This is a genomic window from Ruegeria sp. SCP11 (assembly GCF_040329455.1).
Classification (GTDB): Bacteria; Pseudomonadota; Alphaproteobacteria; order Rhodobacterales; family Rhodobacteraceae; genus Ruegeria; species Ruegeria atlantica_E.
Genome location: NZ_JBDZYG010000017.1, coordinates 1 through 53,736, shown reverse-complemented (window position 1 = coordinate 53,736; position 53,736 = coordinate 1). Strand labels below are relative to the sequence as shown.

The following is a 53,736-nucleotide window of genomic DNA, read 5'->3' as shown; positions in this document are numbered from 1 at the left end:
CTGTTCTGGCGATCATCGAGCTGATCTCGTACTTCGTGCGCCCGGTCAGCCACTCCATTCGTCTTGCCGGTAACGTCATGGCTGGCCACGCCGTGATCAAGGTGTTCGCAGGCTTTGCCGCGATTGCCGTGATCTCACCCGTGTCCGTGCTGGCGATCACCGCAATGTACGGCCTCGAGGTCCTCGTGTCCTTCATCCAGGCGTACGTATTCACCATTCTGACCTGTGTTTACCTGAAAGATGCGCTGCATCCTTCGCACTAAGGTCCGATACCCCAACATCGAAACTTCCAATTCGTAAGGAGATACATCATGGAAGGCGATCTCGCACACATCGGCGCAGGCCTGGCAGCAATCGGTTCCGGCGCAGCCGCAATCGGGGTGGGCAACGTTGCAGGCAACTTCCTGGCCGGCGCTCTGCGCAACCCATCGGCGGCTGCTTCGCAGACCGCAACCCTCTTCATCGGTATCGCATTCGCAGAAGCGCTGGGCATCTTCGCATTCCTTGTCTCGCTGCTGCTGATGTTCGCCGTCTAATCTGCGGAACCTGATCCTTACGCGCAGGTGGGCCCAAGCCATAGCGGCCCACCTGTTGTAAAGACAACGTTCCGACGGAGGACATCATGGCGACTGAACCCATTAGCGAAGAAGTAGTAGGCTCGTGCGTCGATGCCGGTGGTTCGGCCATCGGGATGCCGCAGCTCTGCTTCGATTGGTTCCCCAACCAGATTTTCTGGCTGGTCATTACGCTGGTCGTCATCTTTCTGGTCCTGTCCCGCGTGGCTCTGCCCCGTATCGCGGCAATCCTGGCTGAACGTCAGGGGACCATTACAAATGACCTGGCTGCGGCCGAAGATCTGAAGGCCAAGGCGGTCGAGGCCGAAGAGGCCTATAACAAGGCGCTGGCCGATGCCCGTGCCGAAGCGCAGCGTATCGCTGCCGAAGCCCGTGCGGAAATCCAGGCGGACCTGGATGACGCGATTGCCAAGGCGGACGCGGAAATCGCTGCAAAGGCGGCTGAATCGGAGAAGGCAATTGCCGAAATCCGTGCCGGTGCGCTGGAAAGCATTCAAGTGGTTGCCAAGGATACGGCGGCTGAACTGGTCACTGCGCTGGGCGGCGAGGCGGATGCCAAAGCCATCGACGGTGCCGTTGACGCGCAGATGAAAGGATAAGTGACATGCGGAACACTCTTGCCCTTATCCTGACCTTCGGCGCAGCCAGCCCGGCATTGGCAGCTAAAGGCCCGTTCTTCTCGCTGGCCAATACGGACTTTGTGGTCTTCTTGGGCTTCATCGTCTTCATCGCGGTCTTGTTCTACTTCAAAGTCCCCGGCATGATCGGCGGCGCGCTGGACAACCGTGCCGAAGGCATCAAGGCTGAGCTGGACGAAGCTCGTGCCCTGCATGAAGAAGCGCGCACTCTGCTGGCCTCTTACGAGCGCAAGCAGCGTGAGGTGCAGACTCAGGCAGATGCTATCGTAGCCGCCGCGAAGGACGATGCCGTTCTGGCAGCTGAGCAAGCCAAAGCCGATCTGGAAAAATCCATCGCGCGCCGTCTGGCCGCTGCGCAGGATCAGATTGCATCGGCGGAAGCTTCGGCTGTGAAGGAAGTCCGTGATCAGGCCATCACTGTAGCCGTTTCGGCGGCTAATGCGGTCTTGGCCAAGCAGATGACGGCCACTCAGGCGAACAAGCTGATCGACGCGGCAATTGCCGATGTCGGAGAAAAGCTTCACTGATCGCCAGATACATGGTTTGAAAAACCCGAGGGCCCAAGGCTCTCGGGTTTTTTGTTTGTGACGTCAGGCGGTTTTTGTCGATTTACGCCAACTAACAAACCAGACGATCAGAGCGATCGACACAATTGCGATCTCAACCTTGAAGGTCCAATGGTTGAGAAAGGACAGGATCCAGTGGGAATGGGTCGCCTGCACAGTGACCAAAGGGTAAGTGGCATCCGTGAGGGGCCAAAGCCATGCAACTTGGCCCGTGATTGAATCCAGCATCATGTGGACCAACCCACCGGCACCAAAGAAGGTGACAACAGTGCCAGCTCGCGGCATCCAGAGTCGCAGTAGCGTGCCGCACAACAAAAATCCTGCCCATATGATCGGGCGGTGGGTCAGGTACGTGTGATGGTGGTACCCGCGATTATCGACAACATAGAACCAGAGGATGTCCACGTCCGGAGCGACCGCGCCCACCATTGCAGCCGCAAAGGCGAGTTTGCCCATATTTGGAGCCGCCGCCCGAAAGATCAGATAGGCGCCCGGCAGATGACCTATGAACATCAGGCCTCGCCGGTCTCGTGCTGCAACCGCTGCTGCGCGATTTCCTCGTTGCGAGTGGCTTTCTGCTGATCGGCCATGCAGCGTTCAACAAAGCTGAGGTGTTGTTCAACGGCCTGTCGCGCGCCTTTCGGGTCGCGGTCTTGCAACGCGGCGTTGATGGCGCGGTGCTGGTCCAATATGGCTCCGCGCGTTGTGCGCTGTTGGAACATCATCTGGCGATTGTAGAACACACCTTGTTGCAGCAGATCGTACATGGACCGCATCATGTGCAGCATTATTACGTTATGGCTGGCTTCAATAATTGCCATGTGGAACTGCGCGTCCAGATTGGCCTCGTCTTCCGAAGCATTTCGGGTATGGGCCGCTTCCATCTTATCAAAAATTGCCTGTACGACTTTCAGATCACTGTCTGAGCCCAGACGAGCGGCGCGTTCGGCGGCCAGTCCTTCCATGTCCCTGCGAAAGGACAGAAAGTCGAACACCGCTTCTTCTTGGCTGCTGAACAGCTGTACCAACGCTGGGGAAAAGGCCGACCCCAGAACCTCAGCGACATAGATGCCGGACCCGGCCTTTGCGGTCAGCAGGCCCTGATCCTGAAGGTTTGATATCGCCTCGCGCAGGGAAGGGCGGGATACGCCCAGCCTTTCGGCCAGTTCTCGTTCTGCCGGAAGCCGCTCGCCCGGTCGCAGGATGCCCCTCAGAATAAGCAGTTCGATCTGCTTCACCACAGCAATGGAGAGCTTCTCGGTCTGAATTTTTTGAAAAGGCATGCGAGTTAATCCGAAATTGGTCAAATCATATGACCACGTATTTCGGGCTTGTTCAAGAACACGGGTCTTTCATCTCTCACTTGATAGGTCAGAATTATTGACATTAATGGGGCAATGCCTAGGCTCCGGTGTATGAATGCGGAGGAGACTCATGTCGACGAAAGACCTGTTTGCTACGCGGACATCGCGGATGAAGGCGTCCGAGATACGCGAGTTGCTCAAGCTGCTAGACCAGCCGGGGATTATTTCCTTCGCTGGTGGCATTCCTGATCCGGCCCTGTTTCCGGCAGAAGGCTTCGCCACGGCGTTTCAGAATGCGTTGGGGGCGGACAGCCAGGCGCAGGCGCTGCAGTATTCGGTCAGCGAGGGTTACGTCCCCCTGCGTGAATGGCTGGTCGACCACATGCGCCAGATCGGCATCGAATGCGATCTCGACAACATCCTGATCACCTCGGGTTCGCAGCAGGCGCTAGACTATCTGGGCAAGCTCTACCTGTCGCCGGGCGATACCGCTCTGGTTGGTTGGCCAACCTATTTGGGTGCGCTGGCAGCGTTCAACGCTTATGAGCCGCGTTTTGATCGGCTTAGCATCTACGGCAACCGCAGGGCTGCAGAATACACTGCGGCCGCAGGCGAGGGGGCGGTTAAGTTTGCCTATCTCTCACCTGATTTCGCCAACCCCACCGGAGAGACCGTGGACCTGCGCGGTCGGGAGGCTCTGTTGGACCTGGCCGAAGAGTTGAACTGCGCAGTGATCGAGGACGGGGCTTATCAGGCCCTGCGCTATGACGGAGAGGCGATCCCCCCGGTTCTGGCGCTGGAACTGGCACGCAAGGGCTCGATCGAGTCCTGTCGGACGATCTATTGCGGTAGTTTTTCAAAGACACTGTCTCCGGGTTTGCGCGTCGGCTGGGTTGTGGCAGCCAAGCCGGTGATCTCGCAACTGGTGCTGATGAAGCAGGCGGCTGACCTGCATTCGGCGACAATCAATCAGATGGCCATCAATGAAGTGGCGCGGGCCTGTTTCGACACGCATATCCCCATGCTGCGCCGCGTCTACGGTGCGCGTCGCGATGCCATGCTAGAGGCACTGCAGGAACAAATGCTAGATGGTGTGGAATGGACTAAACCTGAGGGCGGCATGTTCGTCTGGGTGACACTGCCCAAAGGCATGGACGGGGCTGACTTGCTGGCCCGTGCGCTGGAGACGGTCAAAGTCGCATTCGTTCCCGGCGGGGCGTTCTTTCCAGACGAAACCGGGGCCAATACGATCCGGTTGAGCTTTTCCAACTCGGATGAAGCGACCATTCGCGAGGGTATTCGCCGGTTGGGAGAGGTTCTGCGCGCCTGATCGCAGGAAAGGATCTGTTAACCATATTGCGGCAAAGCTGGCCGCATGATCCGGTATCTGTTTTTCCTATCGGTGCTGGCTGCCTGTTCGGCCGGCACCACCTATTTTCGTGACTTACCAGCCACCCGTGTGGCGGTGAATGGCAGCGTCTTTGACGTGCGTGTGCGCGGGGAATTGGCGGAGGCCGTGCGGGTCAACACGCAATACGCGCCACGTCTTGGCCCAATCCGGGACCGGGCTGGGTTGGCGATGGCACAGGTTTCGGGTTGCCCCATTCTGGACGTGCTGGGCGATGCTGCAGTAACGGTCGGTGTCCTGGGCTGTGACCGGGCAGCAGGGGAGCGTTTGTTGCTGACCTCTATCTCGACCCGAAACTATGAATGCATCGACTATGGCGTTTATGAGGACCTTGGCTCTGACTATGGCTATCAGGTTTTTGAGTGTACGCCGTACTGAAGTGCGCGTTTTCCTGCGTATTTCGGCAAGATATTGTGGATAAGTAGGGGTGATATCCCATATCCTGCGTAACTCCGTTGACTCAACCCCAATCCCTTGCGCAGACTTCAAAGACACAGGAATCACAGGACTTGTCGCCTTTGCGCTTCAGCAAACTCAAACTCACCGGCTTTAAAAGCTTTGTTGATCCGACCGATCTGATTATCGCGGATGGGTTGACCGGCGTGGTGGGGCCGAATGGTTGCGGCAAGTCGAACCTTCTGGAAGCTTTGCGCTGGGTGATGGGCGAGAACCGCCCAAAATCCATGCGTGGCGGCGCGATGGAGGATGTGATATTTGCTGGCGCGGCCACGCGTCCGGCCCGCAACTTCGCCGAAGTTGTCCTGACCATGGACAACTCGGAACGGCTGGCTCCCTCGGGCTTTAACGACAGCGACCAATTGGAGATCGTGAGGCGCATCACTCGCGATGTTGGTAGCGCCTACAAGACCAACGGCAAGGATGTGCGTGCGCGCGATGTGCAGATGCTGTTCGCGGATGCCTCGACAGGGGCACATTCGCCCGCGTTGGTGGGACAGAACCGGATTGCCGAGCTTATCAACGCCAAACCGCGCGCCCGGCGTCGTATTTTGGAAGAGGCCGCAGGGATTTCGGGGCTCTATCAGCGTCGGCACGAGGCCGAGCTGAAACTCAAAGGCACCGAGGCCAACCTGACCCGCGTCGACGATGTGTTGGAGCAGTTGGGCACACAGCTGGCACAACTTGCCCGTCAGGCCCGTCAGGCCGCGCGCTATCGCGAGATTGGTGAACAACTGCGGCAGGCTGAGGGAATGTTGCTCTATCGCCGCTGGAAAGAGGCCGACATGGCCCGCCAACAGGCGGAAGAGAAGCTGCGTGAGCGGATCACCGAAGCGTCCCGCGCCGAGGCCGAGGCCCGCGCGGCCGCTGCCAAACGCGCTGAGATCGAAGAGACGCTCCCGCCTCTGCGCGAAGAAGAGGCCATCGCCGCCGCGGTCCTGCAACGCCAGCAAGTGCAGCGTGACCAATTGGCGGATCAGGAGACTCGCGCCCGCCAGACCATCGAAACCCTGACCAACCGTATTCAGCAGTTGGGCAACGACATCGAGCGCGAGGCGGGCCTGAACCGCGATGCGGGCCAGATGATCGAACGACTGGAGTGGGAAGCGCGCGAGCTGACCAAAGCTGCCGAGGGGCACGACGATAAGGTGGCCGAAGCCGCGGAGGTTGCTCGAGAAGCTGCAGCTGTACTGCAGGATCGCGAAGATCACCTTTCGCAGGAAACCGAGGATATGGCTCGTCTGGTGGCTCGACACCAGTCGGCGCAACGCTTGGTCGAAGACAGCCGCAAGACGCTGGCCCGGTCTGAAGGCGAAGAAGAAAAGGCGCGTGCGGCCGTAGCAGAAGCCAAAACAGCCCTGACCCACGCCAGCGAGGCATTCGAGACCGCGCAAGAGAATGAGGAAGAAGCCCGCGAAGCCGCTGAGGCGGCTGAAGAGGCGCTGGCCGCTGCCGACGAGTTGCGCAATGATACGCAAGCGCGCGAGGCCGAGGCCCGGGCGCAACGATCTGAAGCCGAGGGTGAATTGGGCGCGATCCGCGCGGAAACCTCCGCTCTGGCCAAGTTGGTTGAACGCGATACCGCAGAAGGCGGGCAAGTGCTCGATATGCTGCGTGTTGCGCCGGGTTATGAGAAGGCGTTGGGTGCAGCTTTGGCCGATGACCTGCGCGCACCGCTAGTCGAAGGGGACGGTCCCTCGGGCTGGGTTCCGGTGGACGGCTATGACAGCGATCAACCATTGCCTGATGGGGCAGAGCCTTTGGCGCTGCATGTCTCGGGGCCGGATCGCCTGAGCCGCCGCATAGCGCAAATTGGATTGGTAGGCGCAGATCAGGGCGCGCGGCTACAGGCCTCGTTGAAACCGGGCCAGAGATTGGTATCGCGATCCGGTGACTTGTGGCGCTGGGACGGGTTCCGCGCCTGGGCCGAGGATGCACCGAGCGCTGCCGCCCTGCGGTTGGAACAGCTCAACAAGCTTGAAGCACTGAAACAGGAACTCACACGTGCCGAGGCGCAAGCTGGCGGTGCCCGTGCGGCGCATGAGGCGTTGTCTCAGCAATTGGCTGATGTCACCGAAGCTGACCGCCGTGCGCGCGAGGCCCGCCGGGCTGCTGATCAGCGCATGGCCGAGACAGCACGCCAGCTTAGCCGGGCTGAGGCCGATCGCAATCTGGCGCAGGGCAAGCTTGAAACCCTGACCCTCGCCGTAGATCGCCATAAAGAAGACGCCATGTCCGCTCGTGCCCAGTTGCGCGAAGCCGAAGGCGCGCTGGCAGACCTAGGCAATCTCGACAGTGCCCGCGCGCAGGTTGAGGATATCAAGCAGACCGTCGAGGCCGCGCGGATCACCATGCTGACTCACCGTTCGACCCATGACGAATTGCGGCGAGAGGGCGAGGCGCGGACACGTCGCTCGCAAGAAGTGACAAAGGATCTTAGCGGGTGGCGGCACCGTTTGGACAGTGCAGAAAATCGGATTTCTGAACTGGCTGAGCGCAAGGAAAGCTCGGAAGAAGAACTGACCGAGGCCATGGCGGCCCCCGGCGAAATCGCTGAAGCTCGCGAAGAACTGAACGAGCTGATCGAAGCCGCTGAGACCCGCCGCGCCGAGGCCGCCGACAAGCTTGCCGAGGCTGAAACCCAGCAGCGCGAGGTCGTGTTAGCAGAACGCGACGCCGAGCGGCTTGCCTCGGAAGCGCGTGAATCACGTGCGGCGGCTGAGGCGCGCTGTGATGCGGCGAAGGAAAGTGTGACCGCGGCTGCCGAACGCATTGCCGAGGACCAGCAGCTGACCCCGAACCAGCTGCTGAATCAACTGGATGTGAACCCCGACCAGATGCCTGCTGCCGATGCGCTTGAAGCCGAGGTCAACCGCCACAAGCGTCAGCGTGACGCGATGGGTGCGGTGAACCTGCGTGCCGAGGAAGATGCCAAGGAAGTTCAAGAAGAATTCGACACGCTGAACAGCGAAAAGGCCGATCTTGAAGAGGCGATCAAGGCCTTGCGCAGTGGTATCGCCAGTCTCAACCGTGAAGGGCGTGAGCGGCTTTTGACCGCGTTCGAACAGGTGAATTCAAACTTCGCGATGCTGTTCAAACATCTCTTTGGCGGCGGTGAGGCCAATCTGGTGATGGTCGAAAGCGACGACCCGCTGGACGCAGGGCTTGAGATCATGTGCCAACCTCCAGGCAAGAAGCTGTCCACCCTCAGCCTGTTGTCGGGTGGTGAACAGACCTTGACGGCGACGGCGTTGATCTTTGGTGTCTTCCTCGCCAATCCGGCGCCGATCTGTGTGCTGGATGAGGTAGACGCGCCACTGGATGACGCCAACGTTACCCGTTTCTGCGACTTGCTGGACGAAATGTGCCGCCAGACTGATACGCGCTTCCTGATCATCACCCACCATGCTGTGACAATGGCACGGATGGATCGTTTGTTTGGTGTGACCATGCAGGAGCAGGGTGTCAGTCAGCTGGTATCGGTCGACCTGAAAAAGGCTGAGCAGATGGTCGCTTGACCCATCACCGCAACGTTATGCCTGTTTCAGCGCCATTCGAGTTAGGGTGGCTGTATGAAGCGACTATTGATCCTGGCCTTTCTGACCGCGAGTTCGGCTTGGGCCGCAGAATGGCCAACCAAACCCGGTGACGTGCCGCTGACGCCTGCGGAACTGGACGCGCTGGCCGGGCGCACGCTGACGTTCTACGATGATGGTCAGTCGAAATTCTCGGCAGGCGGAGCATATTCTTATACCTATGCCAGCGGAGAGTCCGCGTTTGGCACCTATTCGATTGCCGAGGATGGCAGCGTCTGCATTCAGTATAGAAACGGGTTTAGTCGTTGCGATCTATACGTACGCAGTGGCGAACGTTTGATCCTGATTGACAAGAAGGGGCACCGTTACCCGGTGCGGCCCGACTGAAGTCACGCTTTCTTAGCGGTATGTCTCTGCAGGTCTTTTCCCGGCGGATTACAGCGCAATGTTTCAGATTTGATTGCAGCACATTAAAATCACGGAAGACTACACCCTAAACCAACAGCAACGATCCATCAGTGGAGAAGTCAAGTGAGCGACGAAACCGAAAAAAATCTGGCCCTAGGTAAACAGCGCAGCTCACACGGTCGTCAGCAGGAAGAGGGCGTTCTCGTGATCCGCACCGTAGCGATGCCTGCGGATACGAATCCGTCCGGTGATATTTTCGGAGGTTGGCTGATGTCGCAAATGGACCTTGCTGCGGGGAATATGGCGGGCCGGGTCTCGCAAGGGCGCGGGGCTACGGTTGCGGTTGAAGCGATGCAGTTCTTGCGTCCGGTCAAGGTGGGAGACGAGGTGACCCTTTATGCAACCTTGCGCAAGGTCGGGCACACGTCCATACGCATCCATGTCGATGTGTGGGCGCGCCCGAGATATTCCGAAAAGGCCCAAAAGGTCACGGATGCGGATTTCGTGTTTGTCGCTCTGGATGACGAGGGCGCGCCACGGCCTGTCTTCGCAGACATGTAACGCCTAGTCCGGCGATCATTGGGCGCGGCATTAGACATTCGAAACGGAGTTTAAACTTCACAGTTGGGACATTTGTGAGCGCAGCAGCGAAGGACTGAACCAGATTGTTGATTACACGCCGATTGGAAGGGTTTTTGCACCGCTCAGATGCATGAAATGGGTCGCGAAGCCCATGTTAAAGTCGGCGCTTGCAGTCCAATTCAAGTATTCATCCAGGGCTTTGGCGTTGTTTTGCATTCAGGAAGCGCTTGTGCTTCCAAAACTTCGGCAGGTTGGGCTTCGTGTTCAAGATTGGCGCCGCCAATTTGGCGTTGTCGGGGAGCACTGAAGTCTGGTCAAGTCGTGCTCGAAGTGCATCAGTTCGATGCCAATGCCAATGCCAATGCCAATCATGGCCAGAGTGGCCACGAAGCCAACCAGAACAAAGATAGTGAATGATTTGTCTTCTCAAGCCGCTAAGAACTTGTTTTTCTGCCTGTTCTAAATGAGTTGAATTTAGCTGCTAACAGAAAGTGGCATAGGGTTGATCTACAGCTTATTCAGAAGTTCAGCCGTCGGCCATGCATCTGCAGGTAGTCCAAGGCGAGCCTGCTCGGCCTGAACCGCGGCCCGTGTTCCTGCCCCTAAAATACCGTCGATTTTGCCAACGTCATAGCCACGCGCCTGCAATTTGCTTTGCAGTTGTTTCATTTGCGCTCCTGACAGTCCGGGCGCTGGGTTGCCTGCGTTGTAAATCTGGGCGCCCTCAAGCCTTGTCCCGAAATAAGCGGCGGTCAGAACATAGACAAAACTCTGGTTCCATTCGAAATAGACGTCAAAATTTGGATAAGCCAAAAAAGCTGGACCATTGTGGCCCTGCGGCAAGATCAGCGAAGCGGGCAGGTCTGCTAGATCTCCGTTTCGGGCCTGAACACCCATCCCCTGCCAATCTGATATCGGGCGCGGTTTGCCGGGGCCGGACAAAGACCAATCCATTTGCGCGGGCACCGCCACCTCTTGCAGCCACGGCTGGCCCGCTTGCCAGCCCAGATGCGACAACATTTTGGCCCCCGACAGCAGAGCATCGGGTGCCGAGGTTTTCAATGAGACTTTGCCATCGCCATCTCCGTCGACCCCGTTTTCAAGAATGTCACGAGGCAGCATTTGGACCATGCCGATCTCTCCGGCCCAAGCACCTGTAGTGCGTGAGGGATCGAAATTGCCTTGGCTGTAAAGCTCAATGGCCGCGAAGATTTGCGGCCGGAACAACTCGGGTCGACGGCAGTCATGGGCCAACGTCACCAGCGCGTTGCGGGTGTTGAAATCGCCCTGAAAGGCGCCGTAGTCGGTCTCGAACGCCCAGAAGGCCAAAAGTACCCCGCGCGAGACGCCATATTCGGCCTCGACCCGATCGAACACCGCGTCGTATTTGCGCGACATGGCTTGGCCGCGTTCGATCCGATTTTGTGAGATCAGGTGGCGAGAAAAGTCGATGAAAGGTTTCTGGAAGACACCTTGCGCGCGGTCGGCTTTCAGTACAGCGCCGTCTTGTTGCACGCCTTTGAAGAATGCGTTGACGGTGGCTTTGTCGAAACCCTGTTGCACAGCCTCTGCCTTCAACCCTTTGACGAAGGAGTTGAACCCGCCGCCACATTGGGCCAAGGCGGGAGAGGCGAATAGGGCGGCGACGACAAAACCGGGAAGAAAGCGCATGAACGGGTCCATCAGATTATAAAGCTGACCCCAACCCACACTGACAGAAGGCCAAGTGCAAGCCCCCACACAGTCCATAGCATGTCACATGCGCGGAAAACCTCCGGCGCACCGATTTCGCGCGGAGCATTGCCGTTCACCCAAGCAAGATCACGGATCTGTCCGTCATAGCTGCGCGGACCCGCAAGCGCCACGTTCAGAGCGCGCGCCATGGCGGCCTCGGGCCATCCAGCGTTGGGGGAGACATGGCGGCGCGCATCCGCTACCATCTCGGACCAGCGCGCCCACTGCCCGGATAGCGCAACGATCATTACGCAGGTCAGGCGTGCGGGGATCAGGTTTAGAAAATCGTCCAGACGTGCGGCGGCCCAGCCGAAGTCACGATATTTTTCGGTGCGGTAGCCGATCATACTGTCAGCCGTATTAATGGCTTTGTACACGAGCAATCCAGGCACACCCGCGATCAGAAACCAAAAAGCGGGTGCGATGACCCCATCGCTGAGGTTCTCAGCGGCGCTTTCGATTGCCGATCTGGCGACCTGAGCCTCGGTCATGTCGCGCGTGTCGCGAGAGACAATCATCGCCACTTTGGTCCGCCCCTCGGTCAATGAGGTGCGCAACCCGTCGCCCACGTCGCGCACATGCGCCACCAGCGATTTCTGTGCCAGCAATATGGCGCAGATAATAATCTCGATCACCGGCCCCAATAGCGACAGCACACGCCCGAGGGTCAATGAACCAATCACCAGCACCAACACTACGGCAAGACCTTTCAACCGTCGCTGCGCCCCGTGGTTCAGGCGCTTGTCCAGCCACCCGATCACGTTGCCTATCATCACGGCGGGATGTCGGACCCGCGACCACAGCCAGTCAGGCTCGCCGAGTGCCGCGTCCAGGCTCATGGCGCAAATCAGCAGGAATGTGGTGCTCACAAAGCGGCCTCCAACCTGTTCCAGCCACCCGCAGGCGGCAGACCCAGACGCAAATAGGTTCGCGAGTAGGGAAAGACCCGGCTCCAGATATGGGCGCGAGCTAAACGGTCTTGCCACGCGGCGGCGTCATCGACTTCATACAGCCGGAACAGAGTGGTTCCGCCCACAAGGCTGGCGCCATTGGTAGTCAGAAGGTTGTCCATCCGGTCTGCTTCCAAGCTTAGGCGCTGTCGTGTACCGTTCGCCCAGTCAGTGTCTCGCAGGGCTTTTTCGCCAATCCGCAGCGCGGGGCCAGAAACACTCCACGGTCCGGTCAGATCGTTGAGCCGAGCGATCAGGTCGGGATGACCAATGGCAAAACCCAGCCTCAGGCCAGCCAGTCCCCAGAATTTACCAAAGCTCTTCAAGATGACCACGCCAGGCTGATTGGCGAGGTGAATCAGAGAAAATTCTGGACTGACATCGCAAAAGCTCTCGTCGATCACGGTCAACGATGCGTTGGCATCGGATTCCTGCCAGACACGGCCGTCCGGATTGTTCGGATGCACGATGACACGGGCTTCAGCTGGGCCATTGGGTTGAACAGACCAGTCTTGGGCCACAAAGGCGGCCGCGTGTTCATTGTAGGTTGGCGTGGTGATCTGAACCCGGGCTGGTGTGGCGAGTGCTGGAATACGAGCAATAACAGCAGACGCGCCAGGTGCGGGCAGGATCGCCGCCTCCTCCGGCACGGACCAGAACCGGCGCGCGGCATCTGTCAGCCGTTCAAACGCGCCGTGATCGGGCAATTCCGTCCAGTCTGAAGGGGTCAGCCCTGAAACCTCATAAGGATGCGGGTTGATGCCGGTCGACAGATCAACCCAGTCATCGCGTGATCCGCCGTAGGTCGCGATGGCCCCGTCCAGCCCTCCGCCGTGGTCGCGCGCCGCGCGGGGGTTTAAGTTTTCGTCATGGCTCGCCATCGGATTCTCGTCGGAATTGCCTGTTTGAGCCCGTATCAAGCGGATTTTCGCCGTTTACACAAGCAAATCTGCGGGATGTGGGGCCGGGACAGGCGGCGTTAACACTTTGTTAAGGAAATGGCGTGATCACAATTTACGGGGGTCGGCACCACGCGTTCTATCAAGTGCCGAGGTTATTGCAAATGAATGTTTTGATTGTTGAGAGTAACCCCGATCTGGGGCGGGTTTGGAAAAGGCATCTGGAGCGGCACGGTGCTGAAGTAACTTTGGTGGCCGGGCAGGAAGCAGCTATTCTTGCGCTGTATGGCCAGGAATTTGAGATCATCGTGCTGGATTTGGTGCTTGAGACCGGCAGCGCATTGGCGGTGGCCGATTTCGCTAGCTACCGCCGCCCCGAGGCGCGGGTGATCTTTGTCACCAACACCACCTTTTTTTCGGACGGGTCGATCTTTGCCCATAGCCCGAATGCCTGCGCCTACGTGCAAAGCGCAACACCGCCAGAGGATCTGGCGGCGATGGTGGAACACTACGCAGCGGGCCGTTGATCGCGGCCATGGGCCGCCATGTAGTCCAGTTCGGGGTTCACCGGGATGATCCGGTTCGGGTTAATCGTCTCGTGACTGTAGTGATAGTGACGCACGATGTGACTCATGTTCACGGTCTGCGTTACACCGGGCCACTGGTATAGTTCGCGGGTGTAGGCCCACAGGTTCGGGTAGTCGATCAGGCGCCGTTTGTTGCATTTGAAGTGCAGGTGATAGACCGGGTCGAACCGGATCAGCGTGGTGAACAGGCGCCAGTCGGCCTCGGTCACGCGATCACCCATCAGATAACGGTTGCCGCTAAGGCGGTCTTCAAGCCAATCCAGTGTTTCGAACAGGGGATGAACGGCTGCGTCATAGGCCTCTTGCGTGGTGGCAAAACCGCATTTGTATACACCGTTATTGACGTTGGAATAGATACGCGCGTTGACCTCTTCGATCTCGCCTCGCAAATCCTCAGGCCAGTAATCATCGGTGTTGCCCGTGATCCCATCGAAGGCCGAGTTGAACATCCGGATAATTTCCGAGCTTTCGTTCGAGACGATGATCTCTTGCCGCTTGTCCCACAGGATCGGCACGGTCACGCGGCCGGAATAACTGGGGTCGGCCTTAGTATAGATCTGATGGGCGAAGTCTAAACCATACAACCCGTCGCCCGTTGCACCATGATCATCTGCCTCAAACGTCCAACCTTTGTCCAACATGTCCGGATGGACCACCGAGACCGAGATCAAGGCAGTCAGCCCCTTCAACTCACGGAAGATCAGCGTCCGATGGGCCCAAGGGCAGGCGAGACTGACATAAAGGTGATAGCGCCCAGGTTCGGCTTTGAAGCCGCCCTTACCGGACGGACCTGCGCTGCCATCAGCGGTTAGCCAGTTGCGAAACTGCGCTGCGCTGCGCTTGAAGGCGCCGCCTGTGGATTCAGTGTCATACCAGGTGTCGTGCCATTTGCCTTCGACCAACAGGCCCATTGGAATTCCTCCGCATTGCGTTTCCGCAAACATAGGCGCTAGAGCCGCGCCTTCCCACATGGTCCACCGCGCAGTAACCCTGCGCTTGCGCACAGGGCGGATTGAGATTTCCGCGCAACAGACGGCACGCGCGCGGATTTATGTGGCTGCCTTCACTGGATTTTTACAGTCAGCACGGCACAATGGAGTCCATTGCACGGGGGACTAATTGCTATGACGACCTATGTTTCAAAGGAAATAAGCGCTGAATTGGATGCAGCGCGAATCGCTGGATTGAAAAAGACAAGCCGCCTTCGTGTCGAGGTTGGCGACAATGCCTTTAAAATCCTCAGATTGTGGAAAGACGGCTTTACGGTTGAGGCGGCCACGACGCCCCAATTGCGCGGCCTTGTCGATATCTACGACGGCGCGCGTCATCTGTACCAATGCCTGATTATCGCGGATGATGAAGAGGCGGGCGAGATGCGCTACGAGTTCAAGCGCAGTACCGCCGCAGCCGACAAGGCTCCGTTAGATTTTTATCGCGCACCCAACGCGCCAATTGCCCTGTTGGGGCACGAGGATTAAGGGCGGATTTCGACGACAGTTCCGTTGGGTGTCAGGCTCCAAAGCCGCGCCATTTCTGTGTTAGAGAGCGCAACGCACCCTTCGGTCCAATCTCCGGGAAGGGTCAGGCCGACCACACCATTTGGTTGACCGTGGATGAAAATATCACCACCCGGGTCAATGCCCAAAGCGTTTGCGCGCTCAACGTCCTCGGGCTGTGGGTAGTCGATACCTAGTGACAGGTGAAAGGCGCTCTGCGGATTGCGTCGGTCGATCGTAAACGTCCCGATTGGTGTTTTGCCGTCCCCTTCCTGTTGTTTGTCACCCTCGGGCGCGAAGCCCAGTGCAATATCCTCCTGCATAACAACCGCGCCGTCCAAAGTTGCGGTAAGACGGCGCGCAGATTTCTCAATGAGAATGTGGTCAATCTGCGCAGCTTCGGGCGCCAGAGGAGGTGCAGGTTGGCGAGGGCCAAAGTGATGCCAGCTAATCCATGCCGCAGCCGTTAGAAGGACCACCAATGTTATGAGGGTGAACCTCCGCATCATTATTGGAGATCAGCAAACGCCTGCTTCAAACGGGCGCATGCCTCTTCAACACGTGCGCGTTGGGTGGCCAGATTGAACCGCTCGAAGCTCTCTCCGCCCGTGCCAAAGCCGGGGCCGGAAGAAGTGGCGATCTTGGCCTCTTCACGCAGGCGTCGGACAAACTCGTCGTGATCCATGCCAGTGCCCGAAAAATCGACCCATGCAAGATAGGTAGCCTGCAAAGGCATCGACCACAGGCCGGGAATGTCGGCGATAGTCACGTCGAACAGTTTGCGATTGCCCTCAAGGTGGGCAACCTGTTCATCGACCCACGCAGCACCTTCCGGTGTGTAGGCAGCCGTGATCATGGTCACTCCCAACGCGCTGGGGGCATAGTCCAGCGTGTGCAGACGATACCGCATCGCTGCGCGCAACTCGGAATCGGGAATGACCATGTTGCCGGTGCGCTGGCCTGCGATGTTGAACGTCTTGGACGCGGCCGTCAGCGTTACCGTCCACGGTCGCGCATCGGGCGCGGCCACATCCATCGGCACATACTTGTGACCAGGATAAACCAGATCGTGGTGAATCTCGTCCGAGACTAGGATTAGCCCGTTCCGCTCGGCAAACGCGGCTACCGCACGTAACTCGTCCGGCGTCCAGACCCGCCCCGAGGGGTTTTGCGGCGAACACCACAGCAGCATCTTCTCGGACCCGTCCAGCCGCGATTGTGCGTCGTCCAGATCAATACCATAGCTGTCGCCTTCACGAACCAGCGGGCATTCCACAACGCGACGGCCGGATTTGTCTACCTTATACGCAAACTCATGGTAGACGGGGGTGAAGATCACCACACCGTCTCCTGGTTCGGTCCAAACGTCCAGACACAGGGCGATTGCATTGCCCAGCCCCTGCGAAGTCAGCACCCAGTCGGTGTCGATTTCCCAGTTATGGCGGTTTTTCATCCACCACTGGACCGACGACAGATAATTTGGATGCGTCCAGGAATAGCCAAAGACGCCGTGATCGGCCGCTTCGCGAACCGCCTCGATCACGCAAGGTGCGGTGGGATAGTCAGAATCTGCGGTCCACATGGCCAAGCCGTCCTGCGGCGAGACGCCATACAGCTGTTCCATCTTGTCCCATTTTGAACTGTTGGTTCCCCGGCGGTCGATCAAGTCGTTGAAAGTCATGTCTGCTCCATCTGTCCGGACGAAAGCTAGCCACAATTCCAGCAGGCGCAAGGGGGGGCGTTGCGGCGGGGGGCGGGATGGCCTAAATCAACCTCATGAAACGCAATATCCTGATCCATCCCGACCCACGTTTGAAAAAGGTCTGTGCCCCGGTCACCGACCTGTCGGACGAGCTGCGCACATTGGCCGACGACATGCTTGAGACCATGTATGACGCGCCTGGTATTGGCCTTGCCGCGCCACAGATCGGTGTGCTGGATCGGCTGATCGTACTGGACTGCGTCAAGGAAGAGGGCGAAGCTGCCCGCCCGCTGGTCATGTTCAACCCCGAGGTCATTGCGTCGTCGGACGAAACCAATGTCTACGAGGAAGGCTGTCTGTCGATTCCCGAGCAATTCGCAGAAGTCACCCGCCCCAAAGTGGTGGACGTGACGTGGATGGATCGCGACGGCAACCTGCAGCAAGAAACCTTTGACGGGCTCTGGGCGACTTGCGTGCAGCATGAGATCGACCACCTAAACGGCAAGCTGTTCATTGATTACCTCAAGCCACTGAAACGCCAAATGATCACGCGCAAAATGCAGAAGTTGAAACGCGAGCGGGCTCGCGCATGACCGTTCGTACTTGTCTGCCTTGGCCTGATAAGCGCCTACGATCCGAGGCCGAAGACGTCGCCGAGATCACCGATGAAATCCGCGCCATCTGGGACGATATGATTGACACGATGGAGGCGATGCCCGGCGTCGGCCTCGCCGCCCCGCAGATTGGGGTGATGTTGCGATTGGCGGTTGTGGATGGATCGACCGAGCGGGGCCGTGCGGTGCGACTGGCCAACCCCGAGGTCCTTCATAGCTCGATTGAGTTGCGCGAACACGAAGAAGCCAGCCCGAACTTGCCAGGTGTTTCGGCCAAGGTGAAGCGTCCGCGCGCAGTCACGGTGAAGTACCTGAACGAGCAAGGCATGATCGACCGCCGTGATTTCGTGGGTATCGAGGCCACAAGCGTGCAACACCAGATCGACCATTTGAACGGCCGGATGTATTTTGACCGTCTCAGCAAGGTTAAGCGCGACATGCTGCTGCGCAAAGCCAAGAAGCAGGGATAGATATGCGCGTCGTCTTCATGGGTACGCCCGATTTCTCAGTCCCGGTGCTGGATGCGCTGGTTGAGGCCGGGCATGAGATTGCTGCTGTCTATTGTCAGCCGCCACGGCCGGCGGGTCGGGGCAAAAAGGATCGTCCAACACCGGTTCACGCAAGGGCGGAGGCGCTGGGCCTAGAGGTTCGTCACCCGGTCTCGCTGAAATCGCCTGAGGAGCAAAACGCCTTCGCGTCGCTGAACGCCGATGTGGCTGTCGTCGTTGCGTATGGCCTATTGCTGCCGCAACCTGTTCTGGATGCACCCGTGCAAGGTTGCCTGAACATCCATGCAAGCCTGCTGCCGCGCTGGCGCGGGGCTGCGCCGATCCATCGGGCGATCATGTCGGGCGATCACGAAACGGGCATCTGCATCATGCAGATGGAGGCCGGGCTGGACACCGGCCCGGTGCTGCTGCGTCAGGCGACACCTATCAAGTCCGAAGAAACCACCGCGCAGCTGCATGACCGACTGTCGGAGATGGGAGCTGATCTGATCGTCGAGGCGTTGAACCGCCTGCCCGAAATGACGCCAGAACCACAGCCTGACGACGGCGTGACCTATGCCTCCAAAATCGACAAGGCCGAGGCGCGGGTGGACTGGACCCGCCCGGCGGCAGAGGTGGATCGCCAGATCCGTGGCCTGTCTCCGTTCCCCGGAGCCTGGACCATGATCGAAGGCGACCGTGTCAAGTTGCTCGCCTCGCGTCTGGCCGAGGGGCAGGGTGCGCCGGGAGAGGTTCTGAATGACACACTCCGGGTGACCTGTGGCGAAGGGGCAATTGACCTGCTGCGCCTGCAACGGGCCGGGAAAGGGGCACAGGATACGGAAACCTTCCTGCGGGGTTGGCCAGTTGTGGCAGGAACCCGCCTGAGATCGGAGTAAGCCTGATGTTCATGATCCTGATGGGCACCGTCGTGATTGCAGGGATCGTCGGTTACCTCTCCGAAAAAACCGGCTTTACCCACAATGGATACCTTCCCTCGGTCATCATTTGCGTGGGCGGTGCGTTCCTGTTCTACTTTGTCCGCATCATGTTTGGCGTTAGCTTTGGCCCGCCCGGTTTGGACGCCGTCCTGTCGTCCATCGGCGCGCTGATCATCGTGCCGACGCATTGGAGGAAATAGCTTGCCCGTCATCGCCCTGATCGTTATCGGAGCCGCCGCCGGATTTCTGGCCACCCGGTTGATGCGGATCGAGGCGGACATTCCCACCACCATGTTGATCGGCATCGTGGGTGCTCTGGTCGGCGGGTTCCTGTTGCGTGCGCTGATAACCGTGTCCGGATGGCTGTCGGGCTTTGTCGGTGCGGTGCTGGGCGCTTTGCTGGTGATCTGGATTTGGCAGACCTACGTCCGCCGCTAACCTCTTGACCTTTGGGTAGGTTCACGGCCAGATCGCCGGAACGCTCGACCCGAAAGGTGCCCCATGTCACATGATCTGAATCCCGGAGACGTCGCCCTGATGGGGGTGCCGCTGGATTTGCATTCGTCCTTTTTGCAAGGGCCAGCATTTGCCCCGGGCCGCATCCGCGAGGCGCTGCATTCCGGGGCGGCCAACCTGACTGCCGAGGATGGCACCGATCTGGGGGCAACTGATCGATTCAAGGACACTGGCGATCTGGATGTGTTTGAGATGGTGGGACAAGAACCCATCGACCGGATCGAAGCTGGTGCCGTCGATCGGATCGCAAGCGGCGCGCGGTTGTTGTCACTGGGGGGCGATCACTCGGTGGCCCATCCGCTTATCAAGGCGCATTCAGAACGATATAAGGGGCTGAATATCCTGCATATCGACTCGCACCCTGACCTCTACGACAGCCAGCAGATCGGTCCGCTGGGGCATGGCTGCCCGTTCGCACGAGTGATGGAGACATGCCGGATCAACCGTCTGGTGCAGGTTGGCATCCGCACTATGAACAAGCACCAGCAGGAGCAAGCCGACAAGTTCGGGGTCGAGGTGATCGACATGCGCAATTGGCGCCCAGATCTTGAAATTCGCTTTGACGGTCCGGTTTACCTTTCGCTGGATTTGGACGCGTTGGACCCGGCGTTTGCACCGGGCGTCTCGCATCACGAACCCGGCGGCCTCAGCACGCGTGAGGTGATTGACCTGATCCACAGGTTTGAAGGCCAGTTGGTCGGTGCGGATATTGTCGAGCTGAACCCCCATCGCGATCCCTATGGCATGACTGCCATGGTGGCAGCGAAATTCGTCAAAGAGATCGGCGCGCGGCTGCTGACCCGCTAGCGTTCGTCGCAGATTGCAGCAGTCCCAAGTCGAGGGGTTGCGCGGGTGGTCATATCGTACCGGTTCGCCTCGGCCGAGGTCATCCAGTGCATCTCGCCTTCCGGGGCGGCATCCAGCGAGAACCAATAAAAGTCAGGATCGACGCCGATGTCCTCGAAATAGTCGAGGTATCGGCCATGTTCGGGGTGACCTTCGGGCAATTCTGTGGCGACATAACCGCCACCGCTCCAACTGTGCACCCCCACGCACGCGCCGGGTTCCAGCACGCGCCGGTTGCCTGCCAAAAACAGATCTGTCCCGCCCGAGGCCACCAGCCCGTTTGACGGCACCACCGTATCGAACCTCTCCTCTCGCACCACGCGGCTGAAAACCACATTCGAGTCATCATCGACCGAGCCTTCGATATTTTGCAGCACTAGCGTCTTGATGTCGGGATTCTCATCCATGACCTCTTCAAACGCGCTGAGCGTTGTGTGGTCGATCGTGCCCGATGCAACGATCTGATCCCCTTCGGCGATGAAGCTGACAGGAGTGTATTGGTCCGCACACGCTGCCAGCAGCAGTGCCGCGGCCAAAAATGAAACTCGGAGGGTCATCGCGATCTATTGCCCGTTTCTGCCCTATTGCCGTGGCGGTCGGGCCTTGTAAACAGGCAATTGCCAGCCAAACAGCAGCGACCCGGCGCGTAAGGCCCAACAAACCAAGGCGCATAAACCCAATGCCAGCAGACCCTCAAGCCCGAGACGAGTTGCAAAGACTGCGGTCAAAGCTCCGGCAAAGGCACAAGAGACATAAAGCTCGCCCTGTTTCAGCACCAGCGGCACCTCGTTGCAGACCACATCGCGCATCAGCCCGCCCAGACAGCCGGTGGTAACACCCATCAACACGACGATGATGCCGGACTGGCCCAGCGACAGAGCCGCGCCCGTGCCAGCGGCCACCGCGATCGACAAGGCGAAGCTATCCAGCCAGACCAGCCAATTGTACCGGCTTTCCATCAGATGGGCAGTGAAAAACACCAACATCGCCGCCCCGCAGGCAATCAGGATGTAATCGGGTTGACCGACCCAGAACACGGGATGCCGGTTCAGCAGCAAGTCCCGTACCGTGCCGCCACCCACGGCCGTCAGGCAGGCGATGAAGGCGAACCCCACCAAATCCAACTGCGCCCGGCTGGCGACCAGCGCGCCGGTCAGGGCAAATACCAGAACCGAGGCATAGTCCAGCAGAGCCAGGCCGCTCAAGATTTTGCCTTTTTCGGCTTGAACGGGGCCATGCCCGCACGGGCAAGTTCGTCGGCCTTTTCGTTTTCGGGGTGACCAGCGTGGCCCTTGACCCATTCCCAGGTCACATCGTGCCGGGTTTGCGCCTCATCCAACCGCTGCCACAGATCGACATTCTTAACGGACTTCTTGTTCGAGGTCTTCCAGCCGTTCCGCTTCCAGCCGAAAATCCAGCCGGTCACGCCGTTCTTCACATAGGCGCTGTCTGTGACGACGGTGATCTTCGAGGCCCTCTCCAGTGTCTCCAGCGCGCTGATAGCGGCCAGCAGTTCCATGCGGTTGTTGGTGGTCTCGGCCTCACCGCCTTTCAACTCTCGTTCTTTCAGGACGGTTTCGCCATCGACCGCGCGCAGCAGCACGCCCCAGCCTCCGGGGCCGGGATTGCCGGAACAAGCGCCGTCGGTATAGGCAAACAGTTCAGGCATGGGCCAGCACCAGAATGAACCCGTCGTAATTCCCGGCCAGACCCGCTCCCATGCCGGTAGTGATCCGGTCGATGGTGAATCCGGCCTGGGTCAAAGCTTCTTCGATCTCGGTCTGCGAGAAATAAGTGTAGTAGCGCTCCAGATCATCGCGATGGTCACCAGTGCCCAGTTTCAAGCCGAGGAAAAAGGTGCCCTCGGGTTTCAGCGCCCGGTGAATGGAGGCCAGATGGCGCGGGAACTCCGCGCGTGTGGCGTGCAGAAGAGAAAAGCTGGCATATACACCATCGTACTCCTCCTCCTCGGTCACGTCGTCAAACGTACCCAGATGCGCATCGACGCCGTTTTCCCGCGCATACTCCACAAAGGCGGGGGTGGGATCCAGCGCCCTCACTGTCAGACCCTCGCGCATGAAAAAGGCGCTGTCCGATCCGGGGCCAGAGCCGAGATCCAGAACATGACCTGTGCCGACAGCCTCGGTAAAGGCCATGCGGGCTTCAATCTGCTCCGGCGGCAGCGGGACTTGTAGGTACTCGGCCACGCGTGTCGCATAAGCGTTGATCGTTTTTTCGTCGGTCATAGGTATACTCCAACAGCCAGACAGGCGAGCACAATGGCCGTCAGCGTTACACGCAATCGAAGCCACCAGATCGGGGTCAGCCGCCAATAGGCAAAGATGGCGTCCAGCACCAGCAGTCCGGCAAAACCATACATCAGGTTGATCCCGGCGCTGATTGGTCCTCCGCCGGTTTTGAAAAACGCCCAGAGCGCAGGCAGAACGGACAGCGTATAGAAGGTCGCGGCCTTGCTACCAGAGGTCTTAGTGGCGAACCCCCACAAAACACCTGACATAAAGCTGAGGATCACCGAGCCGTAGAACAGTTGGACATAAGGCCCCACAAAGCGCGAGCCAAATGCTTGTGTGCCCCATGCGTGCAGGTCATCGCTCAGATAAGTCAACGCGCCCCAGATGAACGGGATCAGCCCTGCCAAACCTAGGATCAGCGGAGCCCTTGGAACTCCGTTCATGCGGGTACTCTCAATACACGCGGGACCTTGAACTCGACATTCTCGACGGCGGTTTCGACCAGTTCCACGGTCACTTCGTAGTGGTCCCGGAAAGCGTCGATCACCTCGTTGACAAGCACTTCGGGAGCCGAAGCCCCGGCGGTGATGGCGACGGACGATATGCCTTCCAGCGCCCGCCAGTCAATCTCGGTCGCGCGCTGCACAAGTTGCGCATAGTCACATCCTGCGCGCGAGGCGACTTCGACCAGGCGGCGCGAGTTCGAAGAATTTGGCGCACCGACGACCAGCAAAGCATCTGACTTCGGCGCTACGGCTTTGACCGCCTCTTGTCGGTTGGTGGTAGCGTAGCAGATGTCTTCCTTGTGCGGACCGACGATGGCAGGGAAACGTGTCTCGAGCGCAGCAATAATGTCCTTGGTGTCATCCACCGACAGGGTCGTCTGGGTGACAAAGGCTAACTTTTCCGGATCGCGCACCTGCACGGCAGCAACATCCTCCACCGTTTCGACCAGAAGAACCTCGCCCTCTGGCAACTGTCCCATAGTGCCGACGGTTTCAGGATGGCCCTTGTGGCCGATCATGATCATTTGCAGACCGGCATCGGCGTGACGCTGCGCTTCCACATGGACCTTGGAGACCAGCGGGCAGGTGGCATCGACATAGATCATCTCGCGCTGGGCGGCTGTGGCGGGTACAGATTTCGGAACGCCATGAGCCGAGAAAATCACCGGTCGGTCATCGGGGCATTCGTCCAGCTCTTCGACAAAGACCGCACCTTTTGCGCGCAGACCGTCGACGACGAATTTATTGTGCACGATCTCATGGCGCACATAGACGGGTGCGCCCCATTTTTGCAGCGCCATTTCGACGATCTTGATGGCGCGGTCGACGCCGGCGCAGAATCCACGCGGGGCGGCAAGGTACAGAGTCAAAGGGGGCTTGGTCATGTCACGGTCTCCATAGGCCACAGGTAAGTCTTTTCTCAGCCTTGGTCCAGACGAGACCTTGTCATTAACCTGACATGAATCAGTGCTAGCCAGTAGATGTTTCAGCACCTGCTCATAGTTAAAAAGGCGCGGTCAGGAACATCCGTCCTGACCGCGCCGATTTCTTCCCCCGGTTTGTTGAGTGGCCGGGGTCTTATTGTCCACCGGCGGCCGCAACGCTGCGCGGTTCCATCGGCATTTCTCGCGGAGGCCGCCCGATCACATCGCGCAGGTCTTCCAACTCGATGAAGTTGTCGGCCTGGCGGCGCAGCTCATCCGAGATCATCGGCGGCTGGCTACGGATGGTCGATACGACGGACACACGTACGCCCTGACGCTGCAGGCTGGCAATCAGCGGGCGGAAATCCCCATCGCCCGAGAACAGCACGATATGATCGACGCGCGGCGCCAGTTCCATGGCATCGACGGTCAGTTCGATATCCATGTTTCCTTTGACTTTCCGACGCCCCATGCTGTCAGTGTATTCCTTGGCGGGTTTGGTCACCATGGTGAAGCCATTGTAATGCAGCCAGTCAACCAAAGGACGGATCGGCGAATACTCGTCGTTTTCAAGTAGCGCTGTGTAGTAAAAGGCCCGGAGCATCTTACCGCGGCGCATGAACTCCTGGCGCAGCAGTTTGTAGTCGATGTCAAACCCCAGTGCTTTAGCGGCCGCATAAAGATTCGAGCCGTCGATGAACAGCGCTAGCCGTTCGTCTTTATAAAACATAAATACTTCCTTCCGGTACAAACCAGCGGCGCCGGGTGTTAGGTGAGTGAGCTAGTAAATAAGCGACGCGCTGATACCTCTATAATTAGGACTTTTAATGTGTATCGCAAGCATGCAATTCGCCGAATGTGGGGGGTAAAATGAGCAATTCTTCGTTAAAAGCGGTGATTGCGCTGGGCGCAAATCTCAGTTTGAGAGAGTCGGGGCCCAAGGTGACACTTCAAAGGGGTATTGACGCGATTTCGCGTCATGGGGTGGTGATTCGCGCCGTTAGCCGCTTTTTTGAGACACCGTGTTTCCCGGTCGGAGCCGGGCCGGACTATGTGAATGCGGCTGCGCTGATTGAAACAGACAAGAGCCCGCAAGAATTGCTGCACTTGCTGCATGAGGTCGAGCATGAGTTTGGCCGCGAACGGGTGCAGCGCTGGGGTATGCGAACACTGGATTTGGATCTTGTTTGTTACGACGATCTCATCCTGCCCAATCGGGCAGAATATGACCGGTGGCTGGCACTGGCACCAGAAGCGCAGAAACAGCAAGCGCCAGATCAACTGATCCTGCCGCACCCACGCCTTCAGGACAGGGCATTTGTATTGGTTCCGATGGCGGATGTGGCCCCGGATTGGCGTCATCCAGTGCTAGGGCAGTCCGTCACCGAGATGCTGGCGGACCTGCCCGCTGCTGATATTGAGGCGGTCACCCCACTGTGAACCGCAGCACCGTGCCATTTCCTGCTTGTCAAGGCGGGGATTCGCGCTTAGATAAACGTCTTCCTGACATGGATTCAGTAACGGAGAGCGCCCAATGGCCCGCGTGACGGTTGAAGATTGCGTAGACAAGGTTCCAAACCGGTTCGAACTGGTGATGCTTGCCGCCCATCGTGCGCGTGAGATTTCTGCTGGTGCATCGATCACCGTCGACCGTGACAACGACAAAAACCCCGTCGTGTCTCTGCGTGAGATCGCCGATGAGACCCAGAGTGCTGACGAACTGCGCGAGCGCCTGATCGAGGCCAACCAGACTCAGATCGAGGTCGATGAGCCGGAAGAAGATCAGATGGCTCTGCTGATGGGCGCAGAATCGGACAAGCCTGTCGAGGATGACATGTCTGAAGAGAAGCTCCTGCGCGCTCTGATGGAGGCTCAAGGCCAGGGGTAACCCAAGCTACACAAGGTGCGGACCGGATGATTTCTGCTGACGACCTGATTGCGCTGGTCCGCAACTACAACCCCAAAACCAATGCTGAGCGAATTGCCCGAGCCTATGAGTTCGGGATGCAGATGCATGAGGGGCAATTCCGCCATTCCGGCGAACCCTATTTCACCCATCCCGTTGCGGTTGCCGCCATCCTGACCGAACAGCGTCTGGATGACGCGACCATTATCACAGCCCTGCTGCATGACACGATTGAGGACACCAAAGCCAGCTATGGCAAGGTATCAGAGCTGTTTGGGGATGAGGTCGCAAAGCTTGTCGATGGTGTTACCAAGCTGACCAATCTGCAGCTCTCCAGTCGTGAAACGAAACAGGCGGAGAATTTCCGCAAGCTGTTCATGGCCATGTCCAAGGACCTGCGGGTTATCCTCGTCAAGCTGGCCGACCGTCTGCACAACATGCGCACCATCAAGGCGATGCGCCCGGAAAAGCAGGTGATCAAGGCGCGCGAGACGATGGATATCTATGCGCCGTTGGCGGGCCGGATGGGTATGCAATGGATGCGCGAGGAACTGGAAGACCTTGCCTTCCGTGTGTTGAACCCCGAAGGCCGTCAGTCGATCATCCGCCGCTTTATCACCCTGCAACGTGAAACCGGCGATGTGATCCATCGGATCACCGGAGACATGCGGCACGAGTTGGAAAAGGCTGGGATCGACGCCGAGGTTTTTGGACGCGCCAAGAAACCCTATTCGATCTGGCGCAAGATGCAGGAAAAGGATCAGGGCTTTTCGCGCCTGTCCGACATCTACGGTTTCCGCATCATCACCCAGACCGAGGAAGACTGCTATCGGACGCTAGGCGCGATTCACCAGCGCTGGCGCGCGGTGCCGGGGCGTTTCAAGGATTATATCAGCCAGCCGAAATCGAACGGGTATCGTTCGATCCACACCACCGTCTCAGGGCGTGACGGTAAACGAGTAGAAGTTCAGATCCGCACCCGTCAGATGCATGACGTAGCCGAAACCGGCGTTGCCGCGCATTGGTCGTACCGGGACGGTGTCCGCTCGGAAAACCCATTTGCTGTCGACCCGGCCAAGTGGATTGCCAACCTGACCGAACAGTTCGACAGCGAGGACGATCACGAGGATTTCCTCGAGGCCGTGAAACTCGAAATGTATTCGGACCAGGTGTTCTGCTTCACGCCCAAGGGTGATGTGGTGAAGTTGCCGCGCGGTGCGACGCCAATTGATTTCGCCTATGCTATCCACACTCGTATTGGGCACGCCTGTGTTGGGGCCAAAGTGGATGGCATTCGTGTGCCACTATGGACTCGCCTCAAAAATGGCCAATCGGTGGATATCATCACTGCCGACGGTCAGACACCGCAAGTGACGTGGCTTGAGATTGCGGTCACCGGCAAAGCCCGGACCTCGATCCGTCGTGCGCTGCGCGAGGTGGATCGTGAACGCTTTATCAAGCTTGGCAAGGAACTGGCCCGTGCAGGATTCGAGCACGTGGGCCGCAAGGCTACGGACAAGGCGCTGGATACGGCCGCAAAACACTTGCGCCTGAAAGACCGGCATGAGCTGCTGGCTCGTCTGGGCAGCGCGGAACTGACCGCGCATGACGTGGTCGAGGCCGTGTATCCCGAACTCACCAAGGATGAGGGTGACGCAATACCACTGCGCCGCGCGGTGATCGGCCTTGAGCCGGGGCAGAAATTCGAACGCGCGCCTTGTTGTCAGCCCCTGCCAGGTGAACGCATCGTTGGTATCACCTATCGTGGCAAGGGTGTGGTCGTTCATGCCATCGACTGTGACCGGCTGTCCGACTATGAAAGTGAGCCTGATCGCTGGGTCGACCTGCATTGGCATTCGGGCACGCACCCCGCCGTCTATGGGGTGACGCTGGATCTGACCATCGGCAATGACGCAGGCGTCTTGGGGCGCATTTGCACATTGATCGGAGAGAAAAAGGCCAATATCTCGAACCTGGAATTCGTTGACCGCAAACCGGATTTTTACCGTCTGCTGATCAGTGTTGAGCTGCGCGATCTGGAACAGTTGCATTCGCTGATGCTGATGCTTGAGGCCGAAAGCGACGTCGCTGCGGTCGAACGTTACAGAGACAGGGAAAAAACCGCGGTTGCGGCTGGCTGAGAAGGGGTGATCAGGAGTGGTTTTCAAGCGCCGAGACCGACGCTCGCCCATTCAGATCGCTTCGGAATTCGTCTATCCGCGCGGTGGCTGGACCCGTGCCTTTCACTACGTTAAACACCGCATCCGGCGCTTGCCGGATTCACCTGAACGCATAGCGCGCGGGGTTGGTGCGGGCGTATTCGCCGCGTTCACGCCCTTTTATGGCTTCCACTTCTTTATCGCGGCGTTCCTCAGCCGTTTGATCAACGGCAACTTTCTGGCTTCGCTCAGTGGTACTTTTTTCGGAAATCCGCTGACCTATGTGCCCATTGCTGTGGTGTGTCTGCAGACCGGTCATTTCCTTCTGGGCGATGATTTTGAAGAAGGCGAGACCCACGGGCTGATGGACAGTTTTGCCAAGGCCTTTGGCGATCTGAAAAACAACTTTCTCGCTATGTTCACGGATCGCGTCGCTGATTGGCGGGGGCTGAGCATATTCTATGAAGAAGTGTTCTTTCCCTACCTGATCGGAGGCATATTTCCGGGGCTCATAGCCGGGTTCATCTGCTACTACCTCAGCCTTCCAGTGGTGCGCACCTACCAGCAGCGTCGTCGTGCCCGGATCAAGGCGAAATTCGACGAAATCAAACGTTTGGCCGAAACCAAGACTGCCGTTCCGGTGGCAAACCCATTAGGCTCAGGGCCGAATTCGGGAAAGGAATCAAGCGATGTCTGACAACCACCTGCGTCTGGGCGTAAATATTGACCATGTGGCAACCGTGCGTAACGCACGTGGTGGAGCCTATCCCGACCCGCTGCGCGCCGCCAAGCTGGCCGAAGAGGCTGGTGCCGATGGCATCACGGCACACCTGCGTGAAGACCGTCGCCATATCTCTGACGCCGATATCGACGGGCTGATGGAGGTTCTGTCAGTGCCGTTGAATTTCGAGATGGCCGCCACGCCCGAGATGCAGCAGATCGCCCTGCGCCACAAACCCCACGCGGTCTGCATCGTTCCCGAAAAGCGTGAGGAACGGACGACAGAAGGGGGGCTTGAGGTCGCGCGCGAGGAAAACAAGCTGGCCCATTACATCGCCCCGCTGCGCAAGGCGGGTTGCCGCGTCTCCATTTTCATCGCTGCCGACCAGCGCCAGATCGAAGCCGCGCACCGCATTGGAGCAGAGGTTATAGAACTTCACACCGGAGCCTATTGCGACGCCCATGCCGAAGGCCGGATGGACGAGGCCGAGCGTGAGTTGGAAAGCTTGCGTGAAATGTCTGCATTCGCACATTCGCTGGGATTGGAGGTCCATGCAGGTCACGGCCTGACCTATGACACGGTGCAACCGATTGCGTCCTTCCCCGAGGTGCGAGAGCTGAATATCGGCCACTTTCTGATCGGCGAGTCGATTTTCCGTGGGCTGACCCCCGCCATTGCCGAGATGCGCCGACTGATGGATGAGGCGCGCGCATGATAACGCCTGCGTTCATCGCCATCTGGTTCGCTTGGCTCATGGCCGGCGGATCGCCGGGACCAGCAACGATGGGTATTGCGGGCACCGCGATGAACGAAGGCCGTAAGGCGGGTTTGACTTTCGCCTTGGGTATTTGCGCTGGTTCAGCTGCTTGGGGCTTTGCTGCAGCGCTTGGGCTTTCGGCTATTATGCTGGCAAATATCTGGGTCTTTGAAGTCATCCGCTATATCGGTGTGGCGTACTTGGGGTGGCTGGCACTCAAGGCATTGAGAAGGGCTATGACATCGGATGAGGTGGCGCTGGGCAAACCAGTCACAGGATCGTTGCCAACGATCTTCACCAAAGGTGCGGCTATACACGTGACCAACCCCAAAGCCATCCTCAGCTGGGGGTCTATCTACGCCATCGTCGCGCCTAGTGATGCCAGTCTGTCGATGCTACTGGGCTATTTTGCAATGCTCTACGCGGGATCGCTTTTGATCTTCATCGGGTATGCCTTCCTGTTCTCGTCCGAGCGCATGGTCCGCACCTATCGCCGCGCGCGCCGTTGGTTTGATTTTGCATTTGCAGGATTTTTCGGGGTAGCGAGTTATAAGATTCTGACGGTGCGGCTGCAATGATCCTCGGCATCGGTACAGACCTCGCGAATATCGACCGCATCCAAGGTACGCTCGACCGGTTCGGCGACCGGTTCCGCAACCGCGTTTTCACCGAGACCGAGCAGAGCAAAGCCGAGCGCCGCGCCGACACGGCAGGCACCTATGCCAAACGCTGGGCCGCGAAAGAGGCGTGCTCCAAGGCTCTGGGTACCGGGTTGCGGATGGGGATCGCGTGGAAGGATATGGCGGTCACCAACCTGCGCACCGGCCAGCCCGTGATGCACGTCACCGGCTGGGCCGCTGAGCGCCTGAAAGAGATGACGCCTGAAGGGTACGAGGCAATCATCCATGTCACCCTGACCGACGACCATCCTTGGGCGCAGGCCTTCGTGGTGATCGAAGCGCGCCCGCTTCAAGATCGCGCCGCGCAGCCTTGACTTGCCCCCCTCGGCCCCGCATGTAGCACCCCAACAACCAAAGGACCGGAGAGCAGTATGGCCGAGGACGTCAAAACCGGAAATCCCGTGTGGGAGACGATCAAAACCATTGTTTACGCCCTGTTGATTGCGGGCGTTTTTCGCACCCTGTTCTTTCAGCCGTTCTGGATCCCCTCAGGCTCAATGAAACAGACCCTGCTGATCGGTGATTTCCTGTTCGTCAACAAGATGGCCTATGGCTATTCCTACGCTTCGTGCCCCAGCCTGATTGTTCCCAGCGTCGGTCTGAACATCGATGCCGAGGATATCTGTGGCTGGATGAAAGGCGACAATAGCCGCATCTGGGGTGGCGAGCCCGAGCGAGGCGACGTCATTGTTTTCCGCCATCCGGTCACCGGACGCGACTATATCAAACGTCTGATCGGCTTGCCGGGTGACCGCATTCAGGTTCGCGAGGGGCAGATCATCCTGAACGGCACCCCGGTTCCGCAGAAACCCGATGGTGTATTCACCGAGATTGCCGAACCGCAGGGGCCGCAACGTTTGCGCCCGCGCTGCGAGAATGGTCCTGTGGGAATTGGCGGTGTGTGCGAAAAATCCCGCTCCATCGAAACCCTGCCCAACGGTGTCTCGTATGATGTCCTGAATATCGGCAATCAAGGCGCGGACAACACGGGCATCTACACTGTGCCCGAAGGCCACTATTTCTTCATGGGTGACAACCGCGATAACTCCAGCGACAGTCGCCTGCCGCAATCGGCTGGGGGGGTCGGTTATGTGCCTTATGAAAACCTGATCGGACGCGCCGATCGGATCATGTTCTCGTCCGCGGGTCGGTCGATGCTGTTCTTCTGGACCTGGCGCGGCGACCGTTTCTTTAAGGCAATCAATTGAAGCTTTCAGCTGAGATAAAAGCGTTCCAGAAACGTTTGGGGTATGAGTTCGCCAACCCCGAACTGCTTGTGCGCGCGCTGACGCATGGCTCGGTTTCCTCTGCCACTCGGCCGGACAACCAGCGGCTGGAGTTTCTTGGGGATCGTGTTCTGGGCCTTGTCATGGCGACCGCGCTGTTGGAGGCTGACAAACAGGCGTCTGAAGGTCAGCTTGCCCCCCGATTTAACGCTCTGGTCCGTAAAGAGGCGTGCGCCGATGTTGCCCGTCAGATCGACGTTGGGGCCGTTCTGAAACTCGGGCGGTCCGAGATGCTGTCTGGCGGCCGACGAAAACAGGCGCTTTTGGGTGACGCGATGGAAGCCGTCATCGCAGCTATCTACCGCGACGCCGGGTTTGAAGCCGCGCGCGACGTGATCTTGGCGCTCTGGGGTGATCGCATTCACACCGTCGAAGCTGACGCGCGCGACGCTAAAACTTCCCTTCAGGAATGGGCGCAGGCGCGAGGGCAGAAGCCGCCATCCTACGTGGAAATCAAGCGCAGTGGTCCCGACCACGCACCGGTATTCACCATTGCCGCCCGTCTGCAAGACGGCACCGAGGCACAGGCAACAGCCGGATCAAAACGACAAGCTGAACAGGCAGCCGCAAAAGCCTTGCTGAACGATCTGCCAAAGTAACTCGGATCTGCTTTTCATCTGGAGAATAATCTCGGGATGCTGGCCCCCTCACGGTCGAATTGCCACTAATTCGAAACTTAGACCACGCGAATAAATCCGGTCAGCCCGGTTTTCTGGTGTTCAATCACGTGGCAATGAAACGCCCAGTCGCCGGGATTGTCGGCGACCAGAGCGATCTCGACCACTTCGTCCTTCAGCAACAGCATTGTATCTGTCAGCAAGGGGGGCAATCTGCGCAAGTTAGACTTCAAAGGTACAAAAACCAGACCGTGCAGGTGGATCGGGTGCAAGTTCGGTGACTCGTTGCGTAAACGTAGCACATAGCTTTTGCCCTGTTCCAACGTCGCTAAGGGGCCGACCCCTTGAGCCGCATCGCCGGGCCACGGTGTTCGATTTATCGACCAGAAGTTATATCCCAGAGATCCACAAAACCCGTTGTTTGGTTGCCCGCCCTCGGGCGTCCAGCCAAAGACGAATTCATGAACTTCGGCCTTTGTCAGGTCGGGTTTGGCCGCCGGATTTGCTGGCAGGGGGCGCAGTTCGCGCAGATCGCGTGCAACCGAAGCTCCTACTGCACGCAGGCGGGTCATAGCCCTATGCTTTTGACCGGGGAACTTGGCCACGAGATCAACGGTTTGCCCCTCATCAGTTGGCATCTTCACCGCAAAGTCCACCCGCTGACCGGGGCCGATCAGCAAAGGCTCATCGGCACTCGGCATCGGGACTTCAACCTCAACCGGGTGACCGTCCCAAGCGATTATTCGAGCCTTAGCGCTGTTCAGATGAACCTTGTAGATGCGGGTAGTGTCGGTATTGACCACCCGCAACCGTACCAGACTGCCCGCCGCGTGTTCGTAATGCGGCTCGGTCAGCCAGTTCGCTGTCTGTACGTTGCCAAATGTCCCTGCTCGGGCCGCGCCGCGCGCCGTATAGGCGGGCAGGAATTGATCCGCGTCATCCAACCGGAAATCGCGCAGGTTGACCACCTGTTCACTGTCGAAGCCGGGGTCGTCGGCCTCGGCAATCACCATCACACCGGTCAGTCCATGGGCCATCTGGTCCATTGTCATGCAATGCGGGTGATACCAATAAGTCCCCGCGTCCGGAGATGTGAACTCATAGTCGAACACTTCCTCCGATCCGATCGGCATCTGTGTCAGATAGGGCACCCCGTCCATCCCATTGGGGATACGCATCCCATGCCAGTGCATCGCGGTATAATCAGGTAGAGTGTTGCGCACCGGCAGACGCATGACTTCACCCTGCTTTCCATACAGAACCGGAGGTGGGGCGTTCGGTGTCAGGCTGACCATGCCGGAGGTCATCTGACCTCGTAAGGCAAAGCTGGCGGGTTGGACAACCAGTTCTGGGGCACCCTCAGCCAGCCCCAAACCGCCCAGACCCAGTGCTCCGGCAGTGGCACCGCTGCCCAGTAGAAACTCACGTCGTTTCATATCGACCTCATGGAAGGGTGATCGCCTGGCTAGTTTTGGCGTGGCACCCAATGGTGCTTGCATCTTTGACGCATGGCCGCAATGCGACAAATCCCTCTGGCCCGCCGTGGCTTTCTGCTATAGGGGTGCGCACTTGCAAACAGGATCGCAGGACACATGACCACACGCGCCGGATTTATCGCCCTGATCGGAGAGCCCAACGCAGGCAAATCCACCCTTTTGAACCGCATGGTTGGGGCCAAGGTCTCAATCGTGACGCACAAGGTTCAGACCACCCGCGCCCGCATCCGCGGCGTGGCGATGGAGGGCGATGCGCAACTGGTCTTTGTTGATACGCCGGGCCTCTTCAAACCTCGCCGCCGTCTGGATCGCGCCATGGTGGCCGCAGCGTGGGGTGGGGCTGCGGATGCCGATATCGTCGTGCTGATGGTCGAAGCGCACCGCGGCATAACCGAAGGGGTTGAGCGTATCCTCGAAGGCCTGGAAGAGATCGGGCAGGGCCGCACCATCGCGTTGGCCATCAACAAGATCGACAAGGTGCCGAGCGAGAAATTGTTGGCTCTGACCAGTGACCTGAACGCACGCTACCCGTTTGCCGAAACCTTCATGATTTCGGCCGAGAAGGGCCACGGCGTTGATGATCTTCGCAAGTGGCTGGCCTCGGAACTGCCCGAAAGTCCGTGGTTGTATCCCGAAGATCAGATCGCTGACTTGCCGCTGCGCATGATTGCCGCAGAGATGACTCGCGAAAAACTGACCCTGCGCCTGCATCAGGAACTGCCCTATCAACTCACTGTTGAGACTGAGAATTGGGAAGAGCGCAAGGATGGATCGGCCAAGATCGATCAGATCATCTATGTTATGCGCGACGGTCACAAAGGTATCGTGCTGGGAAAACGCGGAGAGACCATCAAGGCGGTCAGTCAGGCGGCTCGGGCCGAGCTGGAAGAGTTCCTCGACCGCAAGGTTCACCTGTTCCTGCAGGTGAAAGTCCGGCCAAACTGGCTGGAAGAATCCGAGCGTTATTCGGAAATGGGGCTGGATTTCAAAGACGGCAACGCATGACGCGCCTAACGGCTGAATTCTGGGTCCACGCCTATCTGGCGCGGCTGCGGTTTCAGGACATCCCGGCCTTTGTCTTAGCACACGGCGATGACACGGCAGGCGCGGTGCTTGTCAAATTGAACACGCTGGACGGGCAGGCGGTCGCGTTCCAGCGCAGCTTTGACTTGATGAGCGGCGAGCGCAAATGGGTCGAACTCTCCAGCGGCCCCGAGGCCGAGGTGGACGGCGCCATCCGACGCCAGCGCAGCTTTGATCCTGACCTCTGGGTGATCGAAGTCGAAGACCGACTGGGACGGCATCTGCTGGGGGAAGAGGGGTTGGAGTAGAAACCCTGTGAAGGGCTGCTCTGAGCCCAAAGCGGAATGTAAGATCAAATATCTATTTCACACATCACTCGATCACATCAGAACCTTTTGCAATCAGAGTTTTCAAGAGACATGCCTGTCGATCCAGAAGCACGGTTACATAACTGTTGAAGGTAGCAATGACATCCTCGTGCTAGAGGTTCTGCGACCAAGCTTTCATATCTTCTGGGGTGCTGCAAATTTCAGTGACTAGACGTTCCCTTTAATATTGTTTGCGAAACGTGGTCGGGTGAAAATGAAGTTTTCCAGTTCGATGTCGCCCAAGCCTACCTTAAAGAGGGGGACAAACGTGTTGGACGTCTCGACCAAGATGAGTGTGTTCTGATCCGACATCGGGGGCAGAGCATCTTTATATTGACCAATATTATCGGGTGTCAGCTTTTCGGTATATCCACCGCGAATTGCAGACCAACTCACCGAGTGGCTGTCTTCGGCCTCATCGTAAAGTACTAACGAAATTCGGATATTCAGATCGTCCTGATTGTTCACCATCAATCTGAACATTTCTTCCATCGAGTCGATGTAGGCGCTGTTGATTTCCCGGGTTTCGCGGGAAATCAGGTCACCAATCGTATGCGCCGCTTTGATGTTCGACGCGCTCTGCCTGTAGGCGTCGAAATACGTATATCCCGCCGCGAGCGCCCAAAAGAGCATTGGGGTAATGAGGATTGCCTCTACGGCAATCGAGCCGTCTTCCCGTGACCGGAAACGTTTCGGGCGGTGGGTCAAAAATCGCTTGATCATCATACTAGTTAGGCTCCTGCACGAAGACGGTTGTAGCGGTCAGGGCATACTGACCTTCTTCGTTGACCAATGCCTTGCCCATTGCGGATGTTGGGAAAAAGGGGTTGATCTTGGCGCAGGCCCGAAGGACCATCAACTCGTTCTCAAGGCCGTTTTGGAAAGTCCGCACGGGGCGGGCCACTTCCGAGAGGTCAGTGCAGTCAGGGACAGAAGGCACTGTGATGGCGGCAAAAGGATCCTGCCGGATCATTTCCAGGCGCACGCTGGTTTCGCAATTTTTGATAAAACTGGCGCGGCTACAGATGAGAGCCTTGATGTCGTTATGTTGTGGATCGACGCCAGTGTTCAGCCGAATGTCGCGCACGGTCAGATCAACGGCACGCTCTAGCTGCGCGTGTTTCAGCGTTACCATGCCAAGCTCCAATCCCGAGAGCACCAAAAACATGATGGCCGGGAAGACGAGAGCAAACTCGAGGGTCACATTTCCGTCTTCTTGTCGACGGAGCTTGGCCAGAGCGGAAATCAACTTACGTGTCATTGTGTCAACCTCAGCATACGGACGGAGGACGAGATCGAGGTAAATGCATCCGTGAGTTGAACGGCCGACGCTTCATAATAATGACTGGCGGAGCTTGCGCAATTTTCCAGTACATCTTGGCCATTCGCCGGGGCATTGACGCTTACACTAAAGACAATCACCCCCTCATCCTTGGCGGCCTTGCACACGTGTTTGAGGCGCTGATCCTTGGCGACCGCGCTTTTCTTGCTGAACGCCTTGCCTTCCCACTGTCCATAGGCGCTATTCGACTGGGTAAAGATGTTGTGTTCGATGTGTTCCAAGGAAACGAGGTTCAGCAGTTCGACGTAGGACAACTGCACAGCGTTGCCGGGTTCGGCTTCTTCCACGCATGTCGTTTTACTGCCTTTGCTCGTACAACGCGAGTTTCCATTGCCGTAGGGGTGATCCTGCCAGCTATTGTCGTGCGGCCACCAGTAGTTGGGGTTGCCATTTGACTGGTAGACCGAGAAACTATCGGCGTCCTCGTTGTACCAGATATCTGACATGGTGGTGCGCATCGAAGGGTTCAGCATGTGCTGATCAGTATTGTCCCCGTCGGAAACCAGGATCAGAACCTTGAGAGCTTTACCTTTGTAATCCATGGGGCGGTCGTTGAATGATTCCGGAACGATACCGTCACCACCTTTGTCTTTGGGGGTGGCGAGTTTCTGGATGACCGGTCGTGTGCCGGGATCCAGCAGGATAAGGCCCCAATTCGCCCCATTGTCCAGGCCGGAGTCTTCGTCCACCACGGGAGTGCTGAGCTTGGTTAAGCCATTGACGTAGGCATGAAGCACTGCTTCATCGTTTTGGAATGGTAGAATCGCCGATCCAGGGCGGATTGGGCAGACAGGATGCCCAATCGGTTCTTTCGTCATTGTGTAAGGGTCGAAATGTGCCGTTTGTTCCAGCACACTGGTCAGAGAAAGATCAGGTTTGCTGAATTCGTTGTCGACAAAGTTGACACAGTGCGAGTAGCCATGGAAGCGGTCGAGATTGTAGTATTTCAGCAAGTCTTCGCCAGCGTTAACTTGGCTGGAATATGGGATCAGAGAGAATGAAACACCTTTGTTCCAGTCCCCGGCTTTAGATCCCATCTGTGTGATCATGCTTTTCGTCGCGGTTTTCAGTGCTGGCAGATCAATCGAGGTCGAGAAGTCCATGACAATTGAGATTTCGGCCAAACTGAGGCTTTCCTCGGCGGCGCTTGCCGCGGGGGCGGCCAGTGTATCGACACCGGACATGTGCATGAATTGGGTCGGTATCTCGTACGTGGCTGTCGCCGACACCTCTCGATAACCAGTGCTGCTAACCACTTCGATGCTGTCCTCATGTTCCAGAAGGCCTGCCTTTTCTAGGTATGAACGGACGACGGACTTTGGTTCCATCTTTTGATCAAGGTCCGTTGCGGCCAGAACAGACCGGTCCAGCGTGTACTGCAAGTTTGCTCGTTCCCGCTCATAGCGCATGTAATCTATGCCGATGCCCACACAAGCGACGATGGCCAGAAACATAAAGAGGGCGAAAATGGTTAGAGAACCATTCTCCTCACGGCGAAATTGCCGTGCACCTTTCGGAGGCAGAATATCGGTCATGGTGTTCTCCAGGTAGCAGCCAAGAATGAGGGGATAACGTAGCGGAGAATTTCGTCTTTATTTTGGTGCAAAATAGGCGGTTAAATTACCGGAGATAAACCAATTATTAACTCAAAATAAACAGTTTTGAGTTCGATAAGATGGATTTGGAAAGGGGTGAGTAGAGTGATTCAGAAAAATGTTTAATTCTATTTTTTGTTTTTTGTTTCTGACGAGCAGACCGGATCCTTTTTACTCTCAATAAGAGAAAACACAAAAACACCAAGAGACCACACAGCGCATTGGGTTATCGTCCGCCCCCACCAGAAACTATTGTCCCGATGGACCAGTGACCAGTCATGCACTAACAATCAAACCGGACTAGTAAAATCGGGCCAACCACTCCAACTGGGTCGCTCTCAGTAATTACCACACTAACTGCCGGGGCACCTGCTACCAACTCACCAATCGACCGGTATAATTTTTGTAAGTAAATTACCTTCCATGGCCATGACCAGGATGACGACTTTGTCCGCTGAGCAGGCTTTGCGCCGCACCTTCGAACCTACCTGTTGACTCAACGCCTTTCGATAAACACGTTTAAGGCTTGCAGAATGGTGGTCAGCACGATCTGGTAGTGGAGGTTGATTACAATCACCAACAGGACCCACTCTTGGACTGGCGAGATCACGGCATACTTCTGACTTCTCGCAGGCACGGCGAGACGGCGGCAATTATCGAAGTCTTTACCGAAAGCCACGGTCGCCATGCTGGCGTGGTTCGAGGTGGGACCAGTCGCAAGATCGCGCCCATCCTGCAACCGGGCGCTCAGTTGGATGTTCTCTGGCGGGCTCGGCTGGAGGAGCATATTGGGACCTTTCAGGTTGAACCCCTGCGGTCCCGCGCGGCGGCGGCGTTTTCCGGGCGGATGGCGCTGGCGGGGCTGAATGCTGTGGTGGCCTTGCTGTCCTTCTGTCTGCCAGAACGAGAACCTCATCCGGCGATCTACAAACAGACGGAACAGCTAATGGACCTGCTGGGACAAGACGAAATCTGGCCGCTGGCCTATTTGCGCTGGGAACTGGCGCTGCTTGAGGAACTTGGGTTTGGCCTCGATCTGTCTGCCTGCGCGGTTACAGGAGCTACCAGTGGACTTATCTATGTCTCGCCCAAGACCGGACGGGCGGTCAGCACTGACGGCGCGGGAGAGTGGGCAGACAAGCTGTTGCCACTGCCCCCCTGTCTACGTGGAGAGGGCTCGGCGCCGGATGTGGAAATCGCACAAGGGCTACAAACCACCGGTTATTTTCTGGAACATCGCCTGGCCCCCTCACTGGGCCACAATCCCTTGCCCGAGGCACGAGCGCGGTATGTGGATCAATTTACTCGGCGGCTGTGAACACCATCTCATGTCCTGCCTCGTTGCGCAGGATCAGCACATCGCCTGACACTTCGGACTGGGTCATGGCCATGAGGGCGGCAAAGTAGATCCCTTCGGCCTCAAGCCCGGCACAGGCGGCACGGGTTGCGGTCAAATTCTGTATCCCGAACCAAGGGTAAGGCGCGTCCAGAGTGCCGCTGTAGCTATTGCAGGGGGCGTTACCTGAGATCTTACCCTCTTCCGGGAAATGTAGCAGCGCGCTGGCCTCAAAGGGCTGTCCGTCGATTTCCTGCAGTGCCCAAGTTTGGTCTGCAGCGCCATAGGCGGCGACTGTTTCGTCCTTGTTGCATTGGAACAGGGCTAGCAAAGGCAGGGTCAGTATCAGGCGTGACATTTCCCGCTCTTAGCGTATTCGAACGGCAGCCGAAAGCGATGCGTTAGTAGGGCAGCTTTCCGTTCAGCAACTCTTCACGGACTTCTAGGCGGGGACGCCAGTTGTATTTGGTGTCTTCCCGCACGGGCGCCCAGTGCAACGCGCCGCTGTTGCGCCACGGATCAAGGATGATCCCGTCATACATTGAATCCCCCTTGGCGCTGACCGAGGCCGAGTGGTGGATGATCCGGAATTGCGTCGGCGGTGAGGTCGCCCAGTGAAGGTCCAGTGTGCGGAAGTTTTCCTGTTTCAGGCGCGTGGTCATGGCCTGAGCCCAGTCATTGCAGAGGCCATATTCCCGAAATCCGTTGATGACCTTGGCGTTGTGGATGATGGCCGGGTCGGAGACATTCCACTCTTGCGCCAGACGCTGGGAATAGGAGTACGAGATGGCTGCGGCCTCTTGCGCTTCGGCCGGGTCAACCTCTGGTCCAAGGGCTTGGATGGCTTGGGCCAAAGCGTCGATATCGTTCTGGCTGGCGGTTGGCAGTGTGGTGGTGCAGGCGCCAAGGGTGAGGGCTGCAAGTGTCGCCCAAAGTACGAGTAGTTTTCTGCTCATTCTGCTGCCAACCGTGTGTATCGCGCCTGTTTTGTTGGCTGCTGTATCCGGGTTAAGGGCGAATTCAAAGGGAAAGTTTCAGTGTCGGCGGATCACAACTGATCGAGGTGCAACTGCTGCTTCAAGCTGGCTTAGACCAACTATTCAAAGAAAATGACCCGGCGCGAAGCCGGGTCAGTTGGGGAAACAGGAGCGCCGAAATCGGTCAGCCCAGCAAGCGCCGTGCAATGACCTGTGCCTGAATCTCAGCAGCCCCTTCGAAAATGTTAAGAATGCGCGCGTCGCACAGGACGCGGCTGATCTTGTATTCCAGCGCAAAGCCGTTACCGCCGTGGATCTGCAGACCGTTATCCGCAGCTGCCCAGGCCACGCGCGCGCCCAGCAGTTTGGCCATACCAGCCTCAAGGTCGCAACGCTGGCCGTGATCCTTTTCCCAGGCCGAGAAATAGGTCAACTGGCGCGCAATCATGATCTCAACCGCCATCATTGCCAGTTTGCCGGAAACGCGTGGGAAGTTGATCAGAGATTTGCCGAACTGCTTGCGATCCTGCGCGTATTGCATGGCGATATCCAGCGCGCTTTGGGCCACACCGATGGCGCGGGCAGCGGTCTGGATGCGTGCGGATTCAAAGGTCTCCATCAGCTGTTTGAAGCCTTTGCCCTCTTCGCCACCAAGCAGGTTCTCACCTTTAACGTGGAAGCCGTCAAAACCCAGTTCGTATTCCTTCATACCGCGATAGCCCAGAACCTCGATCTCGCCACCGGTCATGCCGGGGGTGGGGAACGGATTTTCGTCCGTGCCCGGTGTCTTTTCAGCCAGGAACATGGACAGGCCACGGTGATCCGTGGTGTCGGGATTGGTGCGGGCCAGCAGGGTCATCACGTGGGTCCGCGCCGCATGGGTGATCCACGTCTTATTGCCGGTGATTTCATAGTCACCATCTGCATTTTTGACCGCGCGGGTGCGCAGTCTGCCAAGGTCTGATCCGGTGTTGGGTTCCGTGAACACGGCAGTGGGCAGAATCTCGGCACTGGCCAGTTTCGGCAGCCAATTGGCTTTTTGCTCATCAGTGCCGCCTGCGATGATTAGTTCGGCCGCGATCTCGGACCGGGTGCCCAACGAGCCGACGCCGATATAGCCGCGCGACAACTCCTCGGAGACCACGCACATCGAGGCCTTGGACAGGCCGAAGCCGCCGAACTCCTCCGGAATGGTCAGGCCGAAGACACCCATCTCAGCCAATTCCTCGATAATCTCGATCGGGATCAGCTCGTCCTTGAGGTGCCATTCATGGGCGTTGGGTTCGACCTTTTCCTGAGCATAGCGGCGGAACTGGTCACGGATCATCTCAAGCTCTTCATCCAGACCTGATGCGCCGAACATGGTAGCACCGGCCTGATCCTCCATCAGAGCCACCAGACGGGTGCGCGCGGCCTGAGAATTGGCCTGTGCCATCAGCGTCTGTACTTCGCTACTCTGGAAGCCGGCCAGCGCGTCCCAGCCGAGGCCCATATCCTGTAGGCGCACGACCTCGCCCTGGTTCATTGGTATGCCGCCCGCGACCTGATGCAGGTATTCGCCAAACGCGATCTGGTGCAGGAGTTGCTCGATCTCACCGAACTTACCTTCAGTGTCCAGAGCGTCGGCCCAGCGTTGCATCTGTTGCAGAGACTGGTTGTATGTCGCCAGCCAAGCCAGACCATGGGCTGCCGTCTGATGCGCTTCGATCAGCGCGCCAGAGACACGGCCGTCTTCGGTAACCATCTCACGGACGGAAGCGCGGGCGCGTTCGAACACTGTTTCCACCGCGGGCAGGACCGCACGCGTCATTGTCAGAAGGTCGGGCAAAATCGCGGATGTCGTCATCTGGGTCATATCCTGTCCGTCATGGGCCATGAATCGGGTCCTTCTCTGGTGTCGTCTGGTCATATCATGCTGCACGTGCAGCGCAACAAAAATACGAATTACGCCACGAAATAGTTCGAAAATTTCTTTTGCGATTTTGCGGTGCAGCGTTCGCTAAGAGTGCTATCACGTTCGCATGACTTTGTTTTCACTACTAACTCCGCAAGACATTTTGCTTGCCGCCCTGGTCGCCTTTTTGGCGGGATGGGTCAAAGGCATGGTCGGGTTTGCCATGCCGATGGTTTTTGTCTCGGGGCTGAGCATGTTCCTGCCGCCCGATCTAGCGATTGCCGGGTTGATCCTGCCGACACTGGCGACAAACAGTGTCCAGGCCCTGCGTGAGGGTGTTCCGGCTGCCGTGTCAGCGATCAAGCAGTTTCGTATCTACTTGATTGTGGGGCTGGTGTTCCTGTTGCTGGGGGCTCAGTTTGTCAGCGTCGTGCCCGCTCGAACTTTTCTGCTGATTATTGGCGTAGCGGTTACGTTCTTCGCGCTGATACAGGTCTTGGGTGTTCGGCTGAGCCTTAGCGGTCCTTCTGTACGAATCGAAGCAACGATTGGCGTGATTGCAGGATTTGTCGGCGGTATGTCCGGCATTTGGGGGCCGCCGACAGTTGCCTACCTAACCGCGTTGAACACACCCAAAGCGTCGCAGATGCGTTTGCAGGGAGTGATCTATGGGTTGGGAGCCGTCGCGCTTATGCTGGCGCATCTTGGTTCCGGCATTCTACGAGCAGAAACAGCACCGTTCTCGGCTGTTTTGATCGCCCCGGCCCTTGCGGGAATGTGGGGTGGTTTGAGGTTGCAATCGCGAATTGATCAAGAGGTGTTTCGCAAGGTGACGCTGCTTGTTTTGCTGGTCGCGGGTGTGAACCTTTTGAGGCGTAGCCTGATGGGTTAACCGCGCTTGTCCGCGATCCGGAAAGTGAAATACAACCCAAGCATCAGGAAAAACAGGCCTGAGATATCGCCGATCAGATAGGCTACATATTCCACTCTTGCACTGCCAAAGGCGAGATTGGTCAGGCCTGCAACCAAGAAGGACGTGATGATCCCGACCCCCATGACACAGGACCAGCACGGCTTGCGATCCGACCGTGGGAACAGGTCCCATCCCGCCCACTTGCACAGGTAGAACACGGCAGGAACCGTTGTTACGGCAATCACCATGGCCAGCAACCGGCTGGGCAGGAACACGTCGCTGCCGCCTAAGAAGGCAAAGACCAGAAAGACGCCAGGTAACAGTGCGAATATTGCTCGCCAACCCAACAGCCATGCCGATAGAACCCGCACACCATGCGGCAGGAACAGCAGGCTTGCCCGACTGGGATATTCAGGAAAGAACACATTCTGCAGCGGCATCAAAACCTGAAACGTGAGGTAAGATGCAACGACATAGGCCAAAGAGGCATAGAGCGTGTCAGTAGCCCAACTGCGCACGAGTATCAGCCACCACTGCGCAGGTTAGAGGCGTTACCTGGGGGCATGAACGATATACCGACCCCGGTTGGCGGTGCCGCTTTGCGACAGATACCCTTTTTGAACCAGTGATTTCAGCGCGCGGAAAAATGTCGGCCGCGAGACACTTTGAACTAAAGTGTGTTCGATCAGCCCGAATGTACGTACTTCTTCGTCGGATTTCGAAAGTTCTTCGGCCGCGTAATAAATATCGCGCTCTACCGGAGAAAGCTGCTCAAGCCCCAGCGTTCGCTCCATGCTCTGCATCAGTTTGCGCAATTCAGTCAGTTTTGAGATTTCGGTCATAGTCTACCTGTTAATAACGTGCCCTTTGTCCCTGTCAGGCGACAAAGTATGAGGTATCGCTTCCCTAGTGGTCGTCGAAAAGTCTCATATTGACACAGATCCCCTTTGCCTTACACTACTCATCTCATTAGGTGGTTCAATTTGCTGATGTGAGAGTTTGCTCGAGCCACCCAAAGGTCTTTTCAGTTCCTGCCCGGTGCGATAGCGCCGGGCTTATTGCGTTTAATGGTGTCGGAAAATATCCGAACCAAGCATGCCGAGCAACGTATTTGTCACGCTTTTCGCATTATGCAACTATGGCGGGAAGTCGACCCAATGAGTCGCTTCAAAAGAATGGGGGGCGAAGGCGCCCCCCCTTTTCCGTTTAGCCGATTGCCACAGCTTTGATGTCTTCGTCGATGAAGGGCAGGTATTGCTCAAAGTTTTCAGCGAACATCTGTACCAACTTCTCGGCTTGTTTGTCGAACGCGGCCTGATCATCCCAGGTGCGGCGTGGATCAAGCAGAACCTCGGCTACTCCGGGCACCGAAACCGGTACGTCAAAGCCAAAGTTTGCGTCCTTGCGGAACTCGGCATCGCGCAGCGACCCTTCCAGAGCTGCCGTCAGCAGCCCGCGGGTGGCCTTGATCGGCATCCGTGAGCCAACGCCATAGGCGCCACCAGTCCAGCCGGTGTTGACCAGCCAGCAGGTTGCACCGTGCTGAGCGATCTTGTCCCGCAGCAGGTTGCCATAGGCCTCGGGGCGACGCGGCATGAACGGCGCACCGAAACAGGTCGAGAAGGTCGGCTGGGGCTCGGTGATACCACGCTCGGTGCCGGCTACCTTCGAGGTGAAGCCCGACAGGAAATGGTACATAGCCTGTGCCGGGGTCAGCCGTGCGATCGGAGGCAGAACACCGAACGCATCACAGGTTAGCATGATGATGTTTTTGGGATGGCCACCCAGCGCGGATTTGGACGCGTTCGAGATATACTCCAACGGGTAGGCACAACGCATGTTAGCGGTCAGCGAGTCGTCGTCGAAATCCAGTTCCTTGGTTTCGGGATCGAAGACCATGTTCTCGATCACAGTGCCGAACTTGCTGGTAGTCGCGTAGATTTCCGGTTCGGCCTCGGCGTTCAGGTTGATCGTCTTTGCGTAGCAACCGCCTTCGAAGTTGAAGGTGCCGCGATCCGACCATCCGTGCTCGTCATCCCCGATCAGGGTTCGCGAAGGGTCAGCCGACAGGGTAGTTTTGCCGGTGCCGGACAAGCCGAAGAACACAGCGGTGTCGACCGGGTTTCCAACAGCGTGGTTGGCCGAGCAGTGCATCGGCATCACGCCTTTTTCCGGCAGCATGTAGTTCAGCAGGGTGAAGACAGATTTCTTGTTTTCGCCTGCGTACTCGGTACCGCCGATCAGTATCAGTTTGCGGTCAAAGTTCAGCGCGATCACTGTTTCGCTGCGGCAGCCGTGCTTTTTCGGGTCGGCCTGGAAGCTGGGGCAGTTGATGACGGTAAAGTCGGCGATGAACTCGTTCAGATCCTCACGATCCGGACGGCGCAACAGATGGCGGATGAACAGATTGTGCCAAGCCAGCTCGGTGACCATGCGTACGTTGATCGAATAGGCCGGATCGGCTCCGCCGACGAGGTCCTGCACGAAATAGTCGCGGCCTTTCATATGAGCCAGCATGTCTTCATACAGCGCGTCAAAGCCTTCCGGGCTCATCTCGGCGTTGTTTTCCCACCAGATGGTGTCGACGACGCTGTCGGTCTTGACGACGTGTTTATCCTTGGGGGAGCGGCCTGTGAACTTGCCGGTGGTGACCAGAAAGGCTCCGCCGTTGCCAAGTGTGCCTTCGCCGCGCTTCAGCGCCTCTTCGATCAGCGCCGGTTCCATGAAGTTGTAATAGACATTGCCCAGACCCTCGATGCCCTGATCTTCGAGGCGGAATTGCGGGTTAACCCGTCCAGATGTCATGCGTTTCTTCTCCTGTGGCGGCGCGTCGGCGATCTGGCCAGATGCGCTCTTGGGGCAGTGTGCCGGGAAAATCCGGCGGCTGGGCGCGTCTTATCACGGTCGTTTGGGGCATGAACAGGTAGGTTTGGCTTAGTTAGCGCAACCAAGTTCAAGTTTAGCGCCACCAACAATTTCCTGCTGGAAATCAAGGCTCTTTTCCGAGCGCATTAACGGCTTTTTTGCCGCAGCTGTGTGACAACAATCGCACGATTCGCAGATACGGATTGATTCGCAGACATAAAAACGCCAAAAATGCCCTACTAATAAGCGAAATATTGCATGAGTGAGCAGGAATAGGGGTAATCCCGATGTCAAAAATTGCATTGGTGGACGACGACAGAAACATTCTGACGTCCGTGTCCATGACACTCGAAGCCGAGGGATTCGAGGTCGAAACCTATAACGACGGGCAAGCGGCCCTGGACGCATTCAACAAAAAACTGCCGGATATGGCTGTGCTGGATATCAAGATGCCGCGTATGGATGGCATGGACCTGTTGCAGCGGCTGCGGCAGAAAACCCAGATGCCGGTGATCTTTCTAACCTCGAAAGATGATGAGATCGACGAGGTGCTGGGCTTACGCATGGGGGCGGATGACTATGTCAAAAAGCCCTTTTCTCAACGTTTGCTGGTGGAACGCATCCGAGCGCTGCTGCGTCGGCAAGAGGCAACTGCGGGTGATGTAACCAGCGCCAATACCGGCGACACCAAAGTGATGGAGCGTGGTGAGTTGCGAATGGATCCCCTGCGCCACGCGGTTAGTTGGAAAGGTACTGATGTTTCGCTGACCGTAACCGAGTTTTTGTTGCTTCAGGCGCTTGCGCAACGACCTGGATTTGTCAAAAGCCGGGACCAGTTGATGGACGTTGCCTATGACGATCAGGTCTATGTCGACGACCGGACCATCGACAGCCACATCAAACGTCTTCGCAAGAAGATGCGTGCGGCAGATCCTGAGTTCTCGGCCATCGAAACGCTTTATGGTATCGGATACAGGTACAACGAAGAATAAGCGTGGCCGCTTAAAAGGGGTATTCGGGTCTCGTGCGCGATACGGAACAAGCCAGCGAATTGCGGGACGGTGATATCGTTCTTGGGGATGACTGGGTCATCCCGCAAGATCCCGAGTCAGCCGAATTGCGCGCCTCGCGCCGCCGTAACCTGTTTTCGTTGCGCGGCTCACCGCTGGCGCGCAAGATCATCACCTTTAATCTGGCGGCACTGATCATTCTCGTAATGGGGCTGCTGTACCTTGACGATTCCCGCGGTGAGCAGGTCCAGCAGGCTGCGCGCAACTTGATCGGAGACGCGCGGCTGGTCACCAACGTGTTTGAGGCTCAACTGCGCCAGAAACAGTCGGGGGTCGCCCAAGACGCGACAGCGCTGGACGTGAAAGACACGCTTGCGGGCCTCAGCCTTCCCGACGGTGGTGAAGTCTTTGTCTATGATGCCAGTGGTACGTTGATTGGCTGGACGCGCGGGGCATCTGCCTCATCTCCAATGCCGATTCTCATACAAACCGAGGCTGAGGTTCCGACCGGCAGTACGTTGATCAGTGACGCCCTGAACGCGGTCTGGACAGGGCTGTCCCGGATTTTCGCCGGATCTGTTCGCGGTGACACGCCAACACTGGCCCAGCGGGTGCAAGAGATCGTTCCGTTGACTTTGAAGGGCCATATGCAGGTACGGGCCGTTCAGGACGAAATTGGCCAGACTGTCATCGTCGCTGCAGCACCCGTGCTTTTGGACGGAAAAACTGTAGGTGCAGTGGCTATGTCCGGACCCGCGGGTGAGGTCGATGCCATTGCCCGGCGCGAGCAAGAGCGCATTCTGCAGATGTTTGTCGTGGCGCTGTTGGTCTCCATTGGCTTAAGCCTCGTACTGGCGTCGACAATCGCCAATCCTCTGGCCGATCTCGCGTCGGCTGCGGAAATGGGCAAAGATCGCGGCGCGGGCGTTAATCCGGGTCGAATTCGTATTCCGGACCTCAGCGCAAGGCCGGATGAAATCGGCCGTTTGAGTCGTGCTTTACGGGGGATGGTGACAGCGCTCTATAACCGTATTGACTCCAACGAACAGTTCGCCGCCGACGTGGCGCATGAGATTAAGAACCCTCTGGCCAGCCTTCAATCGGCGGTTGGTACACTACGCATGGTCAAGCGGGACGACCAACGCGAAAAGCTTTTGAGTGTGATTGAGCATGACGTGCGGCGTCTGGACCGCCTGGTCAGCGACATTTCCAACGCGTCGCGCTTGGATGCTGAGTTGGTTAAAGAAGACGAACAGCCCTTCGATTTGCTGAAGTTGCTGGGTAATATCGGCCAGTATCTGGGCGAAGATGCCCGTTCGAAGGGGATCGAATACATCACCGATTTGCCGCCTCAACCGATTATCGTGAACGGGCTGGAGGCGCGCCTGGCACAGGTCTTTGTCAATCTGGTCACTAACGCCATCTCCTTTTGCGAGGAGGGTGACGCCATTCGCGTCTGGGTGCGGCGGCGCGAAGACCGGGTATTGGTTGTGGTCGAAGACACTGGCCCCGGCATCCCGGAACAGGCATTGACCAAAGTGTTCAAGCGCTTTTATTCGCAGCGGCCAGCCGAACATTTCGGTAACAATTCGGGCCTGGGGTTGGCGATTTCAAAGCAGATTGTCGAGGCTCACGGTGGCGTAATCTGGGCCGAGAATATCCGCCCGACCGAAGCAGATATCACGTCCGACCCGCAAGGCGCGCGCTTTGTCGTGGGATTGCCCGTGTAATCGCATGAGTGGTCAGACCCTCTCGGATAGTCGACAACAGGACAGTGCCATTCTCCACGCAACATGTGTTGCCGTTGATGGGCAGGGTGCGCTGATCCTGGGGCGTTCTGGGGCAGGGAAATCCGCGCTGGCGCTGCGGATGATGGCGCTTGGAGCGGGGTTGGTTGCTGATGACCGGGTGGCTCTTCGGATGGACAAAGGTAGGATCATGGCAGACGCAGCCCCCAACATCCGCGGCCTGATCGAAGCGCGTGGCGTTGGGTTGCTTCGTGCGGACCCCGCAGGTGAAACGCCGGTCAGCTATGTGGTGGATCTTGATCAAACCGAAACGGAACGCCTGCCTGAACCGATAACGACTGAGGTGCTGAGGCAAACTGTTCCCTTGCTAAGGGCGGCGGGCATCCCCAATTTGGCAGAAGCACTCATGCAGTTATTAAAGATGGGACGTGTAGATCCGGAATGGCCCAGCACATGACCTCGCAACGGCGCATTGTTCTGGTTACCGGCCCGTCGGGCGCAGGTCGGTCAACGGCGATCCGGGTTCTTGAAGATTTGGGCTTTGAAGCCATCGACAACCTTCCCATGGGTCTATTGGCGCGTCTGCTAGATGGCCCACAAAGTGATCGCCCCATGGCGCTGGGCATCGACGCACGTAACCGCGATTTCTCAACCACCGGCTTCATCGAACTCGCAATCCGGCTGCGACGGATGGAGCATGTCGATCTGGCGACGCTATACCTTGATTGCAGTGATGAGGTGCTGCTACGCCGCTTCTCTGAAACCCGACGGAGGCACCCTGTGGCCTCTGATGCCAGCCCGGAAACCGGCGTACGGCAAGAAAAAGAGCTGCTGGCGCCGATCCGAGAGATTGCGGATACTCTGATCGACACCAGCCCGTTGAATGTCCATCAGCTGCGCGAAGAGGTCGAGCGCTGGTTCGCTCCACAAGGCGGGCGGCACCTGGCAGTCTCGATCGAGTCTTTCTCGTATAAACGTGGCCTTCCGCGCGGGTTGGACATGGTGTTCGATTGCCGGTTTTTGGCCAATCCGTACTGGCGTCCGGAATTGCGGGCAGAAGATGGTCGAAACCCGAATGTGGCGCACTACGTTCAGTCGGATAAAAATTACGCGCCGTTTTTTGAACGGGTGGTCGATTTACTTACGCTGCTGTTGCCGGCCTTCCGAGCCGAAGGCAAGGCGCACCTGTCCGTGGCTTTTGGTTGTACCGGCGGACAACACAGATCGGTGACCATGGCCGAGGCGGTTGCAAAGGCTCTTGCGGAAGGGGGGCAGCAAGTGGCAATTAGGCACCGCGAAATGGAACGTCGATCGTTGAATGTGAGGCCGGAGTGATCGGGATCGTACTCGTAGCACATGGTGGGCTGGCCAAGGAATACTTGGCTGCTATGCAACATGTGGTCGGACAGCAAACCGGTTTGGCTGCGATCTCGATCGAAGCAGATCATGATCGAGATGCCAAACAGGCCGAGATTTGTGCAGCGGCCGACAGTGTAGATGTCGGGGATGGCGTGGTCGTCGTGACCGATCTATTCGGGGGCAGCCCTTCGAATCTGAGCCTACGCGCCTGCGCGCCACAGGATCGTCGTATCCTTTACGGTGCAAATCTGCCTATGCTTATTAAACTGGCTAAATCTCGCCACTTGCCCATCGCGGATGCCGTTCGGCAGGCGATGGAAGCTGGACGCAAATACATCAATGCGCAAAATGTGACATTAGAAGAAGACCGGACAGATTAAGAATGACCATTCGAAGCTTGAAAATCATTAACGAAAAGGGCCTGCACGCCCGTGCGTCGGCCAAGCTGGTTGAGGTGGTCGAGGGCTTTGATGCGCAGGCCGAAGTGTCCAAAGACGGATTTTCCGCATCGGGCGACAGCATAATGGGCCTTTTGATGTTGGCAGCATCGCGCGGAACGACTATTGACGTCGAGACGTCCGGACCGGATGCTGAGGCGTTGGCTGATGCGTTGGAAACCTTGGTGAACGACAAGTTCGGGGAAGGGTACTGACCCCATCAGCAGCGCGGTGAAGAACGGGAAGACCAGGAATTGGCGGAAACTACGCACGAGACCAAGACAGGCCCGATAGTGGATGGGACAGCGGATCAGGGCGAAATCTACGACCGTAGAACTCTGACCTATGCGAACTCGTTCGATGATGCCTGGACTTCGACGGCCATCCGCGCCATCGAATGGTGCACTGGCAAGTTGACCATTCTCCGCATGGTCAACAAGTTCGAAAAGAAAAACGAATATTATCGTGGTCAGCGGTTCTGGGGCGGTGCTCTTGCAACGATGGGCATCGACCTGACCACGCCGCAAGAGCAGATCGCGCGTATACCGAAAACTGGCCCCGTGGTCGTGGTTGCGAACCATCCGCACGGTATGGTCGACGGCATGATTCTCGCCGAGCTGATCGGGCAAGTGCGCAGCGACTATCGTATCCTGACCCGATCCGTCCTGACTGGGCTGGATGAGGCAGCGACCTCTTTCATGATCCCGGTGCCGTTCCCCCATGACCCCGAGGCGCAGAGCAAGATGCTTGAAATGCGCGGCAAGGCGATGGAACACCTGAAGGAAGGGGGCGTCGTGGCCCTGTTCCCGTCGGGGGTCGTGATGTCCTCGGATGACTGGTTCGGCCCCGCGCTTGAGCGTGAATGGAACGTGTTCACGGCCAAGATGATCCGCCGCTCTGGTGCCCGCGTGGTGCCGATCTTCTTCCCAGGTCGTAACTCGCGCGCCTACCAGATCGCCAACAAGCTGTCTCCGATCCTGCGGCAGGGACTTCTGCTGCACGAGATCGTTCGCTCCTGCAACAAACCACAGTCGCCAGTAATCGGTGATCCAATCTCCGACGAGGACATGCAGTTGCTGGAACGCGACCCGCGCGGCTTTATGGTCTGGCTCAGAAAGCACACGATGGCACTGGGCGAAACGCTTAAACGCTGATCCGGCTCTTCACCGGGCCAAAATATCTCGTGGGTGAACCCGGATGAAATCCGGGCGAGGGGGGGCTCCTACCGGGTCGGAACCGGTACCTCGCCACGGTAGTCATAGAATCCGCGGTCAGTCTTGCGGCCCAGCCATCCAGCCTCGACATATTTGGTCAGCAACGGGCAGGGTCGATACTTGGTGTCCGCCAAACCGTCATGCAGCACGTTCATGATCGCCAGACAAGTGTCCAGGCCAATGAAGTCCGCCAGCTCCAGCGGACCCATTGGGTGGTTCGCACCTAGTTTCATCGACTGGTCGATGGACTGCACGTTCCCGACACCTTCATAGAGGGTATAGACCGCCTCGTTGATCATCGGCATCAGAATGCGATTCACGATGAAAGCGGGGAAATCCTCGGCGCTGGCGGCCGTTTTTCCAAGGCGATCGACTACGGACTTGCAGGTTTTAAAGGTTTCTTCGTCTGTGGCGATTCCGCGGATCAGCTCGACCAATTGCATGACCGGCACCGGGTTCATGAAGTGAAAACCCATGAATCGTTCTGGCCGGTCCGTACGGCTGGCAAGCCGGGTGATCGAGATCGACGAGGTGTTCGATGTCAGAATTGTATGCGGTTGTAGATGTGGCTGCAGGTCCTCGAAAATCGCCTGTTTGATCGTTTCGCGCTCGGTGGCGGCTTCGATCACCAGATCCGTCTGCCCAAGCTCTGGCAGCGCCAGAGTGGTTTGAATCCGTTTGAGCGCGGCCTGCATCGCCTCATCTGTGATTTTCCCACGCGAGGCCTGACGTGCCATATTGCCTTCGATCGTGGCCACGGCCGCATCCAGTGCGTCCTGGTTTACGTCATTCAGCAGAACGTCATACTCCGCCAAGGCCAGAACATGGGCGATACCGTTGCCCATTTGGCCTGCGCCGATCACTCCGACTGATTTTACGTCCATGTTTGATGCCTCTGTGTCTCGGGACTGGGGGGACACTACCGGCAGATTGGTGGGGGCGGCAAGGGGATCAGGCCCATCGAATTTGCTTCAAATGCGCACATTAGGACTTTCTCAAGACAATGGGCTGCAAGATGGCAACCGGGTGAAAAATGGGTGAGTGATATGAGCTATCATCAAACAGGCTCGGCTGGTGCCGGGCATGCCGTTTGTCAATACGGTGAATCACGTCTTTGGTTTCGTGGGCCGGAGCGGTCCTTGGATTCGGGCTATATGGTCTGTACCGGTGGGGACGAGACTTACGGACGATTTGTCGAGCGTCCCTACGCTGCGATTCTCGAAGAGCGATTGGATCGGCGTTGTCTAAACCTGGGCAGCCTTTTCTGTGGTGTTGAAGCGTTGTGTCGCGACGAAGGCCTCTTCAAGCTGCTGAATGGGGCCGAGCTTTGCATTCTGCAGGCACCCGATGTTCTGCGTCAGTCGAATCATTTTTACCAGGTCCACCCCCGTCGCAATGATCGGGTGTTGGCCCCCAGATCGGATCTCATCGATCTTTATCCCGAGGTAGATTTTACCGACGTACACTTTGTGTGCCACCTGATGCGCCTGTTACAGGGACATCAGGACGCTCGTTTCGAAGCTGTGGTCGAGGAGTTGCGCCGCAATTGGGTGCTGCAAATCAGTAACTTGCTGCAGAGGTTGCATACACCGGTCATTCTGCTGGCGCTGAGAGTTTTGGAGAATAAAGACGGTGGCGATCCGGTCGAGAGGAGCGGAGTCGCGATCACTCAGCAGATGGTAGAAGCCATTCGTCCGTTCAGCGCAGAATGTGTCGACCTGCCCACCTATGTATCCGGCCAATCTGACGCGCTGGAGGACATGTTATTCGGCACCCTGCAACAGCCAATGGCCGAACATATGATTGGTCCGGCTGCGCATAGAAGCATCGCGGACGCGCTGCTGGGGCCGATTCAGGACGTGAACTGAAAAAGGCCCGCGTTTTGGCGGGCCTTTGTAGCTTTCCGTCGAAACGACATAACCTATGCTCAGCCGAGTTTTTCGGTGAGTTCCGGGACGGCCTGGAACAGGTCTGCGACCAGTCCGAAGTCTGCGACCTGGAAGATCGGGGCTTCTTCGTCCTTGTTGATCGCAACGATGACCTTCGAGTCCTTCATGCCCGCCAGGTGCTGGATTGCGCCCGAGATGCCGACGGCGACATACAGAT

65 protein-coding genes and 1 pseudogene (1 of these 66 only partly in view) are annotated in these 53,736 nt (G+C 57.8%); 39 read left to right on the top strand and 27 right to left on the bottom strand.

Translation table 11 applies throughout. The annotated features are described in order from the left end of the window. From ABLN94_RS21045 to ABLN94_RS21030, 4 genes are all read left to right on the top strand, one after another. Positions 1-263 carry the final stretch of a F0F1 ATP synthase subunit A gene (locus ABLN94_RS21045; RefSeq protein ID WP_352996142.1) on the top strand. It extends 496 nt beyond the left edge of the window, so the window shows 263 of its 759 coding nt (coding positions 497-759); its start codon lies beyond the left edge, outside the window; it ends in the stop codon at positions 261-263. 48 nt (positions 264-311) lie between these two features. Then, entirely contained in the window at positions 312-536 is a 225-nt protein-coding gene (locus ABLN94_RS21040; protein WP_005981269.1) for a F0F1 ATP synthase subunit C, read from the top strand. 86 nt (positions 537-622) lie between these two features. Beyond that, positions 623-1,174 (top strand): F0F1 ATP synthase subunit B', encoded by a 552-nt coding sequence (locus ABLN94_RS21035; RefSeq protein ID WP_170493778.1) that lies wholly within the window; start codon positions 623-625, stop codon positions 1,172-1,174. A 5-nt stretch (positions 1,175-1,179) separates the two neighbouring features. Further along, positions 1,180-1,740, top strand: a complete 561-nt coding sequence (locus ABLN94_RS21030) for a F0F1 ATP synthase subunit B (protein ID WP_170493781.1) — start codon at positions 1,180-1,182, stop codon at positions 1,738-1,740. Positions 1,741-1,803: 63 nt separating this feature from the next. On the opposite strand, the gene ABLN94_RS21025 is transcribed toward ABLN94_RS21030, so the two are convergent. After that, the gene (locus ABLN94_RS21025) at positions 1,804-2,292 is read right to left on the bottom strand and encodes a metal-dependent hydrolase (RefSeq protein ID WP_352996138.1); all 489 of its coding nucleotides are present in this window, start codon (positions 2,290-2,292) and stop codon (positions 1,804-1,806) included. Then, positions 2,292-3,062, bottom strand: a complete 771-nt coding sequence (locus tag ABLN94_RS21020) for an FCD domain-containing protein (RefSeq protein WP_352996136.1) — start codon at positions 3,060-3,062, stop codon at positions 2,292-2,294. Before ABLN94_RS21020 ends, ABLN94_RS21025 begins: the two co-directional genes overlap by 1 nt. 151 nt (positions 3,063-3,213) lie before the next feature. Between ABLN94_RS21020 and ABLN94_RS21015 the strand changes: the two genes are divergently transcribed. From ABLN94_RS21015 to ABLN94_RS20990, 6 genes are all read left to right on the top strand, one after another. Beyond that, complete coding sequence (locus tag ABLN94_RS21015; RefSeq protein WP_352996134.1) at positions 3,214-4,413, top strand: PLP-dependent aminotransferase family protein; 1,200 nt, start codon at positions 3,214-3,216, stop codon at positions 4,411-4,413. A 45-nt stretch (positions 4,414-4,458) separates the two neighbouring features. After that, complete coding sequence (locus ABLN94_RS21010; protein ID WP_352996132.1) at positions 4,459-4,869, top strand: hypothetical protein; 411 nt, start codon at positions 4,459-4,461, stop codon at positions 4,867-4,869. Positions 4,870-5,009: 140 nt separating this feature from the next. Continuing rightward, complete coding sequence (locus ABLN94_RS21005; RefSeq protein WP_352996130.1) at positions 5,010-8,465, top strand: chromosome segregation SMC family protein; 3,456 nt, start codon at positions 5,010-5,012, stop codon at positions 8,463-8,465. 54 nt (positions 8,466-8,519) lie between these two features. Next, the gene (locus tag ABLN94_RS21000; RefSeq protein WP_352996129.1) at positions 8,520-8,870 is read left to right on the top strand and encodes a hypothetical protein; all 351 of its coding nucleotides are present in this window, start codon (positions 8,520-8,522) and stop codon (positions 8,868-8,870) included. A gap of 243 nt (positions 8,871-9,113) precedes the next feature. After that, complete coding sequence (locus ABLN94_RS20995; protein WP_352996258.1) at positions 9,114-9,452, top strand: acyl-CoA thioesterase; 339 nt, start codon at positions 9,114-9,116, stop codon at positions 9,450-9,452. Positions 9,453-9,608: 156 nt separating this feature from the next. Further along, a complete protein-coding gene (locus ABLN94_RS20990; protein ID WP_352996127.1) occupies positions 9,609-9,890 on the top strand; it encodes a hypothetical protein in 282 nt (93 codons plus the stop codon). A gap of 90 nt (positions 9,891-9,980) precedes the next feature. On the opposite strand, the gene ABLN94_RS20985 is transcribed toward ABLN94_RS20990, so the two are convergent. Genes ABLN94_RS20985 through ABLN94_RS20975 form a run of 3 tightly spaced genes read right to left on the bottom strand, consistent with a single transcriptional unit; the run spans position 9,981 to position 13,038 of the window. Continuing rightward, complete coding sequence (locus tag ABLN94_RS20985; RefSeq protein ID WP_352996126.1) at positions 9,981-11,144, bottom strand: lytic murein transglycosylase; 1,164 nt, start codon at positions 11,142-11,144, stop codon at positions 9,981-9,983. Positions 11,145-11,155: 11 nt separating this feature from the next. Then, on the bottom strand, positions 11,156-12,076 hold the full coding sequence (gene cbiB / locus ABLN94_RS20980) for an adenosylcobinamide-phosphate synthase CbiB (protein ID WP_352996124.1): 921 nt from the start codon (positions 12,074-12,076) through the stop codon (positions 11,156-11,158). Further along, entirely contained in the window at positions 12,073-13,038 is a 966-nt protein-coding gene (locus ABLN94_RS20975) for a threonine-phosphate decarboxylase (RefSeq protein ID WP_352996122.1), read from the bottom strand. The genes cbiB and ABLN94_RS20975 overlap by 4 nt, the downstream gene beginning before the upstream one ends. A 182-nt stretch (positions 13,039-13,220) precedes the next feature. Here ABLN94_RS20975 and ABLN94_RS20970 point away from each other — a divergent pair, with 182 nt between their 5' ends. Further along, on the top strand, positions 13,221-13,583 hold the full coding sequence (locus ABLN94_RS20970; protein WP_352996120.1) for a response regulator transcription factor: 363 nt from the start codon (positions 13,221-13,223) through the stop codon (positions 13,581-13,583). On the opposite strand, the gene ABLN94_RS20965 is transcribed toward ABLN94_RS20970, so the two are convergent. After that, positions 13,565-14,554 carry a glutathione S-transferase family protein gene (locus ABLN94_RS20965; RefSeq protein WP_352996118.1) on the bottom strand — a complete coding sequence of 330 codons (990 nt, stop codon included), beginning with the start codon at positions 14,552-14,554 and terminating at the stop codon, positions 13,565-13,567. The genes ABLN94_RS20970 and ABLN94_RS20965 overlap by 19 nt on opposite strands. Positions 14,555-14,767: 213 nt before the next feature. Between ABLN94_RS20965 and ABLN94_RS20960 the strand changes: the two genes are divergently transcribed. After that, positions 14,768-15,121 (top strand): hypothetical protein, encoded by a 354-nt coding sequence (locus tag ABLN94_RS20960; protein ID WP_352996116.1) that lies wholly within the window; start codon positions 14,768-14,770, stop codon positions 15,119-15,121. Here ABLN94_RS20960 and ABLN94_RS20955 read toward each other — a convergent pair. Next, complete coding sequence (locus ABLN94_RS20955) at positions 15,118-15,648, bottom strand: L,D-transpeptidase family protein (protein WP_352996114.1); 531 nt, start codon at positions 15,646-15,648, stop codon at positions 15,118-15,120. The two genes, ABLN94_RS20960 and ABLN94_RS20955, sit on opposite strands and share 4 nt — an antisense overlap. Next, positions 15,648-16,820: a MalY/PatB family protein gene (locus tag ABLN94_RS20950; protein WP_352996113.1), complete on the bottom strand. Its 1,173-nt coding sequence runs from the start codon at positions 16,818-16,820 to the stop codon at positions 15,648-15,650. Before ABLN94_RS20950 ends, ABLN94_RS20955 begins: the two co-directional genes overlap by 1 nt. Before the next feature lie 95 nt (positions 16,821-16,915). Between ABLN94_RS20950 and def (ABLN94_RS20945) the strand changes: the two genes are divergently transcribed. The 6 genes from def (ABLN94_RS20945) to speB all read left to right on the top strand — a co-directional run bounded on the left by def (ABLN94_RS20945) (position 16,916) and on the right by speB (position 20,207). Next, positions 16,916-17,434 (top strand): peptide deformylase, encoded by a 519-nt coding sequence (gene def, locus ABLN94_RS20945; protein ID WP_352996111.1) that lies wholly within the window; start codon positions 16,916-16,918, stop codon positions 17,432-17,434. Beyond that, positions 17,431-17,925, top strand: coding sequence for a peptide deformylase (def, locus tag ABLN94_RS20940; protein WP_352996110.1), 495 nt, complete (start codon positions 17,431-17,433; stop codon positions 17,923-17,925). The genes def (ABLN94_RS20945) and def (ABLN94_RS20940) overlap by 4 nt, the downstream gene beginning before the upstream one ends. A 2-nt stretch (positions 17,926-17,927) precedes the next feature. Beyond that, positions 17,928-18,842, top strand: coding sequence for a methionyl-tRNA formyltransferase (gene fmt, locus ABLN94_RS20935; protein ID WP_352996108.1), 915 nt, complete (start codon positions 17,928-17,930; stop codon positions 18,840-18,842). Between the two features lie 5 nt (positions 18,843-18,847). Then, positions 18,848-19,084 (top strand): hypothetical protein, encoded by a 237-nt coding sequence (locus ABLN94_RS20930; protein WP_352996107.1) that lies wholly within the window; start codon positions 18,848-18,850, stop codon positions 19,082-19,084. Position 19,085: 1 nt separating this feature from the next. After that, complete coding sequence (locus tag ABLN94_RS20925) at positions 19,086-19,322, top strand: GlsB/YeaQ/YmgE family stress response membrane protein (RefSeq protein WP_352996106.1); 237 nt, start codon at positions 19,086-19,088, stop codon at positions 19,320-19,322. 63 nt (positions 19,323-19,385) lie between these two features. Further along, positions 19,386-20,207, top strand: a complete 822-nt coding sequence (gene speB, locus ABLN94_RS20920; protein WP_352996104.1) for an agmatinase — start codon at positions 19,386-19,388, stop codon at positions 20,205-20,207. Here the strand turns inward: speB and ABLN94_RS20915 are convergent. The 7 genes from ABLN94_RS20915 to ABLN94_RS20885 form a co-directional block, all read right to left on the bottom strand. Next, entirely contained in the window at positions 20,204-20,803 is a 600-nt protein-coding gene (locus tag ABLN94_RS20915) for an alpha/beta hydrolase (RefSeq protein WP_352996102.1), read from the bottom strand. The two genes, speB and ABLN94_RS20915, sit on opposite strands and share 4 nt — an antisense overlap. Positions 20,804-20,827: 24 nt before the next feature. Beyond that, positions 20,828-21,451, bottom strand: coding sequence for a trimeric intracellular cation channel family protein (locus ABLN94_RS20910; RefSeq protein ID WP_352996101.1), 624 nt, complete (start codon positions 21,449-21,451; stop codon positions 20,828-20,830). Continuing rightward, on the bottom strand, positions 21,448-21,915 hold the full coding sequence (gene rnhA, locus ABLN94_RS20905; protein WP_352996100.1) for a ribonuclease HI: 468 nt from the start codon (positions 21,913-21,915) through the stop codon (positions 21,448-21,450). The genes ABLN94_RS20910 and rnhA overlap by 4 nt, the downstream gene beginning before the upstream one ends. After that, positions 21,908-22,492, bottom strand: coding sequence for a class I SAM-dependent methyltransferase (locus ABLN94_RS20900; protein ID WP_352996098.1), 585 nt, complete (start codon positions 22,490-22,492; stop codon positions 21,908-21,910). The genes rnhA and ABLN94_RS20900 overlap by 8 nt, the downstream gene beginning before the upstream one ends. Then, a complete protein-coding gene (locus ABLN94_RS20895) occupies positions 22,489-22,941 on the bottom strand; it encodes a DUF3429 domain-containing protein (RefSeq protein ID WP_352996096.1) in 453 nt (150 codons plus the stop codon). The genes ABLN94_RS20900 and ABLN94_RS20895 overlap by 4 nt, the downstream gene beginning before the upstream one ends. Further along, positions 22,938-23,888, bottom strand: coding sequence for a 4-hydroxy-3-methylbut-2-enyl diphosphate reductase (gene ispH, locus ABLN94_RS20890; RefSeq protein ID WP_352996094.1), 951 nt, complete (start codon positions 23,886-23,888; stop codon positions 22,938-22,940). The genes ABLN94_RS20895 and ispH overlap by 4 nt, the downstream gene beginning before the upstream one ends. 193 nt (positions 23,889-24,081) lie before the next feature. After that, positions 24,082-24,657, bottom strand: coding sequence for an NYN domain-containing protein (locus tag ABLN94_RS20885; protein WP_058283597.1), 576 nt, complete (start codon positions 24,655-24,657; stop codon positions 24,082-24,084). Between the two features lie 140 nt (positions 24,658-24,797). On the opposite strand from ABLN94_RS20885, the gene folK reads away from it, so the two are divergent. The 9 genes from folK to rnc all read left to right on the top strand — a co-directional run bounded on the left by folK (position 24,798) and on the right by rnc (position 32,035). Continuing rightward, positions 24,798-25,367 carry a 2-amino-4-hydroxy-6-hydroxymethyldihydropteridine diphosphokinase gene (folK, locus tag ABLN94_RS20880; RefSeq protein WP_352996093.1) on the top strand — a complete coding sequence of 190 codons (570 nt, stop codon included), beginning with the start codon at positions 24,798-24,800 and terminating at the stop codon, positions 25,365-25,367. 94 nt (positions 25,368-25,461) lie between these two features. Beyond that, the gene (gene rpoZ, locus ABLN94_RS20875) at positions 25,462-25,815 is read left to right on the top strand and encodes a DNA-directed RNA polymerase subunit omega (protein WP_170493860.1); all 354 of its coding nucleotides are present in this window, start codon (positions 25,462-25,464) and stop codon (positions 25,813-25,815) included. Between the two features lie 26 nt (positions 25,816-25,841). Continuing rightward, entirely contained in the window at positions 25,842-27,974 is a 2,133-nt protein-coding gene (locus tag ABLN94_RS20870; protein WP_170493864.1) for a RelA/SpoT family protein, read from the top strand. 16 nt (positions 27,975-27,990) lie between these two features. After that, positions 27,991-28,689, top strand: coding sequence for a DUF2062 domain-containing protein (locus ABLN94_RS20865; RefSeq protein WP_352996091.1), 699 nt, complete (start codon positions 27,991-27,993; stop codon positions 28,687-28,689). After that, on the top strand, positions 28,682-29,428 hold the full coding sequence (locus tag ABLN94_RS20860; protein WP_352996089.1) for a pyridoxine 5'-phosphate synthase: 747 nt from the start codon (positions 28,682-28,684) through the stop codon (positions 29,426-29,428). The genes ABLN94_RS20865 and ABLN94_RS20860 overlap by 8 nt, the downstream gene beginning before the upstream one ends. After that, positions 29,425-30,048 carry a LysE family translocator gene (locus tag ABLN94_RS20855; protein WP_352996088.1) on the top strand — a complete coding sequence of 208 codons (624 nt, stop codon included), beginning with the start codon at positions 29,425-29,427 and terminating at the stop codon, positions 30,046-30,048. Before ABLN94_RS20860 ends, ABLN94_RS20855 begins: the two co-directional genes overlap by 4 nt. After that, complete coding sequence (acpS, locus tag ABLN94_RS20850; protein ID WP_352996086.1) at positions 30,045-30,464, top strand: holo-ACP synthase; 420 nt, start codon at positions 30,045-30,047, stop codon at positions 30,462-30,464. Before ABLN94_RS20855 ends, acpS begins: the two co-directional genes overlap by 4 nt. 57 nt (positions 30,465-30,521) lie before the next feature. Then, on the top strand, positions 30,522-31,358 hold the full coding sequence (gene lepB, locus ABLN94_RS20845; RefSeq protein ID WP_352996084.1) for a signal peptidase I: 837 nt from the start codon (positions 30,522-30,524) through the stop codon (positions 31,356-31,358). Next, entirely contained in the window at positions 31,355-32,035 is a 681-nt protein-coding gene (gene rnc / locus ABLN94_RS20840; RefSeq protein WP_352996082.1) for a ribonuclease III, read from the top strand. The genes lepB and rnc overlap by 4 nt, the downstream gene beginning before the upstream one ends. 77 nt (positions 32,036-32,112) lie before the next feature. On the opposite strand, the gene ABLN94_RS20835 is transcribed toward rnc, so the two are convergent. Next, positions 32,113-33,489: a multicopper oxidase family protein gene (locus ABLN94_RS20835; RefSeq protein WP_352996080.1), complete on the bottom strand. Its 1,377-nt coding sequence runs from the start codon at positions 33,487-33,489 to the stop codon at positions 32,113-32,115. A 156-nt stretch (positions 33,490-33,645) separates the two neighbouring features. Here ABLN94_RS20835 and era point away from each other — a divergent pair, with 156 nt between their 5' ends. Next, positions 33,646-34,554 (top strand): GTPase Era, encoded by a 909-nt coding sequence (gene era / locus ABLN94_RS20830; protein ID WP_352996078.1) that lies wholly within the window; start codon positions 33,646-33,648, stop codon positions 34,552-34,554. After that, positions 34,551-34,880, top strand: a complete 330-nt coding sequence (locus ABLN94_RS20825; RefSeq protein ID WP_352996076.1) for a DUF1491 family protein — start codon at positions 34,551-34,553, stop codon at positions 34,878-34,880. The genes era and ABLN94_RS20825 overlap by 4 nt, the downstream gene beginning before the upstream one ends. 228 nt (positions 34,881-35,108) lie before the next feature. Here ABLN94_RS20825 and ABLN94_RS20820 read toward each other — a convergent pair whose 3' ends face one another. The 3 genes from ABLN94_RS20820 to ABLN94_RS20810 are packed head-to-tail and all read right to left on the bottom strand — an operon-like array spanning position 35,109 to position 37,817. Then, positions 35,109-35,666, bottom strand: a complete 558-nt coding sequence (locus ABLN94_RS20820) for a TadE/TadG family type IV pilus assembly protein (protein WP_352996074.1) — start codon at positions 35,664-35,666, stop codon at positions 35,109-35,111. A gap of 1 nt (position 35,667) precedes the next feature. After that, the gene (locus tag ABLN94_RS20815; protein WP_352996072.1) at positions 35,668-36,201 is read right to left on the bottom strand and encodes a TadE/TadG family type IV pilus assembly protein; all 534 of its coding nucleotides are present in this window, start codon (positions 36,199-36,201) and stop codon (positions 35,668-35,670) included. Continuing rightward, entirely contained in the window at positions 36,198-37,817 is a 1,620-nt protein-coding gene (locus ABLN94_RS20810; RefSeq protein WP_352996070.1) for a TadE/TadG family type IV pilus assembly protein, read from the bottom strand. The genes ABLN94_RS20815 and ABLN94_RS20810 overlap by 4 nt, the downstream gene beginning before the upstream one ends. Before the next feature lie 652 nt (positions 37,818-38,469). On the opposite strand from ABLN94_RS20810, the gene recO reads away from it, so the two are divergent. Further along, on the top strand, positions 38,470-39,195 hold the full coding sequence (recO, locus tag ABLN94_RS20805) for a DNA repair protein RecO (RefSeq protein WP_352996068.1): 726 nt from the start codon (positions 38,470-38,472) through the stop codon (positions 39,193-39,195). On the opposite strand, the gene ABLN94_RS20800 is transcribed toward recO, so the two are convergent. The 3 genes from ABLN94_RS20800 to ABLN94_RS20790 form a co-directional block, all read right to left on the bottom strand. Continuing rightward, entirely contained in the window at positions 39,179-39,571 is a 393-nt protein-coding gene (locus ABLN94_RS20800) for an META domain-containing protein (RefSeq protein ID WP_352996066.1), read from the bottom strand. The genes recO and ABLN94_RS20800 overlap by 17 nt on opposite strands. A 43-nt stretch (positions 39,572-39,614) precedes the next feature. After that, positions 39,615-40,169 (bottom strand): hypothetical protein, encoded by a 555-nt coding sequence (locus ABLN94_RS20795; protein WP_352996064.1) that lies wholly within the window; start codon positions 40,167-40,169, stop codon positions 39,615-39,617. 205 nt (positions 40,170-40,374) lie between these two features. After that, entirely contained in the window at positions 40,375-42,066 is a 1,692-nt protein-coding gene (locus ABLN94_RS20790; RefSeq protein ID WP_352996062.1) for an acyl-CoA dehydrogenase family protein, read from the bottom strand. A 145-nt stretch (positions 42,067-42,211) separates the two neighbouring features. On the opposite strand from ABLN94_RS20790, the gene ABLN94_RS20785 reads away from it, so the two are divergent. Continuing rightward, entirely contained in the window at positions 42,212-42,976 is a 765-nt protein-coding gene (locus ABLN94_RS20785) for a sulfite exporter TauE/SafE family protein (RefSeq protein ID WP_352996060.1), read from the top strand. On the opposite strand, the gene ABLN94_RS20780 is transcribed toward ABLN94_RS20785, so the two are convergent. The 3 genes from ABLN94_RS20780 to ABLN94_RS20770 form a co-directional block, all read right to left on the bottom strand. Continuing rightward, complete coding sequence (locus tag ABLN94_RS20780) at positions 42,973-43,515, bottom strand: hypothetical protein (protein ID WP_352996058.1); 543 nt, start codon at positions 43,513-43,515, stop codon at positions 42,973-42,975. The two genes, ABLN94_RS20785 and ABLN94_RS20780, sit on opposite strands and share 4 nt — an antisense overlap. Positions 43,516-43,548: 33 nt before the next feature. Beyond that, positions 43,549-43,839, bottom strand: coding sequence for a hypothetical protein (locus tag ABLN94_RS20775; protein ID WP_170493906.1), 291 nt, complete (start codon positions 43,837-43,839; stop codon positions 43,549-43,551). A 364-nt stretch (positions 43,840-44,203) separates the two neighbouring features. Next, on the bottom strand, positions 44,204-45,802 hold the full coding sequence (locus ABLN94_RS20770) for a phosphoenolpyruvate carboxykinase (RefSeq protein ID WP_352996056.1): 1,599 nt from the start codon (positions 45,800-45,802) through the stop codon (positions 44,204-44,206). Between the two features lie 347 nt (positions 45,803-46,149). On the opposite strand from ABLN94_RS20770, the gene ABLN94_RS20765 reads away from it, so the two are divergent. The 7 genes from ABLN94_RS20765 to ABLN94_RS20735 are packed head-to-tail and all read left to right on the top strand — an operon-like array spanning position 46,150 to position 51,570. Then, positions 46,150-46,854, top strand: a complete 705-nt coding sequence (locus ABLN94_RS20765; RefSeq protein WP_352996054.1) for a response regulator transcription factor — start codon at positions 46,150-46,152, stop codon at positions 46,852-46,854. 32 nt (positions 46,855-46,886) lie between these two features. Further along, positions 46,887-48,602: a sensor histidine kinase gene (locus ABLN94_RS20760; protein WP_352996052.1), complete on the top strand. Its 1,716-nt coding sequence runs from the start codon at positions 46,887-46,889 to the stop codon at positions 48,600-48,602. Between the two features lie 4 nt (positions 48,603-48,606). Next, entirely contained in the window at positions 48,607-49,077 is a 471-nt protein-coding gene (locus ABLN94_RS20755; protein ID WP_352996050.1) for an HPr kinase/phosphorylase, read from the top strand. Then, positions 49,062-49,955 (top strand): RNase adapter RapZ, encoded by an 894-nt coding sequence (gene rapZ / locus ABLN94_RS20750; protein ID WP_352996048.1) that lies wholly within the window; start codon positions 49,062-49,064, stop codon positions 49,953-49,955. The genes ABLN94_RS20755 and rapZ overlap by 16 nt, the downstream gene beginning before the upstream one ends. After that, positions 49,952-50,359 (top strand): PTS sugar transporter subunit IIA, encoded by a 408-nt coding sequence (locus ABLN94_RS20745; RefSeq protein ID WP_352996046.1) that lies wholly within the window; start codon positions 49,952-49,954, stop codon positions 50,357-50,359. The genes rapZ and ABLN94_RS20745 overlap by 4 nt, the downstream gene beginning before the upstream one ends. A 2-nt stretch (positions 50,360-50,361) precedes the next feature. After that, positions 50,362-50,631, top strand: a complete 270-nt coding sequence (locus tag ABLN94_RS20740; RefSeq protein WP_170493925.1) for an HPr family phosphocarrier protein — start codon at positions 50,362-50,364, stop codon at positions 50,629-50,631. A 39-nt stretch (positions 50,632-50,670) separates the two neighbouring features. Continuing rightward, positions 50,671-51,570: a lysophospholipid acyltransferase family protein gene (locus ABLN94_RS20735; protein WP_352996044.1), complete on the top strand. Its 900-nt coding sequence runs from the start codon at positions 50,671-50,673 to the stop codon at positions 51,568-51,570. A 68-nt stretch (positions 51,571-51,638) separates the two neighbouring features. Here the strand turns inward: ABLN94_RS20735 and ABLN94_RS20730 are convergent, their stop codons facing one another. Further along, entirely contained in the window at positions 51,639-52,514 is an 876-nt protein-coding gene (locus ABLN94_RS20730) for a 3-hydroxybutyryl-CoA dehydrogenase (protein ID WP_352996042.1), read from the bottom strand. Positions 52,515-52,676: 162 nt separating this feature from the next. Here ABLN94_RS20730 and ABLN94_RS20725 point away from each other — a divergent pair, with 162 nt between their 5' ends. After that, positions 52,677-53,498 (top strand): DUF6473 family protein, encoded by an 822-nt coding sequence (locus ABLN94_RS20725; RefSeq protein WP_352996040.1) that lies wholly within the window; start codon positions 52,677-52,679, stop codon positions 53,496-53,498. Between the two features lie 59 nt (positions 53,499-53,557). Here the strand turns inward: ABLN94_RS20725 and ABLN94_RS20720 are convergent. Next, positions 53,558-53,736, bottom strand: a pseudogene (locus ABLN94_RS20720) (electron transfer flavoprotein subunit alpha/FixB family protein); the annotation flags it as partial.

Bases quoted from the DNA above. Each gene is read 5' to 3' on its own strand.
- ABLN94_RS20855 (WP_352996088.1), top strand. From the start codon at position 29,425: ATGATAACGCCTGCGTTCATCGCCATCTGGTTCGCTTGGCTCATGGCC.
- ABLN94_RS20960 (WP_352996116.1), top strand. From the start codon at position 14,768: ATGACGACCTATGTTTCAAAGGAAATAAGCGCTGAATTGGATGCAGCG.
- lepB (WP_352996084.1), top strand. From the start codon at position 30,522: ATGGCCGAGGACGTCAAAACCGGAAATCCCGTGTGGGAGACGATCAAA.
- rnhA (WP_352996100.1), bottom strand. From the start codon at position 21,915: ATGCCTGAACTGTTTGCCTATACCGACGGCGCTTGTTCCGGCAATCCC.
- ABLN94_RS20770 (WP_352996056.1), bottom strand. From the start codon at position 45,802: ATGACATCTGGACGGGTTAACCCGCAATTCCGCCTCGAAGATCAGGGC.
- def (WP_352996110.1), top strand. From the start codon at position 17,431: ATGACCGTTCGTACTTGTCTGCCTTGGCCTGATAAGCGCCTACGATCC.
- ABLN94_RS20820 (WP_352996074.1), bottom strand. From the start codon at position 35,666: ATGATGATCAAGCGATTTTTGACCCACCGCCCGAAACGTTTCCGGTCA.
- ABLN94_RS20990 (WP_352996127.1), top strand. From the start codon at position 9,609: ATGGGTCGCGAAGCCCATGTTAAAGTCGGCGCTTGCAGTCCAATTCAA.
- ABLN94_RS20785 (WP_352996060.1), top strand. From the start codon at position 42,212: ATGACTTTGTTTTCACTACTAACTCCGCAAGACATTTTGCTTGCCGCC.
- ABLN94_RS21035 (WP_170493778.1), top strand. From the start codon at position 623: ATGGCGACTGAACCCATTAGCGAAGAAGTAGTAGGCTCGTGCGTCGAT.
- ABLN94_RS20825 (WP_352996076.1), top strand. From the start codon at position 34,551: ATGACGCGCCTAACGGCTGAATTCTGGGTCCACGCCTATCTGGCGCGG.
- ABLN94_RS20970 (WP_352996120.1), top strand. From the start codon at position 13,221: ATGAATGTTTTGATTGTTGAGAGTAACCCCGATCTGGGGCGGGTTTGG.
- folK (WP_352996093.1), top strand. From the start codon at position 24,798: ATGAGCAATTCTTCGTTAAAAGCGGTGATTGCGCTGGGCGCAAATCTC.
- ABLN94_RS20730 (WP_352996042.1), bottom strand. From the start codon at position 52,514: ATGGACGTAAAATCAGTCGGAGTGATCGGCGCAGGCCAAATGGGCAAC.
- def (WP_352996111.1), top strand. From the start codon at position 16,916: ATGAAACGCAATATCCTGATCCATCCCGACCCACGTTTGAAAAAGGTC.
- ABLN94_RS20765 (WP_352996054.1), top strand. From the start codon at position 46,150: ATGTCAAAAATTGCATTGGTGGACGACGACAGAAACATTCTGACGTCC.
- ABLN94_RS20755 (WP_352996050.1), top strand. From the start codon at position 48,607: ATGAGTGGTCAGACCCTCTCGGATAGTCGACAACAGGACAGTGCCATT.
- ABLN94_RS21030 (WP_170493781.1), top strand. From the start codon at position 1,180: ATGCGGAACACTCTTGCCCTTATCCTGACCTTCGGCGCAGCCAGCCCG.
- ABLN94_RS20995 (WP_352996258.1), top strand. From the start codon at position 9,114: ATGCCTGCGGATACGAATCCGTCCGGTGATATTTTCGGAGGTTGGCTG.
- ABLN94_RS20795 (WP_352996064.1), bottom strand. From the start codon at position 40,169: ATGAGCAGAAAACTACTCGTACTTTGGGCGACACTTGCAGCCCTCACC.
- ABLN94_RS20725 (WP_352996040.1), top strand. From the start codon at position 52,677: ATGAGCTATCATCAAACAGGCTCGGCTGGTGCCGGGCATGCCGTTTGT.
- rpoZ (WP_170493860.1), top strand. From the start codon at position 25,462: ATGGCCCGCGTGACGGTTGAAGATTGCGTAGACAAGGTTCCAAACCGG.
- acpS (WP_352996086.1), top strand. From the start codon at position 30,045: ATGATCCTCGGCATCGGTACAGACCTCGCGAATATCGACCGCATCCAA.
- ABLN94_RS20930 (WP_352996107.1), top strand. From the start codon at position 18,848: ATGTTCATGATCCTGATGGGCACCGTCGTGATTGCAGGGATCGTCGGT.
- ABLN94_RS20900 (WP_352996098.1), bottom strand. From the start codon at position 22,492: ATGACCGACGAAAAAACGATCAACGCTTATGCGACACGCGTGGCCGAG.
- ABLN94_RS20965 (WP_352996118.1), bottom strand. From the start codon at position 14,554: ATGGGCCTGTTGGTCGAAGGCAAATGGCACGACACCTGGTATGACACT.
- rapZ (WP_352996048.1), top strand. From the start codon at position 49,062: ATGGCCCAGCACATGACCTCGCAACGGCGCATTGTTCTGGTTACCGGC.
- ABLN94_RS20870 (WP_170493864.1), top strand. From the start codon at position 25,842: ATGATTTCTGCTGACGACCTGATTGCGCTGGTCCGCAACTACAACCCC.
- ABLN94_RS21010 (WP_352996132.1), top strand. From the start codon at position 4,459: ATGATCCGGTATCTGTTTTTCCTATCGGTGCTGGCTGCCTGTTCGGCC.
- ABLN94_RS21025 (WP_352996138.1), bottom strand. From the start codon at position 2,292: ATGTTCATAGGTCATCTGCCGGGCGCCTATCTGATCTTTCGGGCGGCG.
- ABLN94_RS20835 (WP_352996080.1), bottom strand. From the start codon at position 33,489: ATGAAACGACGTGAGTTTCTACTGGGCAGCGGTGCCACTGCCGGAGCA.
- ABLN94_RS20985 (WP_352996126.1), bottom strand. From the start codon at position 11,144: ATGCGCTTTCTTCCCGGTTTTGTCGTCGCCGCCCTATTCGCCTCTCCC.
- ABLN94_RS20975 (WP_352996122.1), bottom strand. From the start codon at position 13,038: ATGGCGAGCCATGACGAAAACTTAAACCCCCGCGCGGCGCGCGACCAC.
- ABLN94_RS20955 (WP_352996114.1), bottom strand. From the start codon at position 15,648: ATGATGCGGAGGTTCACCCTCATAACATTGGTGGTCCTTCTAACGGCT.
- ABLN94_RS20810 (WP_352996070.1), bottom strand. From the start codon at position 37,817: ATGACCGATATTCTGCCTCCGAAAGGTGCACGGCAATTTCGCCGTGAG.
- speB (WP_352996104.1), top strand. From the start codon at position 19,386: ATGTCACATGATCTGAATCCCGGAGACGTCGCCCTGATGGGGGTGCCG.
- era (WP_352996078.1), top strand. From the start codon at position 33,646: ATGACCACACGCGCCGGATTTATCGCCCTGATCGGAGAGCCCAACGCA.
- ABLN94_RS21040 (WP_005981269.1), top strand. From the start codon at position 312: ATGGAAGGCGATCTCGCACACATCGGCGCAGGCCTGGCAGCAATCGGT.
- ispH (WP_352996094.1), bottom strand. From the start codon at position 23,888: ATGACCAAGCCCCCTTTGACTCTGTACCTTGCCGCCCCGCGTGGATTC.
- ABLN94_RS21000 (WP_352996129.1), top strand. From the start codon at position 8,520: ATGAAGCGACTATTGATCCTGGCCTTTCTGACCGCGAGTTCGGCTTGG.
- ABLN94_RS20790 (WP_352996062.1), bottom strand. From the start codon at position 42,066: ATGGCCCATGACGGACAGGATATGACCCAGATGACGACATCCGCGATT.
- ABLN94_RS20895 (WP_352996096.1), bottom strand. From the start codon at position 22,941: ATGAACGGAGTTCCAAGGGCTCCGCTGATCCTAGGTTTGGCAGGGCTG.
- ABLN94_RS20815 (WP_352996072.1), bottom strand. From the start codon at position 36,201: ATGACACGTAAGTTGATTTCCGCTCTGGCCAAGCTCCGTCGACAAGAA.
- ABLN94_RS20915 (WP_352996102.1), bottom strand. From the start codon at position 20,803: ATGACCCTCCGAGTTTCATTTTTGGCCGCGGCACTGCTGCTGGCAGCG.
- ABLN94_RS20740 (WP_170493925.1), top strand. From the start codon at position 50,362: ATGACCATTCGAAGCTTGAAAATCATTAACGAAAAGGGCCTGCACGCC.
- ABLN94_RS21020 (WP_352996136.1), bottom strand. From the start codon at position 3,062: ATGCCTTTTCAAAAAATTCAGACCGAGAAGCTCTCCATTGCTGTGGTG.
- ABLN94_RS20775 (WP_170493906.1), bottom strand. From the start codon at position 43,839: ATGACCGAAATCTCAAAACTGACTGAATTGCGCAAACTGATGCAGAGC.
- ABLN94_RS20860 (WP_352996089.1), top strand. From the start codon at position 28,682: ATGTCTGACAACCACCTGCGTCTGGGCGTAAATATTGACCATGTGGCA.
- ABLN94_RS20800 (WP_352996066.1), bottom strand. From the start codon at position 39,571: ATGTCACGCCTGATACTGACCCTGCCTTTGCTAGCCCTGTTCCAATGC.
- ABLN94_RS21015 (WP_352996134.1), top strand. From the start codon at position 3,214: ATGTCGACGAAAGACCTGTTTGCTACGCGGACATCGCGGATGAAGGCG.
- fmt (WP_352996108.1), top strand. From the start codon at position 17,928: ATGCGCGTCGTCTTCATGGGTACGCCCGATTTCTCAGTCCCGGTGCTG.
- ABLN94_RS20885 (WP_058283597.1), bottom strand. From the start codon at position 24,657: ATGTTTTATAAAGACGAACGGCTAGCGCTGTTCATCGACGGCTCGAAT.
- ABLN94_RS20950 (WP_352996113.1), bottom strand. From the start codon at position 16,820: ATGACTTTCAACGACTTGATCGACCGCCGGGGAACCAACAGTTCAAAA.